This is a genomic window from Vitiosangium sp. GDMCC 1.1324 (assembly GCF_003044305.1).
GTDB lineage: Bacteria > Myxococcota > Myxococcia > Myxococcales > Myxococcaceae > Archangium.
Genome location: NZ_PZOX01000021.1, coordinates 170050 through 226586 on the forward strand (window position 1 = coordinate 170050; position 56537 = coordinate 226586).

General features: G+C 69.1%; 49 protein-coding genes and 1 pseudogene (2 of these 50 only partly in view). 26 read left to right on the plus strand and 24 right to left on the minus strand.

Going from position 1 to position 56537, the window contains the following annotated elements; genetic code table 11:
• Together DAT35_RS43605 and DAT35_RS43610 are read right to left on the minus strand one after the other, a co-directional pair.
• On the minus strand, positions 1-538 hold the 5' portion of the coding sequence (locus DAT35_RS43605; protein ID WP_108075237.1) for a hypothetical protein. The gene continues 368 nt to the left of window position 1, outside the view; only the first 538 of its 906 coding nucleotides appear in the window; it begins with the start codon at positions 536-538; its stop codon lies off the left edge, out of view.
• Between the two features lie 335 nt (positions 539-873).
• Positions 874-3543, minus strand: a complete 2670-nt coding sequence (locus DAT35_RS43610) for a N,N-dimethylformamidase beta subunit family domain-containing protein (protein ID WP_108075238.1) — start codon at positions 3541-3543, stop codon at positions 874-876.
• A 262-nt stretch (positions 3544-3805) separates the two neighbouring features.
• On the opposite strand from DAT35_RS43610, the gene DAT35_RS43615 reads away from it, so the two are divergent.
• A complete protein-coding gene (locus tag DAT35_RS43615) occupies positions 3806-4759 on the plus strand; it encodes a polysaccharide lyase (protein ID WP_233262055.1) in 954 nt (317 codons plus the stop codon).
• 61 nt (positions 4760-4820) lie between these two features.
• On the opposite strand, the gene DAT35_RS43620 is transcribed toward DAT35_RS43615, so the two are convergent.
• The 3 genes from DAT35_RS43620 to DAT35_RS43630 all read right to left on the minus strand — a co-directional run bounded on the left by DAT35_RS43620 (position 4821) and on the right by DAT35_RS43630 (position 8322).
• Positions 4821-6104: a heparin lyase I family protein gene (locus tag DAT35_RS43620; RefSeq protein WP_233262056.1), complete on the minus strand. Its 1284-nt coding sequence runs from the start codon at positions 6102-6104 to the stop codon at positions 4821-4823.
• A 1184-nt stretch (positions 6105-7288) separates the two neighbouring features.
• The gene (locus DAT35_RS43625; RefSeq protein ID WP_146210123.1) at positions 7289-7522 is read right to left on the minus strand and encodes a hypothetical protein; all 234 of its coding nucleotides are present in this window, start codon (positions 7520-7522) and stop codon (positions 7289-7291) included.
• Between the two features lie 158 nt (positions 7523-7680).
• Positions 7681-8322, minus strand: coding sequence for a TetR/AcrR family transcriptional regulator C-terminal domain-containing protein (locus DAT35_RS43630; RefSeq protein WP_108075242.1), 642 nt, complete (start codon positions 8320-8322; stop codon positions 7681-7683).
• 146 nt (positions 8323-8468) lie between these two features.
• On the opposite strand from DAT35_RS43630, the gene DAT35_RS43635 reads away from it, so the two are divergent.
• A complete protein-coding gene (locus DAT35_RS43635; RefSeq protein WP_108075243.1) occupies positions 8469-10028 on the plus strand; it encodes an FAD-dependent oxidoreductase in 1560 nt (519 codons plus the stop codon).
• A gap of 115 nt (positions 10029-10143) precedes the next feature.
• Here DAT35_RS43635 and DAT35_RS43640 read toward each other — a convergent pair whose 3' ends face one another.
• Complete coding sequence (locus DAT35_RS43640) at positions 10144-10461, minus strand: DUF2795 domain-containing protein (RefSeq protein ID WP_108075244.1); 318 nt, start codon at positions 10459-10461, stop codon at positions 10144-10146.
• Positions 10462-10638: 177 nt separating this feature from the next.
• On the opposite strand from DAT35_RS43640, the gene DAT35_RS43645 reads away from it, so the two are divergent.
• The 5 genes from DAT35_RS43645 (at position 10639) to eutB (ending at position 16459) form a co-directional block, all read left to right on the plus strand.
• Positions 10639-12249: a YiiX/YebB-like N1pC/P60 family cysteine hydrolase gene (locus DAT35_RS43645; RefSeq protein WP_108075245.1), complete on the plus strand. Its 1611-nt coding sequence runs from the start codon at positions 10639-10641 to the stop codon at positions 12247-12249.
• Between the two features lie 16 nt (positions 12250-12265).
• The gene (locus DAT35_RS43650; protein WP_108075246.1) at positions 12266-12544 is read left to right on the plus strand and encodes a hypothetical protein; all 279 of its coding nucleotides are present in this window, start codon (positions 12266-12268) and stop codon (positions 12542-12544) included.
• Between the two features lie 51 nt (positions 12545-12595).
• Positions 12596-13450 carry a SirB1 family protein gene (locus tag DAT35_RS43655; RefSeq protein WP_108075247.1) on the plus strand — a complete coding sequence of 285 codons (855 nt, stop codon included), beginning with the start codon at positions 12596-12598 and terminating at the stop codon, positions 13448-13450.
• A 4-nt stretch (positions 13451-13454) separates the two neighbouring features.
• The gene (locus tag DAT35_RS43660) at positions 13455-14015 is read left to right on the plus strand and encodes an NUDIX hydrolase (protein WP_108075248.1); all 561 of its coding nucleotides are present in this window, start codon (positions 13455-13457) and stop codon (positions 14013-14015) included.
• A 122-nt stretch (positions 14016-14137) separates the two neighbouring features.
• Positions 14138-16459 carry an ethanolamine ammonia-lyase subunit EutB gene (gene eutB, locus DAT35_RS43665; protein WP_108075249.1) on the plus strand — a complete coding sequence of 774 codons (2322 nt, stop codon included), beginning with the start codon at positions 14138-14140 and terminating at the stop codon, positions 16457-16459.
• 12 nt (positions 16460-16471) lie between these two features.
• On the opposite strand, the gene DAT35_RS43670 is transcribed toward eutB, so the two are convergent.
• Positions 16472-17476: an alpha/beta hydrolase gene (locus tag DAT35_RS43670; RefSeq protein ID WP_146210124.1), complete on the minus strand. Its 1005-nt coding sequence runs from the start codon at positions 17474-17476 to the stop codon at positions 16472-16474.
• A gap of 276 nt (positions 17477-17752) precedes the next feature.
• On the opposite strand from DAT35_RS43670, the gene DAT35_RS43675 reads away from it, so the two are divergent.
• Together DAT35_RS43675 and DAT35_RS43680 are read left to right on the plus strand one after the other, a co-directional pair.
• Positions 17753-18520, plus strand: a complete 768-nt coding sequence (locus DAT35_RS43675; RefSeq protein WP_233262062.1) for a lysophospholipid acyltransferase family protein — start codon at positions 17753-17755, stop codon at positions 18518-18520.
• Positions 18517-19494 (plus strand): SDR family oxidoreductase, encoded by a 978-nt coding sequence (locus tag DAT35_RS43680; protein ID WP_108075252.1) that lies wholly within the window; start codon positions 18517-18519, stop codon positions 19492-19494. The genes DAT35_RS43675 and DAT35_RS43680 overlap by 4 nt, the downstream gene beginning before the upstream one ends.
• Before the next feature lie 42 nt (positions 19495-19536).
• Here DAT35_RS43680 and DAT35_RS43685 read toward each other — a convergent pair whose 3' ends face one another.
• On the minus strand, positions 19537-20163 hold the full coding sequence (locus tag DAT35_RS43685; RefSeq protein ID WP_108075253.1) for a DUF4276 family protein: 627 nt from the start codon (positions 20161-20163) through the stop codon (positions 19537-19539).
• Complete coding sequence (locus DAT35_RS43690) at positions 20160-21359, minus strand: AAA family ATPase (protein ID WP_158502130.1); 1200 nt, start codon at positions 21357-21359, stop codon at positions 20160-20162. Before DAT35_RS43690 ends, DAT35_RS43685 begins: the two co-directional genes overlap by 4 nt.
• Positions 21360-21559: 200 nt before the next feature.
• Here DAT35_RS43690 and DAT35_RS43695 point away from each other — a divergent pair, with 200 nt between their 5' ends.
• The 4 genes from DAT35_RS43695 (at position 21560) to DAT35_RS43710 (ending at position 28626) form a co-directional block, all read left to right on the plus strand.
• The gene (locus DAT35_RS43695) at positions 21560-23869 is read left to right on the plus strand and encodes a DUF4139 domain-containing protein (RefSeq protein ID WP_108075255.1); all 2310 of its coding nucleotides are present in this window, start codon (positions 21560-21562) and stop codon (positions 23867-23869) included.
• Positions 23869-25422, plus strand: coding sequence for a DUF4139 domain-containing protein (locus tag DAT35_RS43700; RefSeq protein ID WP_108075256.1), 1554 nt, complete (start codon positions 23869-23871; stop codon positions 25420-25422). Before DAT35_RS43695 ends, DAT35_RS43700 begins: the two co-directional genes overlap by 1 nt.
• A gap of 275 nt (positions 25423-25697) precedes the next feature.
• Positions 25698-27269, plus strand: a complete 1572-nt coding sequence (locus DAT35_RS43705; RefSeq protein ID WP_108075257.1) for a CocE/NonD family hydrolase — start codon at positions 25698-25700, stop codon at positions 27267-27269.
• A gap of 259 nt (positions 27270-27528) precedes the next feature.
• Positions 27529-28626, plus strand: coding sequence for a PLP-dependent aminotransferase family protein (locus tag DAT35_RS43710; RefSeq protein ID WP_108075298.1), 1098 nt, complete (start codon positions 27529-27531; stop codon positions 28624-28626).
• A gap of 254 nt (positions 28627-28880) precedes the next feature.
• Here DAT35_RS43710 and DAT35_RS43715 read toward each other — a convergent pair whose 3' ends face one another.
• Genes DAT35_RS43715 through DAT35_RS43735 form a run of 5 tightly spaced genes read right to left on the minus strand, consistent with a single transcriptional unit; the run spans position 28881 to position 33433 of the window.
• Positions 28881-30134: a hydroxymethylglutaryl-CoA synthase family protein gene (locus tag DAT35_RS43715; protein WP_108075258.1), complete on the minus strand. Its 1254-nt coding sequence runs from the start codon at positions 30132-30134 to the stop codon at positions 28881-28883.
• 23 nt (positions 30135-30157) lie between these two features.
• On the minus strand, positions 30158-31198 hold the full coding sequence (locus tag DAT35_RS43720; protein ID WP_108075259.1) for an alcohol dehydrogenase catalytic domain-containing protein: 1041 nt from the start codon (positions 31196-31198) through the stop codon (positions 30158-30160).
• A gap of 29 nt (positions 31199-31227) precedes the next feature.
• A complete protein-coding gene (locus DAT35_RS43725) occupies positions 31228-31968 on the minus strand; it encodes a CoA-transferase subunit beta (RefSeq protein WP_108075260.1) in 741 nt (246 codons plus the stop codon).
• On the minus strand, positions 31965-32765 hold the full coding sequence (locus DAT35_RS43730; RefSeq protein ID WP_108075261.1) for a CoA transferase subunit A: 801 nt from the start codon (positions 32763-32765) through the stop codon (positions 31965-31967). The genes DAT35_RS43725 and DAT35_RS43730 overlap by 4 nt, the downstream gene beginning before the upstream one ends.
• The gene (locus DAT35_RS43735; RefSeq protein ID WP_108075262.1) at positions 32762-33433 is read right to left on the minus strand and encodes a TetR/AcrR family transcriptional regulator; all 672 of its coding nucleotides are present in this window, start codon (positions 33431-33433) and stop codon (positions 32762-32764) included. The genes DAT35_RS43730 and DAT35_RS43735 overlap by 4 nt, the downstream gene beginning before the upstream one ends.
• Positions 33434-33669: 236 nt before the next feature.
• Here DAT35_RS43735 and DAT35_RS43740 point away from each other — a divergent pair, with 236 nt between their 5' ends.
• Positions 33670-33972, plus strand: coding sequence for a hypothetical protein (locus DAT35_RS43740; protein WP_108075263.1), 303 nt, complete (start codon positions 33670-33672; stop codon positions 33970-33972).
• Between the two features lie 33 nt (positions 33973-34005).
• Here the strand turns inward: DAT35_RS43740 and DAT35_RS43745 are convergent, their stop codons facing one another.
• The gene (locus DAT35_RS43745) at positions 34006-34710 is read right to left on the minus strand and encodes a hemerythrin domain-containing protein (RefSeq protein WP_108075264.1); all 705 of its coding nucleotides are present in this window, start codon (positions 34708-34710) and stop codon (positions 34006-34008) included.
• 194 nt (positions 34711-34904) lie between these two features.
• Here DAT35_RS43745 and DAT35_RS43750 point away from each other — a divergent pair, with 194 nt between their 5' ends.
• Entirely contained in the window at positions 34905-35996 is a 1092-nt protein-coding gene (locus DAT35_RS43750; protein WP_158502131.1) for a DUF3089 domain-containing protein, read from the plus strand.
• Between the two features lie 13 nt (positions 35997-36009).
• Here the strand turns inward: DAT35_RS43750 and moaC are convergent, their stop codons facing one another.
• From moaC to trxB, 3 genes are read right to left on the minus strand one after another with little or no spacing between them, the layout of a single operon-like run.
• The gene (moaC, locus tag DAT35_RS43755) at positions 36010-36519 is read right to left on the minus strand and encodes a cyclic pyranopterin monophosphate synthase MoaC (RefSeq protein WP_108075266.1); all 510 of its coding nucleotides are present in this window, start codon (positions 36517-36519) and stop codon (positions 36010-36012) included.
• Positions 36516-37703: a PLP-dependent aspartate aminotransferase family protein gene (locus tag DAT35_RS43760; RefSeq protein WP_108075267.1), complete on the minus strand. Its 1188-nt coding sequence runs from the start codon at positions 37701-37703 to the stop codon at positions 36516-36518. Before DAT35_RS43760 ends, moaC begins: the two co-directional genes overlap by 4 nt.
• A 32-nt stretch (positions 37704-37735) precedes the next feature.
• Positions 37736-38695, minus strand: a complete 960-nt coding sequence (gene trxB, locus DAT35_RS43765; protein ID WP_108075268.1) for a thioredoxin-disulfide reductase — start codon at positions 38693-38695, stop codon at positions 37736-37738.
• Positions 38696-38776: 81 nt separating this feature from the next.
• Here trxB and DAT35_RS43770 point away from each other — a divergent pair, with 81 nt between their 5' ends.
• The 5 genes and pseudogenes from DAT35_RS43770 (at position 38777) to DAT35_RS62220 (ending at position 43452) form a co-directional block, all read left to right on the plus strand.
• Positions 38777-39235 (plus strand): cyclic nucleotide-binding domain-containing protein, encoded by a 459-nt coding sequence (locus tag DAT35_RS43770; RefSeq protein ID WP_108075269.1) that lies wholly within the window; start codon positions 38777-38779, stop codon positions 39233-39235.
• A gap of 152 nt (positions 39236-39387) precedes the next feature.
• Complete coding sequence (locus tag DAT35_RS43775) at positions 39388-40980, plus strand: ATP-binding protein (protein WP_108075270.1); 1593 nt, start codon at positions 39388-39390, stop codon at positions 40978-40980.
• On the plus strand, positions 40977-41354 hold the full coding sequence (locus DAT35_RS43780; protein ID WP_108075271.1) for a response regulator: 378 nt from the start codon (positions 40977-40979) through the stop codon (positions 41352-41354). The genes DAT35_RS43775 and DAT35_RS43780 overlap by 4 nt, the downstream gene beginning before the upstream one ends.
• A gap of 50 nt (positions 41355-41404) precedes the next feature.
• A pseudogene (locus DAT35_RS62215) lies at positions 41405-41593 on the plus strand (response regulator); the annotation flags it as partial.
• Between the two features lie 116 nt (positions 41594-41709).
• Positions 41710-43452 carry a diguanylate cyclase gene (locus DAT35_RS62220; protein WP_304466084.1) on the plus strand — a complete coding sequence of 581 codons (1743 nt, stop codon included), beginning with the start codon at positions 41710-41712 and terminating at the stop codon, positions 43450-43452.
• 26 nt (positions 43453-43478) lie between these two features.
• Here the strand turns inward: DAT35_RS62220 and DAT35_RS43790 are convergent, their stop codons facing one another.
• Entirely contained in the window at positions 43479-43922 is a 444-nt protein-coding gene (locus DAT35_RS43790) for a hypothetical protein (protein ID WP_108075272.1), read from the minus strand.
• Positions 43923-44217: 295 nt separating this feature from the next.
• Here DAT35_RS43790 and radC point away from each other — a divergent pair, with 295 nt between their 5' ends.
• Genes radC through DAT35_RS43805 form a run of 3 tightly spaced genes read left to right on the plus strand, consistent with a single transcriptional unit; the run spans position 44218 to position 47374 of the window.
• Positions 44218-44991, plus strand: coding sequence for a DNA repair protein RadC (gene radC / locus DAT35_RS43795; protein ID WP_108075273.1), 774 nt, complete (start codon positions 44218-44220; stop codon positions 44989-44991).
• Positions 44988-45302, plus strand: coding sequence for a DUF3006 domain-containing protein (locus DAT35_RS43800; protein WP_108075274.1), 315 nt, complete (start codon positions 44988-44990; stop codon positions 45300-45302). Before radC ends, DAT35_RS43800 begins: the two co-directional genes overlap by 4 nt.
• A 2-nt stretch (positions 45303-45304) precedes the next feature.
• On the plus strand, positions 45305-47374 hold the full coding sequence (locus tag DAT35_RS43805; RefSeq protein WP_108075275.1) for an ATP-dependent DNA helicase RecQ: 2070 nt from the start codon (positions 45305-45307) through the stop codon (positions 47372-47374).
• A 15-nt stretch (positions 47375-47389) separates the two neighbouring features.
• Here the strand turns inward: DAT35_RS43805 and DAT35_RS43810 are convergent, their stop codons facing one another.
• Entirely contained in the window at positions 47390-48910 is a 1521-nt protein-coding gene (locus DAT35_RS43810) for an FAD-dependent monooxygenase (protein WP_108075299.1), read from the minus strand.
• A gap of 63 nt (positions 48911-48973) precedes the next feature.
• Here DAT35_RS43810 and DAT35_RS43815 point away from each other — a divergent pair, with 63 nt between their 5' ends.
• Complete coding sequence (locus tag DAT35_RS43815) at positions 48974-49612, plus strand: TetR/AcrR family transcriptional regulator (RefSeq protein WP_108075276.1); 639 nt, start codon at positions 48974-48976, stop codon at positions 49610-49612.
• A 163-nt stretch (positions 49613-49775) separates the two neighbouring features.
• Here DAT35_RS43815 and DAT35_RS43820 read toward each other — a convergent pair whose 3' ends face one another.
• The gene (locus DAT35_RS43820; RefSeq protein ID WP_108075300.1) at positions 49776-50096 is read right to left on the minus strand and encodes a hypothetical protein; all 321 of its coding nucleotides are present in this window, start codon (positions 50094-50096) and stop codon (positions 49776-49778) included.
• Between the two features lie 44 nt (positions 50097-50140).
• On the minus strand, positions 50141-53551 hold the full coding sequence (locus DAT35_RS43825; protein WP_199243173.1) for a tetratricopeptide repeat protein: 3411 nt from the start codon (positions 53549-53551) through the stop codon (positions 50141-50143).
• 164 nt (positions 53552-53715) lie between these two features.
• On the opposite strand from DAT35_RS43825, the gene DAT35_RS60200 reads away from it, so the two are divergent.
• Positions 53716-54039: a hypothetical protein gene (locus tag DAT35_RS60200; protein ID WP_233262058.1), complete on the plus strand. Its 324-nt coding sequence runs from the start codon at positions 53716-53718 to the stop codon at positions 54037-54039.
• A 285-nt stretch (positions 54040-54324) separates the two neighbouring features.
• Here DAT35_RS60200 and DAT35_RS43830 read toward each other — a convergent pair whose 3' ends face one another.
• Positions 54325-55269, minus strand: a complete 945-nt coding sequence (locus DAT35_RS43830) for an SDR family oxidoreductase (protein WP_108075277.1) — start codon at positions 55267-55269, stop codon at positions 54325-54327.
• 19 nt (positions 55270-55288) lie between these two features.
• Positions 55289-56143 carry a lysophospholipid acyltransferase family protein gene (locus DAT35_RS43835; protein WP_108075278.1) on the minus strand — a complete coding sequence of 285 codons (855 nt, stop codon included), beginning with the start codon at positions 56141-56143 and terminating at the stop codon, positions 55289-55291.
• A 240-nt stretch (positions 56144-56383) separates the two neighbouring features.
• Here DAT35_RS43835 and DAT35_RS43840 point away from each other — a divergent pair, with 240 nt between their 5' ends.
• On the plus strand, positions 56384-56537 hold the beginning of the coding sequence (locus tag DAT35_RS43840; RefSeq protein ID WP_108075279.1) for a DUF4142 domain-containing protein. The gene runs 506 nt beyond the window's last position; the window shows 154 of its 660 coding nt (coding positions 1-154); its start codon is at positions 56384-56386; its stop codon lies off the right edge, out of view.

A 56537-nucleotide genomic window follows, 5' to 3' on the forward strand; every position in this document is an offset into this window, starting at 1 on the left:
GATCCAGAGACCGCCCGTAGAGGCCGCCGTACTTCACCTCCCACTCGGCACGCGTGCGCGCCTCCAGCGCGTCCGGTGAGAAGAAGCGCTCCAGCGGCGAAACGTCCTGCCCCGCCGGCGCCACCTGTTTGAGCGCCGCCAGCGCGGCCTCGGGGTCTTCCACCCGCACGTAGGTGCCATCCGCCGCGAGCCGCACGCGCAGGGTGACTCGCGTGAGGACGTCATCCACCAGCGTCTTCACCGGAGAACCGTCCCGCGAGTAGCGCGCTCCCGTCACCCGCTGCGTGAGGAGCCAGCTCCCCTGCTCTCGGGTGAAACCCGTGACGGTGGTCAACTGCGCCTCCTGTGCGCCCGGCGCCCCACTGCGCCGCAGCGAGCTCTTCACCGTCTCGGTGAGCATCGAGCCCTCGGGAGGCCGGAACTCGAGCCGCGGGGGAGGCGGCGCGGCCGGCTCGGGCATCAGCGAAGGGACGTTGTGGCTGCACGCGGCGGCCGAGGCCACGAGGAGCAGCAGGAAGCACGAACGGAGGGCGCACATGACGTCCGCGCACGCTGGCAGAAAGTTCCACGACCCGCGAGCGCCTCGACGGACAGCGGGAACTTCTCCGCCGACGCGATGTCCGAGGACGCACGTCGAAAACCGCACAGGACCGAGCGGATACTGACAGGCGCCCTCCAGGGGTTGGAGGGCGCACCGGATGGATTCGCAACCCGACGGCAGCGGCAGGTGCTGCAAGGGACGCTGAACCTCATCCGCGAGCGCGGACGCTGAGGCGCATCCGGCCCACGCGAGCACCCATCAGTCACCTCGACCGGGATGACGGCAGAGCGGGCTCGCGAGGAAGTTGGCCCAGGTGCCAGCGTGCACCCGGGTCACGGGGTGATGAGTCGGATGACCTGGTTGAAGGAGTCGCTCACGTACAGCCGCCCCTGAGCATCGCTGGCCAGCCCACTGGGGGCGACGATGTCCGCCACGTCCCCCGCGCCCAGCCGGGTGCCCAGTTTCCCCGAGCCGGCGAAGGTGTAGACCTGCGTGGCTGCGGCGTTCGCACCGGGGATGATCTTCCGGATGCGGAAGTTCGCCGTGTCAGCGAGCCAGACCTCTCCCTGCGGTCCCACGGCCATGCCGAGCTGGGCGCGGAACCGGGAGACGTCGCCCGTGCCATCCAGGAAGCCTATCGGCGCATCGGAGCCGAGGCCGGCGATCGTCACGACCGAGCGCTCGGGCCCCGCCGAGATGCGGCGCACGAGCTGGCTGGCGCCATCCAATACATACAACTCCCCGCCATTCCCGAGCGCCAGGGCGGAGGGATAGCCGAAGTGGGCATTCGCGCCCTGCGGGGCATCTTCCCGTCCGAGAACTCCATTCCCGGCGAGGGTGACGACCTCCCCCGTGGCGGCGCGGTACATGCGGATGCGTTGATTGTCCTGGTCCGCCACGTAGAGGTTGCCGGCCTTGTCCGCGGCGATCGCCATGGGCCGACCGAAGTACGCCTTCCGCGCGGGGCCATCCGCGAAGCCCGACTTGAAGCCCACACCGGCCAGGGTGCTCACCTGCCACCCGGAGGGACCACGGTCGAGACGGCGGATGGCGTAGTTGCCCGAGTCCGCCACGTAGATTTCTCCCGCCGGTCCCACCGCGACTCCCGTGGGGTTGCGGAACATGGCCTGGCTTCCTTCTCCATCCCGGTACCCGAGGTCTCCATTGCCCGCGAGGGTGATGACCGTCCTGTCCGGATCCGTCTGGACGAGGCGGATCCGGTTGTTGATGCTGTCCGCGACGACGACCTGTCCCGCCGGGGTGACCGCCAGTCCGGAGGGACCCTGGAACCTCGCATCGGACCCGGAGCCATCGCCGTAGCCGGGCCCGCCTCGTCCGACGAAGGCCTCGACGGACTGGGCCCACTGCCCATGCGGCGCCGGAAGCGTGGGCACCGGCCCCGTGGCGGGAGGGAGCTGCCGCGGCGGGCGCCGGTGCGCCAACGCACGCTCGAGCACGTTGAGTGTCATGCGCTGCACCCGGGGATCCCTCAGCTCCGGCAGCTTGTCCGATAGGCCGAGCGGCCACCAGATCGTCCCCGCCGAGAACACCAACCGGCCCGAGGGCAGCGTGCGATCGACCACGGTGGAATGGGAAGGCAGGCCCTCGGCGCTCACCACCGGGCTCGTCATGCTGACGCGAACGCCTTGCGGGTAGCCCGGCCAGTCGGTGAAGGCCTTGTCATATTCGAAGCCGACGAGCCCGGGCAGGAGCGTCCCCTGCTGCAGACCCGTCCCCTCGAAGAGCCAGTGTGAGGGATCGCTCACGGCCAACTGGTAACCGAAGAACAACCATCCGTCGTACATCGAGCCGAAGAGCTTGTTCTCCGCGTGCTCGTTCGGCGAATCCCGGAAGCGCAGCGTCGTGTACGGGCGGGGATCCTTCTGGGGCTCGCTCTTGTAACAGGCGATGGTGCGGAGCGGGTTTCCCTGCGAGTCTGGCTCGAGGCGGATGCGCCAGTACGCTCCATTGCCGCCGAAGTAGGCCAGGCTCATCCTGCCGCGGGCCAGCGCCGCGTCCACCTGCGCTCTTTCCTCCGGCGGCCAGTATTCGTCCTGACCGCCATGGACGAAGGCGGCGATGCCGTTGAGGAAGCTGTCGAAGCGGACGAAATCGAGCTGGGTTCCGTAGGTGACGTCGTAGCCGTTGCGCTCGATGAACCGGACGAGCTGCAGGTCCAGGTAGAACGTCTTCCCGGTTCCATCCAAGGCCAGGTAGGGACGATTGAAGGACACCTCCCACGCGCGGCCCGCCGGCATCTGCCTGGAGGCGTCGGCGTAGAGGCTCTCTCCTCCCCAGGTGTTGTATGCCTGATAGGTGGTGAAGTTCGGCGTGAAGAGGATCTCCGCCGCGCGCCGGTCACGCACCACGAAGGGCGCGAAGCGCATGAACTTGTCCGAGCGCCAGATCTTCACCACGTAGAGACCCGAGAGCCAGGACGAGTCGATGGGAATGGTGAAGGTTTTCAGCCAGGAGCACTCGACGCGTGAGGTGACCGGATCGCGCGGGCATGAAGGCTGCTTGTGTGCCTTCCAGGGGCCACCGCTCCACACCTTCCGGGCGCCCGCGCCTCCGTAGTAGCCGATCCGGAAGACCTCGGCGGTGATGGGGGCCGACTCGTCACTGGTGGACACCTTCACGCCCAGGGAGGCACCCGCCTCCAGCGACTCGGTGTCGGTGTAGACCTCGAGCTCCCCGTTCTGCGAGCTCCTGCCGCTCTCCCAGGAAGGGTCTCCCGGACGTTGGTTCTCCGCTGGGATGGGGTTGGGAACGACGTGGCGCTCGTAGTCACACGGAGCCGGACACGTCACCACCGTGTCGGGGCCATCCTCGCCCCCGTCCTTCGCCCCGGTGTCGCCCTCACCCGTGGGGGGCTGCTTGCCGTCGTCTGGGATGGTCGTCCCGGAGTCCTGCTGCCCGGCGGGGTCCCGGATGCTTCGCGTGCCCCTGTCCTGGCATCCCCAGAACAGGAGCAGCAGGCCCAGCAGGAGGCCCCACCCCATCCACCAACTCCGCCCCCGGCGTCCCATGTGCGTCTCCCTTCGACAGCATCGCGTCCGGAAAAAACCCGCGGTGAGATGGTGCATGGCCCGGCAGGCGTCAACCCACCTCGGAGGATGAGCCCTATCAGTGGCCATCCATGCGGTTGCTGGCACGCCTGCTCTGTCCGATTCGGGGAAGAGACCTGCATCGGGATGTGTCGGAGCAACCCACAACCCGTCGAAAAGGATCTGGATGAAGCGATTCGGTTCAGTAGCCCTCCTGATGACCCTCCCCCTGACGGCGCTGGCCTCGCCTGTATGGAAGGCAGATTACGAAACGGGAAATCTCTCGCAGTGGTCGGGCCGGGAGTCCGTCGCGTCGGATCGCCTGCAGGTGGTCACCTCCCCCACCCGTGAGGGCAAATACGCCCTCAAGGTGACCGTGAAGAAGGGAGACGACCCCATCAACGCGAGCGGCAACCGCAACGAGCTCTTCCACTTCGGCAACGAGACCGAGGGCTCGGAGTACTACTACAAGTGGAGCACCCAGTTCGCGTCAGACTTCCCCAGCGTGAACACCTGGCAGCTCTTCACCCAGTGGCACCATGACGGCTCCAATGGCTCGCCGCCGCTGGAGTTCTACGTCCGTGGCGAGCGCATCTATCTCCGTCTGGAGGGCCGCGACGATCGGATCGTCTGGAACACGCCGCTGGTGCGCGGCCAGTGGCTGGACTTCGTCCTGCACGTGAAGTGGTCGTCGGACCCGAACATCGGCTTCGTCGAGCTGTACTACAACGGCCAGCTCGTGCTCCCGCGCATGCACTCGCCCACGATGTTCCAGGGCATGCAGAACTACCTGAAGCAGGGTCTGTACCGAGATGAGTCCGTCAACCCAGACGGCGTCGTCTACCACGACGGAATGGTGCAGGCGACCTCGCTCGAGGACGTGATGCCCACGAAGACAACGCCCCCGCCCCCGCCCCCGGCCGTGGCGACCCAGCCGCCTGCCAATTCGGGCCCGCCGGCCCCGGCGACCTCGACGTCCGAACCCCCGAGTCCCTCCGTCGCGGCAACTCCCGACACCGTGGGCGTGGTGGACCCCAACGCGCTCGCCGGCCAGCCCTCCGGAGGGTGCTCCGCCGCGGGCGGCCCCCTGGGAGGACTGGGCCTGCTCTTCTCCGTGCTCGGGTTTGGCGTCCGCGCGGCCTTCGGACGCCGTTCCGCCAAGCGGGATTGAGAAAGCGAGCGGGGAGTGCCGCCTTCCGGCCGCGCACTCCCCGCTCGGGGTGCCTACCAGCTCAGCGCGAGGTCGGGTTGAGCACGTCCTGGAGGTCCCGGGCCATCGTCCAACCATCATGGTAGACGACGCCCACCGGGCCGACGGCCGCGTCCCGGTACAGGCCGATCTTCAGGTAGTTGAGCGCGCCGGGGTACATCGTGGCGACGTACTTCTTCGGCAGGACGAGCTGGCCGTTGTAGTACAGCTCGACGAAACCGACGCGAGCGTTGGACGACCACTTCACGTGGAAGATGAAGTCCAACCACTGACCGCGCACCAGCGGTGTGCTCCATACGTCGCCGGTGTCCTGGCCACCCACGCGCAGATAGATGCGCTCGCCGCGGACGTAGAACTCCACGGGCGGCGAGCCATTGAGGCCCTCGTGGTGCCACTGGGTGAAGAGCTGCCAGGTGTTCGCGCTGGGGAAGTCTGACGCGAACTCGGTGCTCCACTTGTAGTAGTACTCCGAGCCCTCCGGCTCGTGTGTCATGCGCAGGAGCTCGTTGCGGTTGCCGCTTCCGTTGATGGGGTTGTCGCCCTGCCTCACGGTGGCCTTGAGGGCGTAGCTTCCCTGCCTGGTCGGTGAGGACACCACCTGGAGCCGGTCCGCGTTCACCATCTCGGTCTCGCTCCACTGCGAGCGATTCCCCGTCTCGAAGTCACCCCGCCACACCACGCTGGCCCCCGTACCGGAGCCCGGGTCCGAGCCACACACGCGCGCTTCGGCGATGCTGGCCCAGTCGTTGAGGGTGTTTCCGTTGACGGTGATGCGCAGGTAGCGCGCGTCACGGGCGGGGAACGCGGTGGTCTGGGCTGCCAGCGTCATGCTGCTCTGGCCGCTGTAGACCTGGGTGAACGCCGAGCCATCCGACGAGACGGACAGGGTGAAGGCATTGGTGCGTTGGTCGCCCAGGTGCCAGGCAATCGCCGCGCCGGAGATGGAGCGGGCACTGCCCAGGTCGAGGTCGATGGACGAGCCCTTGCCCAGACTGCTCCAGCGTGTATCGAGCCGATCGTCCAGGACATTGCCGGGCACGTTGCCGTCATCGCCGCTGGCGCGCACCGAAGACACCGTGAGGGGCAGGCAGTTCTGCACGGCGAGCCCGGCCGTCACGGGTGCCCCGGCGGTTGTCATCGAGACGGCCTCGGCGGAAGGGCCCGTCGGGACCAACTCGGAAGGGGTTGCGGGAGCCGTCTCGACCGGGGAATCGGAGACATCCGCCGGGGTGTTCGACTCGGTGGAAGGCGCTCCGCCACAGGCGGACAGGGCAATGGTTGCGATGACCAGGGTGACGCGTCTCACGTGAGATTCTCTCTTGTTGGATGGGTGGATTTCTGGGGATGCGACCTTCCCGTGCGCCAGAGACGGAATGCCTCGGGTGCCAGGCCGGTGAAGGCCGCACTTACGCCTGGGTTTTCCTCACTGCGTCCTTTAGGGCCGCTCGCGGATTGCGAGCAGGTGGCGCGACAACCCCTGATGTTTGGCGCCATTCCAGGCCCAAAGGTTCGCGGGTAATCCCTAGCACGCTCCCCGAGCAGGAGTGCTCCCGATGCCCTCCTGCGAACCACGCTTCCTGAAAGCCCTCCTTCACCTCGACCCGAGGGCCGGGCAGGCGTCTCATTTGTCGAGATCGAACATGCACAAGCCCGGATGGCCTTCCCACAAGCCTGCACACTCTTCCAAAGGCCCACAGGTACCCGGCGCATCCGAGTTGCATCGTTGGGTGCAGAGACCATTCACGCATGAGAAGCCCTCGGGGCACGGTCGCGCATGGGAGTCGCATGCAAGCAGGCATCTCATCCACACCTCATGTCGTGTCTCTTCGGCCCCGATATCGCACACCTGATCCGCCGGGCAGGGATTGAGCTGGCAATCCGTTCCGCGAACTCGCGCGCAAATCGATGCTCCGTGCTCCAGGGCCACGCATCGTTGCCCCTCGGGACAGGAGCGTCCCTCGCAGGTCGGCAGACATACGGACCCCTTCACATCCGCGGCACGACAAGAGTACCCCTCCGGACAACTCCGGGGCTCCTGGGGCTGGCAGGGACGGCGGCAATTCTTTTGGGTGCACACCAAGCCCGGCGCGCACGCCCTGCTCCGTGCTTGAGGCAGTTCCATGCAAAACTCCCCCTCCGCGACCTCACCAGGGGCACCACACAGGCGCACCACTCGTTCGCCGGCTGCGATTGAATAGCAAGAGAGGCCCGCGCGACAGTCCGCATCCGTCTCACAGGTGCTCGCCACACAGGCTCTCCTCAACATGAATTGGTCGCGAAGACAGACGAGTGGAGCTTCGCAGTCTTCATTCCTTTCGCAAGACCTCTTGAAGGTGAGCAGCCGTCTCGTCTCATCAGGAGGGAGAATGGGGACGAGTCTGCTCTCCTCTTTGTGTGCGACGGATACGTTCATCGCACTCAGCAACGAAGCCCAGATCAACGGGACCGGCAGCAGCACCCCCAATACGACGGCAAGCCGCGCACGCCACTTCATTTCCAGCCCCTCTTCTCCATCGCCACCCTGCAGTCCTTCATGCACTCATTGAATCTGGGCCCACACGCGGCCCAGATGTCCTCCTCCGGGCAACCGTCATGGGCCATCTCTTCAACCTGGTCCTTGAGCATGGCCTGATGCAGCACACCGGCATCCCCGCCCACAGGACAGCCCGTCTCGAGCATCAACACCAGCGTTGCTGCCACCGCGAGCATGCGGTTCATCAGCACGGCCCCCCCCTGAACGAAGAAGACTCCCGGAGGCAACAGCATAGAACCCACACTGAGAGCAAATCCACCGCGCACCGGAAATCATCAGGCGCCAGCGAACACTTGCACGTGCGGCCAGTATCCGCGACCGCCTCACGACGAGTCCCCCTTGTTGGCCTTCAGCGCCCCTTCGGAAGCAACTGCTCCATGCCGGAGAGGATCAGTCGCAGGCCTCGCTCGAAGCGGTCGTCGAACTCCGTGAAGATTTCCTCGCCCGCGGCCAGTGCGAGTGGGAACCGCTTGCCGTCGATCCGTTTGGATCGCCGGTTCAGGTCGTACTGCTCGTTGTGTTGGCCGGGCAGCGGATGCACGGCCTGCTCCTCGATGGCGAAGCCCACCGTGTAGTTGGACACCGTGGAGAAGCCACACACCGCGTCGCGCAGCGAGAACCCGGCATCGACGAGCTTCCTCAGTGCGACGTCCATCGACGCGTACAACGTGTCATCGGTGAGCCGCGTGCCGCTGAACACCTTCGCCCCATCCCGGTAGCTGAGCAACATCCGGCGCAGGCCCCGGGCCATCTCGGCCATGAACTCCACCCAGGACTGTCTGGCGTCAGGCTTCGCCGTCCCCATGAGATCCCGGAGCATGGTGGTGGCCATCTCGTCGACCAGCTCCTGCTTGTTCTTGAAGTGCCAGTACAGCGCGGGCGCCTGCACATCGAGCTCACGCGCGATCCGCCTCAGCGTCAGCCCCTCCAGCCCTTCCTCGTTCAGCACCCGCAGCGCCGTGCGCACCACGAGCTCGCGGTCCAGTCCCATCGCCACCTCGGTTGGCGCCGGAGCTTGACAGCTTAACGCCGTTAAATGCATCCTTAACGTCGTTAAGTTGGTGGGTCCGGCAGCCGCTCGCAGAGGCATGGAGCTTCGGCGCCGGACGGCGGCCCCCCAGACGGAAGGAGCGACGGATGAAGCCGCACGTGGAGGTACCGGTACTCATCGTGGGAGGGGGGCCGACCGGGCTCGCGCTGGCGTGCGATCTGGCCCGGCGGGGCGTGGTCTGCCGGGTCGTCGAGAAGGCTCCGGAGTTCTTCACCGGTTCACGGGGCAAGGGTCTGCAACCGCGCAGCCTGGAGGTCCTCGAAGACCTCGGAGCCATCGAGGCGATATTGGCCTCGGGCGCGCCCTATCCGGCGATTCGCTCCTACGCCCGTGAGACCGTGGTGTGGGAAGGCCACATGCACGAGCACTGCGAGCCAATGCCAGACGTGCCGTATCCCAACATCTGGATGATCCCTCAGTGGCGGACGGAGGAGATTCTGCGTACCCGGCTCGCCAGCCACGGCGTCCGCGTGGAGCTCGCCACCGAGTTGATCGGCTTCGAGCAGGACGAGGACGGCGTGACCGCCAACCTGGTCCATGCGGGCAGGACCGAGCGGGTGCGAGCCAGCTACCTCGTTGGCGCCGATGGCGGGCACAGCTTCGTCCGCAAGCGGCTCGGGGTCGGGTTCGAGGGCGAGACGCACGAGACCGAGCGGATGCTGATTGGCGACGTCCAGTCCGATGGGCTGGACCGCGAGCACTGGCACACCTGGGCGGACCTGGAGAAGCGCACGCTCCGGGTCGGGCTGTGCCCGCTGCCCGGCACGAATGTCTTTCAATTCATGGCCCCCTGGACCTCGGATGATGTGCCCGAGTTGTCATTGAAGTCCCTCCAGAAACTCTTCGACGAGGGGTCCGGCCGCTCCGACGTGCGGCTTCACGACCTGAGTTGGGTATCGCTGTACCGCGTCAACATCCGCATGGTGGACCGGTACCGGGTCGGCCGGGTGTTTCTCGCCGGCGACGCCGCGCACGTACATCCCCCAGCCGGTGGACAGGGCCTGAACACTGGCATCCAGGACGCCTACAACCTCGGATGGAAGCTCGGCCAGGTTCTGGCGGGGGCCCCCCAGGCCCTGCTGGACAGTTATGAGGAAGAACGGCTGCCCATCGCCGCGGACGTCCTTGGAATCAGCACAAAGCTATACAAACGAGGCCGTCAGGGAGAGGCGGATGCGCATCGGCGCGGCCCCGAGACGCAGCAGCTCGGACTCCACTACCGGGATGGCCGGCTCGCCCGCGACGAGCGCGGCTCCCGTGGACGCATTCAGGCCGGAGACCGCGCGCCCGACGCGCCCTGCCATGACGCCGCCGGCAACCGCGTCCGTCTGTTCGATGCGTTCCGCGGCCCCCATTTCACGCTGCTGGCCTTCGGCTCGGCCCACGCGGACACGCTCGCCCGCCTCAACGCCCGCCATGGCTCGAGCGTACACGCGTACACCGTGGTCGAGCCGGGCGCCCCCACTGGCGCGCACGCCCTCGTCGACACCCATGGACACGCGCGCACAGGTTATGACCTCGAGGGCAATGCGCTCGTGCTGGTCCGTCCGGATGGCTATATCGGGCTCATCACCACGCACCCGTCCGCCGACTCCGTGCTCGAGTACCTCGGCCACGTCGCCGCAAGGCCCGCGTCCGGACAGTGATTGAAGAACCCGGATTGAAGAACCCGGAGTGCGAAACCGGGAGTGAATGACCGAGCGCCCGCGAGTACCGGCCCGTGGCCGGCGCCCGCGAGCGCCTCATGGCTTCACCTCGCCGCTACGGATGCCGCGAATGCCCCTCCGGGGCGTTCTCCACCAGGTCCCGGCCGATGTTGCGACGATCCCGATCCACCCCGTCATCGTCGCGCAGCATTCCGCTCGCGAAACGCCGCGCCGCCTCCGCCAGGTCCCGCATCACCTCTTCCCGGGACTGGTACTCGTCCCGCGGCAGCGACTTGAGGACGTTGATGATGTCCACAGCCGCGCCGTCGTCCTCCGCGGCCTCGACGATCTCCACTCGCGTCGCCGGGTAGTCCACGGCGTCCAGGTGGGGGGTGATGGAGAGCGCCGGGTTTTCCGCAAGTCCGAATGCCATCGTGTCTTCTGCCTTTCCGCCCCGTCTTCCCTCCGCTGCCGGGGCCCTGGTTTCAACCTGTGGACGCAATGTCCTACGGGCCACCTCGCCATCACCCTCCGGGCCGCGCCCCCCGGGCAGCCAACCGGCCGGGGCCAGGGTAGATTGCCGATTCCCAGACCCCTCCCGGGACCCTTGATGCTCTCCAAGCCCCTGTTCGCCGCCTGGCTCGTGTTCGCCACCCCCACTCCCGCGCCCTCTCCCGCCCCCCAGGCGCCCGAGGTGAGTGCCCCCGCCCCCGACGCCACGAGCGTCTACTCGCTGGAGGATGGGGCCTTCGTGGACCAGGCGCTGAGGGACCTGGAGGCACTCGAGCACCACGCCCAGGGTCTGCGAGCCCTGCAGGAGCAGATCTCCAAGACGCGCGGCCTCTACACGCGCAAGCAGGACATCCCCTACTCGCCCGAGGAGAAGCGCACCCTGCTCACCACCTGGGCGGCCTTCTCCGACTACTTCGCCTCGCTCGAACTCATCCGCCAGCGCTACTGGGACTTCATCAAGGTGCCCGCCCTCACGAAGGAGACGAAGCATGCCTGGGGCTTCCTGCTCACCCACGGTGCGCTCACCACGGAGCTGGCCCACGGGCTGACGTACGCGGAGCTCACCAACGGCCGCGCGCAGCTCGAGGTGCTCCTGGACGAGCCCTCCGAGGAGTACGGCCTGCCCGCGCGCACCTTCGCCCGCTTCAAGGAGAAGGCCATCCACGTCTCCACCGCCACCCAGCTCATGACGGGGGACTCCTATGCCGAGCAACTGCGGCCCCTGCTCAAGAAGACGGGCATCCTCAACGTGAGCCGCGCGGTGTGGCTCCTCCAGGAGATGCGGCAGAACTCCAAGGTGGCCCGGGGCAAGCTGCGCGGACGCGGCACCACCCTCTTCGCCAAGGCTGGCGCGGACATCCTCAAGGACGCCACCGCCCACGCCGTCTTCCCCGTACAGGCCTCGGTCGCCGAGTGGATGGGCGACACCCGGGTGAAGCGCATCGGCCAGCCCCTCATCCAGCGCGAGCAGACGCTCGCCCTGCTGGCCCGCATGCAGCCGGGCGACATCCTCGTGGCGCGGCAGAACTGGTACCTGTCCAACATCGGCCTGCCGGGCTTCTGGCCCCATGCCGAGCTCTACGTGGGCACGCCCCAGGACTGGGCCTCCTTCTTCGACGCGGACGCCCAGGTGCGCGCTTGGCTCCAGACGTTGCCCGGCGCCCCCAAGACACTCGCCGAGCACCTGGCGCGCGAGTACCCCGCCAAATGGGCGGCCTACACCGCCGCGGACCCCCACGGAGACGCCATCCGCATCATCGAGTCCATCAGCGAGGGCGTGTCCTTCACCGGGCCTGAGCACGGCATGCACGTGGACTACCTCGGCGTCATGCGCCCGCGCCTCGCGCCGGTGGACAAGGCCCGCGCCATCGCCCGTGCCTTCCACCTCCAGGGCCGGCCCTACGACTTCAACTTCGACTTCTTCTCCGACTCCACCCTCGTGTGCACCGAGCTCGTCTACAAGTCCTACGTCCCCTCCCAGGAGGCGAAGGGCGTGCGCATCGACCTGGTGGATGTGGCCGGCCGGCGCACCTTGCCCGCCAACGAGTTCGTCCGTCTCTTCGATTCCGAGTATGACCGGCCCGACCGGCAGCTCGATTTCGTTGCGTTCCTCGACGGCCGGGAGCAGGAGCGGATGGCGGTGGAGGGTGACGTGGAGTCCTTCCGGCGCAGCTGGCGCCGGGCCAAGTGGGACATCGCCCAGAAGTGAAGCGAGGAGTCACGTAATGACGGAAGCGAGCGGACGGGAGCTGCTGGAGATAGCCGGCAAGCTCTACGAGCGGATGATTTCCCAGCAGCAGGCCAAGGTGCTCCGCCTGGCCCGCGAGGTGGTCCCCAACATCACCCCCGAGGAGCTGCGCAACCCCCATGATTTCCCAAAACTCAAGGAACACCCGACTTTCGAGTTCGAGGATGGACTGCTCTCCGGGCTCATCTCGGCGCAGGTGGCGCTCAACGCGGAAATCAAGGGCCGCCTGTTGCCCCCCGAACCTCCTCGGCGCTGACTGCCTGCCTGCCTTTGCCGTCCGTCCTCCCCTGGGTTAGTCCTTCCCGCCGTGAGCATCACCTCAACCTTGAGCCCGCCGCTCTCCCGTGAGCGACTCGTGTCCGCGCTCGCGGCCGATCCCCCGCGGCTGGACCTGGCGGCGTTGGCCATCGCCACCCTCAACCGGCCCGAACTGGACGCCGCGGCGTGTCTGCACACCCTGGACGCCCTGGCCGCCCGGGTGCAGTTGGAGGTGGAGCGTCACTCCGGCCATGGCGAGGTCCTGGCGGGGCTCACCGCGCTGCGTCACGTGCTGGCGGACATCGAGGGCTTCCGCGGCAACGAGGAGGACTACCACTCGCCGGACAACAGCTTCCTGGACCTGGTCCTGGAGCGGAAGGTGGGCCTGCCCATCTCGCTGTCGGTCGTGTACCTGGAGGTGGCGCGGCGCGCGGGCATTCCCCTCTATGGGGTACCCTTTCCCGGGCACTTCCTGGTGGCCTGCAACGCGGGGGACCACAAGCTGGTGGTGGACCCGTACCACTGCGGGGAAATCCTCACGGAAGAGGGCTGCAAGGAGCTGCTGCAGCGGGTGGCACCGCAGCTCAAGTTCACCCCCGCCATGCTGTCACCGGCGCCGGTGGAGCTGATTACCTACCGGATGCTGTCCAACCTGCGGCGCGAGTACCTGGAGCGCGAGGAGTACGAGCGGGGCCTGGCCGTGGTGGACCTGCTGCTGATGCTGGCGCCCAACCACCCGGGGGAGCTGCGCACGAGGGCGGCGCTGCTCGCCAACCTGGGGGCCTACCGGGCGGCGCTCAAGGACGTGGAGCGCTGCATGGAGCTGTCGCCGGACGCGCCGGACCGGGAGCGGCTGGAATTGACGGCCCGGGAGTTGCGCGAGCGCGCCGCGCTGTTGAACTGAGCCCATGAGCCCCATCAAACCGTGGCCCCGCCTGCGCCGGGGCCTGGAGTACGACTACCGCATCCTCAAGGTCCGCCAGGACATGGTGGCCGACCCGCGCACCGGCCATGAGCACCCGCGCGTCATCATCGACTGCCCGGACTGGGTGAACGTCATCGCGGTGACGAAGGACGACCAGCTCGTGCTCGTGCGCCAGTACCGCTTCGGCACCGAGGCGCTGACGCTGGAGGTTCCCGGCGGCATGGTGGAGCCCGGAGAGGACCCCGGAGTGGCCGCCGCGCGCGAGTTGGAGGAGGAGACGGGGTACGTGCCGGGCCGCGTGGTGAGGCTCGGGCAGGTGCACCCCAATCCCGCCATCCAGAACAACGTCTGCCACAGCTACCTGGCGCTCGACTGCGAGAAGGTGCACGAAGGCCGGCAGGACGCGGGCGAGGACATTGCCGTGGAGCTGCACCCGCGCGCGAGGGTGCCCCAGCTCCTCCAGAGCGGTGTCATCACCCACTCGCTGGTAGTGGCGGCCTTCTTCCTGGAGCACCTGCACACCCAGGCCCCGGGCACCCGCTGAAATTGTCGGGTGGTCATCCGCGTTTGACGCCAGCGCCACGAAGAGGCCCCTATTTCCGGGGCCCCCCGTGACACGCACCCGGGGTGGAACTACCCTCTGCCCCCAAGCGAGGTGAGTTCGCCATGGCGGAGAGCCTGTCGCATCCACTCGAGGAGCGCCCCGAGCAGCTCCCGGTCATCCCGTCCACCGACGCCGGCCACGCGTCCGCCCGTTCCCACGAGGGCGCCCCGGTCCGCGTCTCCATCCCCGAGCTGCTCCCCGGCGAGGACGTGTTCGCCTACGTGCGGCGCGTGCACGGCGGCTTCGAGCCCCGGCTGTACCAGCAGGTGGTGGGGGCCGCCAACGAGCTCAAGGAGGGCGACGTGGCCATTGGCGTCGCCGCGGCCGACGAGACGTCCCGCCGCAACGCCCGGGAGCTGCTCGCGCGCACTCGCCTCGGAGACCTGGACGCGTACCCGCTCATCGAGGAGCGGCTCTACTCGTACATGCAGGGAGCGCTCGATGCCCGGGCGCAGGCGCGCACCGCGAGCTGGACGCTGGGTGAGCTCAAGGCCTTCCTGCTGTCGGGGGACGAGGCGGACATCCACGGCATCATCGGCGGGCTGAGCAGCGACACCATCGGCTGCGTCGTGAAGCTCCTGAGCAACGAGGAGCTCGCCGCGGTGGGGCGCAAGGTCTTCAACCCGCTGCCCGGAAGCCGCGTGGGCGCCAGGGGCTACCTGGGCGCGCGCATCCAACCCAACTCGCCCACGGATCACCCGGACGACATCCGCTGGCAGGTCTTCAACGGGTGGAGCTTCGCCGTGGGTGACGTGGTGCTCGGCACCAACCCCGTGTCCTCCTCGCCCGAGTCCGTGGCGGCCGTGGAGGGCGCCCTGCACGAAATCCTGGTGACGTTCGGACTCCAGGACGTGATGCCCCACTGCGTGCTGGCGCACGTGGACGTGCAGGCGGTGGTGGAGGCCATGCAGCCGGGCACCACGGGCGTCTGGTTCCAGAGCCTGGGCAGCACCGAGGCCGCCAACCGCACCTTCGACGTCACCCTGGAGAAGATGGAGGCGCACACCGCCGCGCGCACCGGGCGCTGGGGCATGTACTTCGAGACGGGCCAGGGCGCCGACGCCACCAACGGTCATGCCTCCGGCGTGGACATGGTGGTGCACGAGTCGCGCAAGTACGGCTTCTCGCGCGCCCTCAAGCAGCGCCTGGGCGCCGCGCAGGCCCGCGCCGGCCAGGAGCCCGCTCCCTGGGTCATCGTCAACGACGTGGCCGGCTTCATCGGTCCCGAGGTGTTCCGCACCCGCGAGCAGCTCGTGCGCTGCTGCCTCGAGGACATCGTCATGGGCAAGCTGCACGGCCTGACGATTGGCCTGGACGTCTGCTCCACCCTGCACATGGACGTGTCGCTGGACGATCTGGGCTGGTGCCTGGAGCAGCTCATGCCGGCCAACCCCGGCTACCTCATGGCGCTGCCCACCCGGAACGATCCCATGCTCAGCTACCTGACCACGGCGTTCCAGGACCACGTCCGCCTGCGGGCCCGGTACGGCTACAAGGTGGACGACCGGATGTGGGCCTTCTTCCAGCGGCTCGGCGTCATCGACGCGGAGGGCCGGCCCACCGAGCACTTCGGAGACCCCGCCTGGGTGTACCTCCAGTATCGCCGCCACAAGGGGGACACGCGCCCGGACGCCGACGTGCTCGCCGAGGCCGCTCGGCAGATGGCCGACGTGCGTGCCCGCGGTGTGCCCCTCGCCAGGGGCCATGGCCAACACCCGTGGGATCTGGAGCCCTCGCTCGAGCGGGAGCTCCGCCAGCTCTACGACGACGCGAAGACGGGCCTCTGGTCCGACCTCTCCCCGGACTTCGTCTCGGCGATTCCCAGCGCCGTGCGCCTGCGCACCCGCGCCGCCTCCCGCCGCGACTACATCCTCCACCCGCCCTCAGGTGAGCAGCTCGAGCCCACCGCCGAGCGCGTGCTGGAGGCCCTGCGTGCGCGCCATGCCGGCTGCTACGACGTGCAGCTCGTCATCTCGGACGGACTGGACGCGCGCTCGCTCATGGACGAGGGCCACCTGCCGCCCTTCCTCGCCGCGCTGCGCACCCGGCTGGAGGCCTCCGGTTACCGCGTGGCCCCCGAGCACCTCGTGCTGACGCTCGGGCGCGTGCGGGCAGGCTACCGCGCGGGAGAGCTCCTCTTCGGGGACCCGGCGATGGAGGGGCCTCGCGCGCTCGTCCACGTCATCGGCGAGCGCCCGGGCTCCGGGCACCACAGCTTCTCCGCCTACGTCACCGCGCCCCAGGCCCGTGTCTGGGCCAGGCCGGGCGCGGTGGACCACAACATCACCCGCGTGGTGGCCGGCATCTCCGACACCAGCCTGCGGCCCGAGGCCGCCGCGATGGAGGTGGCGCGCATCCTCGGCGAGCTCACCTCCGCCTCCTGAGCCTCAGTCGTTTCAGGTCACCAGGCGCAGCCACGCGTCGATCATCACCCAGCTGCGCATCCGGAGGTAGTGGCCGTTGACGGCGTGGCCGATGTCGGGGACCTTGTCCACCCACACGAACGGCGAGCGGGGGTAGGCCTGCGCCTCGTTCTGCGCGTAGGACGCCGACGCCAGCAAGTCGTTCTCCCCCAGCTGCACCAGGATGGGCACGGTGATGCCCTGCACCGGGATGAGCTCCGGCGAGCCCAGCATGGTCAGCAGATCCAGGAACTGGCCGCGCGTCACGTTGTCCGCCACCTGGTTGTCATAGGCGATGACGTCCGGGTCCGCGTGCGGCACGTCGTAGAAGAGGGCGCTGCGCAGGTCCCCGGGGACCTGGATGTAGGGGCCCTGCTGCGCGAGCGCTCCGAGCACGGCGGGATCCACCGGCACCTCGTGCCGGGTATTCAGCCAGCCCGTCATCACCACCGCCTTCGCGTCGTGGTACAGCGCCTGCGCGAAGGTGGCGATGAGCGCCCCGTTGGAGTGCCCCACGTAGACGAGCGTCTCGAAGGTGTTCTTCTCCGCGGTGGCGCGCAGCCGCTGCGCCACCTGGTGCACGGCGCTCGCCGACTCCGCCAGGTTCAGGAAGTCCCCGTTCGGCTTGTCGCTCTCGCCCGTGCCCGGCAAGTCCAACGCGAGCACCGCGTACTGCTGACGCGCCATGTACCGCGCATACGAATACGCGTTGCCGTCAATCTCTGGCAGGTCCCAGTACGCGTGGTTGTAGGTGATGCCATGGACGAGGATCTGCACCGGGCGGTGCTTCAAGCTGCCCTGGTAGTAGAGGTACCCCACCACCTTGTAGCTGCGCCCGTCGGACAGCCGCACCGGGAACTCCCGGCGCTCCACCTTGATGCCCTGCGAGCCCTTCGCCTCAGCCGCACCCGGCACCGCCTCGGCCGTACCAGGCACCACCACGGCCGCCCCCAGCACCAGCGCCACCCAGAGTCCCAACAACCGGAGCATCTTCCTCATGTCGGCCTCCCGCATACGGCTCTTCTGAAAACCTCTATTTTCATTAAATATTGAGAGCGCCTGATATTCCTGGCTATCCGACAAATCCAATGAAAATAACTTTTCCAACAAAACACAATGTGCGGGGAGGTGGGCTCCAGAGGGCACTCACGGAGCATGGGGGAGGCAGACGTGCTTCCCCGAGAGCGTGCGGAATCTGACACGATGGCCTGCTCAGGAATCGGAGGGGAGGCAGGCGTGAAACCAGAAGAGTCGGTGAAGGAGCGACTGGAGCGGATGGAGTTGCCCTTCAACGCGTATGGGGTGGACCCGTACGGCGTGTCCAAGTGGCATCTGCGCGTCTTCTTCGAGGTGATGAGTTTCTTCTACCGGAGCTACTTCCGGGTGCGCTGCCACGGAATCGAGCACGTGCCGGCGCGAGGGAGGGCGATGGTGGTGGGCAACCACTCGGGAGGCGTGGCGGTGGATGGGGCCATGGTCATCACCTCGTGCTTCCTGGAGAAGGAGCCGCCGCGACTGGCGCAAGGCATGGCGGAGAAGTTCATCAACGCCACGCCCGTGGCCTCCACGTGGGCCAGCCGCTGCGGCCAGTTCCCCGGCCTGCCCGAGCACGCGGTGCGCCTGCTGGAAGAGGACCGGTTGCTGATGGTCTTCCCCGAGGGCGCGCGAGGCACCGCGAAGCTCTACCCACAGCGCTACGATCTGGTGGACTTCGGCACGGGCTTCATACGCCTGGCGCTGAAGACACGCACCCCCATCATCCCCTTTGGATTCCTGGGAGGCGGAGCCGCCATCCCCACGGTGGCCAACCTCTACGGCCTGGGCCGGGCGCTCGGGATGCCCTACGTCCCCGTCACGCCGTATGTGCTGCCGTTGCCCCTCCCCGTGCCGCTGGAAATCCACTATGGCGAGCCCATGCACTTCGAGGGCACGGGCAACGAGGAGGACACGGTCATCCAGGGCTACGTGGAGCAGGTGAAGGCGCGCATCGCGGACATCATCGATCGGCGCCGTCACGAGCGCTGGAAGGGCGTGGAGTCATGAGGGTCCTCATCCTCGGCATTGGCGGAGCGGTGGCGCAGCGGGTGGCGCTGCGGCTGCGGGACAGCGGGCACACGGTGGTGGGCATCGACACGCGGCCGTGGGAGGACGCGCCGTCAGACATTGAGATGCACACGGTGGACCTGCGCAAGCGGGCGGCGGAGGACGTCTTCCGCACGCGGCGGCCCGAGGCGATGGTGCACATGGCCACGGTGACGTCGCTGCGCGTGCAGGGCGAGGAGCGCCACCGCATCAACCTGGGCGGCACCCGGGTGGTGTTCGAACACTGCCGGGCCTACGGAGTGAAGCACGCCGTCTTCGTGGGCCGGCACACCTTCTACGGAGCGGCACCGGACTCGGCGCTGTACCACACCGAGGACGAGCCGCCGAAGGAGCTGGCGTCCTTCCCGGAGCTGGCGGACCTGGTGGCCGCGGACCTCTACGCGTCCACGGCGCTGTGGCGCTACCCGGAGCTGACCACGTCGGTGCTGCGCGTGTGCTACACGCTCGGGCCCTCGGCGCAGGGCACGCTGGCCACCTTCCTGCGCGGCCGGCGGGTGCCCATGGTGGCGGGGTATGATCCGCTCTTCCAGTTCATGCACGAGGACGACGTGGCGGCGGCCATCGCGCTCACGGTGGAGAAGCGCGCACGCGGCGTCTTCAACGTGGCGGGTCCGCAGCCGCTGCCCTTGTCCGTCATCGTCCGTCAGGCCCAGCGCCAGCCGGTGCCGCTGCCCATGGTGGTGCTGCGCCAGCTCATCGGCCGCTTCGGACTGCCACGGCTGCCGCCCGGAGCGCTCTACCACCTGCAGTACCCCATCGTGGTGGACGCGCGCGCCTTCCAGGAGGCCACCGGCTTCAAGTACCGCTCCGACGAGGTCCAGACCATCCAGTCCTTCCTGGAGGCCCACCCTCCCCCGCGTCCGCGCCGGGAGGAGCTCTTCGACAGGCTGGAGGCACTCGGAGTGCTGAAGTAGCGGCACCTCGGGGCGACCCCTGGCCGCCCCGAAGGACCCCCATCACGCCATGGCCGCTTGTGCCAGGACCAGCATGTCCTGGAGCAGCCGACGCAGGTACGGGCACTTCGCCTGGGCTACGTCGGGAGATAGCTCCGCGAAGAGGTTCGCTCCGTCGATGAGCTTCTTGTAGGACCTGCCCAGCTTCTCCTTGTACAAACGCTCGAGGAGCTTCGCTGGCGGCTCATTGAAGTTCACCGTCTCCGGCTGGTGGCTCTTCCCCGGTAGCGCCTTGCTCACGGCGCCGGGCAGTATCGTCGGATCCGCCAGAAGCCATGCCTCCGTCTCGTGCACGGCGAAGTGCTGCCGGAAGCGCTCATGGCCCACCTTCTTCTCGAGGTGGGCCTTGGCCCACTCATACCTCGCAGCCGCCGTCGTCTTGTCGGCCGGATAGAAGGTGGGTCCATACAGGTCGAGCAGCCCGATTCCCGCGATCACATCCGCCCCAACCTTGCCCCCCAGGTTGAGCTCGACCTTTTTCGCGCTCTCACCGTCGTAGTCACGCCACCCCTCGAAGCGGACGATCTTGATTCCAACCTTCTGGGGGAGCCGGGCATCCAGCCAGCGCTTCAAGAATTCGGGGAGGGCCTTGCGCTCGGTATGGCCTTCCACGAAGAGGACGAACTTCATGCCAGGCCCTCGAGTTCACCCGAGCGCATAAGCGCTCCCAACCGATACTGATCCGTCCAACGGCGCAACTCCTCTCCATCGAGCACCGAGAGGCGCGTCTCCCCTTCGGTGATGTTCGCGACGGTCGTGGTGGGGAGTGCCACGTCGGAGAAGGCGTCGAGCAGGTCGGCTGAGTGAGTCGAGAGGATGACCTGCGTGCGCTGCGAGGCTTCCTCCGCGAGCTCGGCGATGATGGGCAGCATGCTCGGGTGCAGCCCGGTCTCCGGCTCGTCCAGGGCGATCAGGTCTCCTGGATTCGGGCTGGCGAAGATGGCGACGAGCAGGAGGAACCGGAGCGTTCCATCCGACAGGTTCGCCGCGGACTGCGCCGTCTTGAGCGATCGCCAGCGAAGCCGGAGCTGAATGCGCTGATCCGCCGCTGGAGGGAAGACCAGATCCTCATAGTCACTTCCAAAGGCGGCGCGCATGGCCGCATCCAGGGAGCGCTTGAACTCCCGATTGCCGCTGTAGAGGGTGTGAAGCACCGGGATGAGATTCTGTCCGTCTGGAGAGATCCGATCCTCGACACGAGACACAGCGGCCTGCCGGAGTGGAGCCTGCGTGTCGACGCGGAGGTCGTGGTAGATGGACCACCCCAGCAGACTGTCACGAAAGGCCACCGCCACAGGATTGTCGAAGGGAGCCGCGAATCTCGATAACAGCGTCTGCTCATCAGACAGCGTCCCCGCTTGCGCGGTCAGCGTCCGCTGCCCTGAGTAATCAAGTGTGATGGCGTGCCCCGGACGGCGCTCGAAGAGCACCTCAGTCCCAGTGGGAACCCCGGCTCCCCCGCGTTCCTCGCCCATCAATCGTTCGCGCTCGATACGGTGGACGCCGGTCTCTCCAAGGCGGCTGAGCACAAACTCATAGGTCAGTGGCTCATCTGCCATCACCCCTGCCGCATCAACCGGATCCGTTCTGATGGCCCAGGAGATCTCCCTTGCCTGCCCATCCCACAGGAGTGGCGTGATTCCACCCTGGTTGAGGATCTCCTGCGGCAGGTCACCCCGCGCGCCATGCTGGAGCAGGGAGAGAGCACGCAACAGGTTGGATTTTCCTGAGCCGTTGGGGCCAATGAGCACGTTGAGCTGGCCCGGCTCCCAGGTCACATCCTTCAAGGACCTGAAGCCCTTCACCTGCAGTTTCTGGATACCCACGAGACTCCTCACCATGCACCGGGTGTGCCCCAAACACCCGAGCAGGCGGCCAACCTAGGGAGGTGCCTCCGGTGCGTCAATAACGCACTGCCCTGAGTTCGTAACCGGCAACACCGGCTCTCCGCCCCAGCGCCCGGGGCTCGCGCTCCGGACCGCATCCCGGCTAGCCTCCCGGTGCTGACTCGACCGAGGGGGCACTGATGGTCGTCATACCTTCCACACTCGATGCGGTCACCCTGCACGCCGAGGGCGCGCTCTGCACGCGCCTGGCGACAGTGCCGTCCGACAACGGCAGACTACCCAGGCAGGTGCGCATCGAGGGCCTGCCGCTCGGGCTGCGCACCGGCTCGCTCCGGGCCGCCGTCCTCAAGGGCCCTCAAGGACTCCGGGTGCGGGACATCCGGCCCGTCTTCGATGTGCGCCTGCCGCCAGAGACGGACATCCCCACCGAGCAGCGCGCCCTGGAAGAGGCCCAGGAGAAGCTCACCGCCATCTCCTCGGAGCTGGAGCGCGTGCAGCGCGACATCGCGGCCCTCCAGAAGCTCAAGCCCTCCTTCCCTCCCCGCAAGAAGGACGAGCCCCAGGAGCCGCGCGAGTCGTCCCTCACGGCCATCCTCTCGCTCGCGGGCTTCGTCGACACGGAGCTCGCCACCTTGAATACCCGGCAGCTCGACCTGGAGCGCCAGCAACGTGACGCGACGGAGGAGGTCGAGCTGCGCCGGCGCCGCCTGGAGGAGGGCTCGTCCGCGGTGCGCGGCCAGCGTGCACAGCTCTACCGGGCTGCCGTCATCACGCTCTCGGAAGTGGACGGGATGGGCGAGGGCGCGCAGCTCGCGCTCGAGTACGCGGTGCACGGTGCCCGCTGGGTGCCGGGATATGACCTGCGGCTACCCCGGACGCTCGACGGAGGCACGCTGCGCATGCGCGCCGCCATCATCCAGCGCACCGGCGAGGACTGGAGCAACGTGCGGCTGTCCCTGTCCACCGCGCAGCTGGAGCGCCGCGCCGATGTGCCGGAGCTGAAGGCGCTGCGCATCGGCCGGCGTCAGCCGCCCCCGGCCTGCTCGGGCTGGCGCGAGCCACCTCCGGGACTCGACGAGCTGTTCGCCGGCTACGACACGGCGCGGCCCTCGAGTCCACCCCCGCCCCGCCCCCAACCCAGGCCGGAGCGCACCGAGGCACGTGAATACGCCGTGCCCCCGCCGGCCGAGCCCATGCCGCAACCCATGGCCGACATGGATGACATGGACGAGCTCTCCGCTCCCGCCGCGCCTCCGCCTCCGCCCGCGCCGATGCGCGCATCCCAGACCCTGCCATCCCTGTCTGCCGCGCCCGGCGCCGCCCCCTCGAAGCCCGCGCCCAGGCCCACCGGCGCCTTCCCTCGCGCGGGAGGTGCCCCTCCGGCCCCGGCACCGAGTGCCTCGATTCCAGCGCCCAAGAAGAAGAGCGCGAACCTGATGAGGCGCCGCGACCTCTCGGACGAAGCGCCCATGGAGATGATGAAGGATCAGGAGTCCTCGGACTTCGGAAGTGCGGACCTCGCCTCTTCTCTCGGGGGGTTGGCCGAAGGTGGCGGCGGTGCCTACGGAGGCCCGCCGGCCCAGGCCGCCGGGGAGTTGGAGCCCGCGGTGGACCTGCTCGACTACGGCAACCTGGAGCTGGGTGCCGCACACCAGCCGGGACAGCGCGGGCGGTTGCAGCCCCAGCCCGAGGCCATGTCCCGGGAGCTGCTCATGCTGATGGGCGTCCACGTGCGCGTGGATGTCTTCGCGCTCGTGGCCCAGTACGAACGCACGGCCGCCTCCGTGCAGGACGTGGCGCTCCCGGCCTGGTCCGTGCCCCCGCGCCAGTCCACACCGCACTTCGACTACCGCTTCGACGTGGAGACACGCGCCGATGTGCCCTCGGACGGCGTGTGGCACACCGTGCCCGTGTTCTCCGCTCTGGTGGGGTTGAGCGCCGAGTACGTCTGCGTCCCCTCCATGGAGTCACGCGCCTTCCGCACCGTGAAGGTGGAGAACCGGACGCCGCACGCACTGCTCGCCGGTCCGGTGGACGTCACGCTCGGCGACGAGTTCCTGATGACGTCTCCCCTGCCCACGCTCGCGCCCGGCGCCATGCAGCGGCTGGGCCTGGGCGTCGAGGAGTCCATCAAGGTGTCGCGCAACACGCGCTTCGACGAGGCCTCCGGCGGAGTGTTCGGCGGCTCCAACGTGCTCACCCACCACGTCAGCGTCGAGCTGGCCAACCGCACACAGCAGCGCGTCACCGTGGAGGTGCTGGAGCGCATGCCCGCGGTGCCCTCGGCGGAGAAGGACATCAAGGTGGACGAGTCCGAGGTGAAACCCGCCTGGAGCAAGCGCGCGCTCCTGCCCGGCGAGACGCCCGTGGAGGGCGAGCGGGCCTGGAAGGTGACGCTGCAACCGGGTGAGACGCAGACGTTGAACGCGACGTGGGCCGTACGGATTCCCTCGAGCAAGATGCTCGTGGGCGGCAACCGGAGGACGTGATGAGCACCCCCATCCATCTGCCCATCGTCAAGGTCACCGTCCTCGAGGACCGAGCGCTGGTGGAGCGCCGCGGAGACGTGATGCTGCCCGCCGGGCCCCAGAGACTGCGCGTGGAGGGGCTCTCGCCGCTCGCGGTGGACCGCTCGCTCCAGGCCCAGCTCACCGGGGGCTCCGTGGCCCAGGCCCGAGTGAGCCGCTCGTGGAAGGAGAAGCCGCGCGAGGGAGCGCGCGAGCGGAAGACGGAGCTGGGCCGCCGCGTGGAGGACCTGGAAGCGGAGTGGAAGCGCGCCCAGGCGGACGTGAAGCGGCTGCAGTCCCGGCTGGAGGTGGTGAACGTGGCACGCGAGGACGTGCTGCGCGCCATCGCCGAGCTGTCGGGCGTCGGCCGTGCGAAGCCCGAGTCCTGGCATGAGCAGCTCGAGACGGTGCGCAAGGAGTCCGCCTCCACCGAGGAGGCCCTCCGTCAGGCGCGCGGGCACGTGCAGGTGACGTGGCAGCGGCTGGTGGAGACGCGGACGGCACTCGTCCAGGGTGAGCAACCGGAGCAGGAGCTCGTCACCGCGGCGGAGCTGGAGGCGAACCACCCGGAGGGTGGAACCGTGTCGCTGCGCGTGACGTACCTCGTGCCCTGTGCCGTGTGGCGGCCGGCGTACCGCGCCACGCTCGCCCAGTCCGAGAAGGGCGAGGAGGTGACGCTCGAGTGCGAGGCCGTGGTGTGGCAACGCACCGAGGAGGACTGGAAGGACGTGGAGCTGCTGTTCTCCACGGCCCGCCCCACCCTGGGCGCCACGCCACCGCGGCTGACGGAGGACTGGCTGCGGCTGCGTGACAAGAGTGAGCAGGAGAAACACACGGTGGAGGTGTCCATCCGCGAGGAGGTCATCCAGACCACCGGCGAGGGGGGCGCCGCCAAGGCCGAGTCCATGCCGGGCATCGACGATGGGGGCGAGGCGCTGACGCTGCGGACGGCCCACCGGGTCACCGTGCCGAGCGACGGCGCGCCCCACCGCGTGCCGCTGTTCCAGTTCACCGCCCCGGCGGCGTCCGAGCTCATCGGCTACCCGGAGCACTCGCCGCTGGTTCACAGGGTGGCGCGCTTCGACAACCGAGGCCCGGCGGTATTGCTGGCCGGCCCGGTGGACCTGGTGCGCTCGAGCGGCTACGTGGGCCGGGCCCAGCTCAAGTTCTCCGGCATGGGAGAGACGCTCAAGCTGGGCTTCGGCAGCGAGGACACGCTGCGCATCGCGCGGCTGGTGGACTCGAAGCAGGACACCCAGCGCATCACCGGCAAGCGCACCCGGACCCAGTTGGTGAAGCTGTTCCTCTCCAACACGGGCACCCGCCCCGAGAAGGTGGTCCTCGAGGAGCGCATGCCCGTCTCCGAAATCGAGGCGGTGGAGGTGAAGCTGCTCCAGGAGCAGACGAAGCCCGCCCCCAGCAAGGTGAGCGAAGACGGCATCGTGCGCTTCGAGCTGGCCGCCCCTCCCCGCTCACAGCAGGAGCTGGCCTTCGCGTACTCGGTGGTCAGCTCCTCCAAGGTGGCTGGCCTGTAGACCCTCCGAGGAAGGTCCGGCCCTGAAGGCCCGCTGCCCGGCATCGCCGAGCGCGGGCCTTTTCAATTTCAAACACACAGTCCTCCTGACGCCACGCGTCACGCTTGACAACACCACGCGTCAGAGCGGACGACGCCATGCGTTATCATTGACGACGCCGCGCGTCAGAAATGGCGCTGCTCATGGATATCGAGTTTCTCTTGATGTTCATGTTACGGATGTCATTAGATTACCTGGCCGTACCCCCCTCCCCCATAAGCTGACGGAGAAGCTCTATGTCCCGGCTGCGTGCAATCGCTGTCTCGGCCATGGTGCTGTCACTGAGCCTCGGTGCCAGCCCCGCTCTCGCATCCTCCTTCCGGACCGCCGAAATCCTGACTCGCGACGGCGTGGTCCTGAAGGGAAACGTCTTCACCCCGGACACGCCCGGACCGCATCCGGCGATCGTCTTCATCACCAGTTGGGGACTGCCCAACATCGAGTACCTCGTCCAGGCCTCACAGTTCGCTGATGCCGGGTACGTCGTGCTCTCGTACACCCCTCGCGGCTTCTACACCTCCGGGGGCAACATCGAGACGGCCGGGCCCAAGGACATCGGCGATGTGAGCGACGCCATCGACTGGCTGCTCACCTATACCCCCGCGGACCCGTCCCGTATCGGCGCGGCGGGCGTCTCGTATGGCGCGGGGATCAGCCTGCTCGGCGCGGCGTTCGACTCGCGCATCCGCGCGGTGGCCGCCATGAGCGCGTGGACCGACCTCCTGTACTCGCTGTTCGCGAACCAGACCCGCCACCTTCAGGCCGCCGGACTGCTGAAGCTCGCCGCCGACCTGACGGGGCGGCCCTCGCAGGAGCTGCAGCAAACCCTCTCGGACTACTTCGGCAACCGGAACATCCCTGGGGTCACCGCCTTCGCGCAGGCGCGCGGTGCCGCGACCTACATCGATCGCATCAACGCGAACCGCCCCGCCATCCTCATCGCGAATGCCTACGGCGACAGCCTCTTCTCGCCCAACCAGCTCGCCGACTTCTACAACCGGCTGACGGTGCCCAGGCGGCTCGAGCTCCGTCCGGGCGATCACGCCATCCCGGAGCTGACCGGCATTCTCGGCATTCCCAATGACGCGTGGACCAGCACTCATCGCTGGTTCGACCAGTACCTGCGCGGTGTGAACACTGGCATCGCCGCGGAGAATCCCATCCATTTGCAGCTGCGCGGCCAGAGTGGCTACGAGTCCTATCCGTCCTGGAGTGCCATCTCGACCAGCACCGCGCGCTACAACCTGGGTGAGGTGCACTGGTGGAACGGAGAGGGCGAGCTCGTGTCGGGCTCGCAGACCGGCTGGAGCTGGACGATCGCCGCGGGCGCGGACACCCCCGCCAATGGCGGAGTCGTGCTGCTGACGAACGGCGCCGAGGCGCTCACGGGCGAGCCGCCAACGGCGTGGATTCCCGCGGTGAGCGGGGCGACGGCGGGCCTCTGGCAGTCGGATTGGCTGTCGAGTGCACGCCGTCTGCGTGGCGCCGCGCACCTGCGCCTGACGGTCACGCCCGGCAGCTCCGGGCAGACGACGATCATCGCCTACCTCTACGACACGGACTGGTCCGGGACCGGACACCTCGTGACGCATGCGGCGGTCACGCTCCGTGGAGCGGTCGCCGGCCAGGCCTACACCGTGGACACGGACTTCCCGGCCACGGCCTACGACGTGCCGAGCGGCAACCGGCTCTCGCTCGTCATCGACACCGTGGACCCGCTCTACGCGGACCAGGCCGCGCCGTTCACGTCGGTGAAGTTCTCCTCGCCCGCGAGCAATCCGTCCTACGTGTCGCTGCCGCTCAAGTGACGTCCTGAAATGACCCCAGCGGCGGCACCAGTAGCGGCCGCCGCCGCTGGCGGGTTCAGTTTCACCAGGTATGGACGGTCAACGGACAAGCCGGCCTGTCTGGATAGGCATCCACGCATTCCGAGAGCGTGTGACTCCCTCGTAACCCCCAAGGCCCCGGACCCGTGAGTGCTCGACGGGGTTCCCGGCCACGGGTACACTCGCTCCGTCCGATGCGGACGTGCACTCCCGCCCGTCCCCCATCCCGCCCCACCCGCTCATGACTGACGCGATAGTTTTTACCCGCGGTGTGCCGCCCCCCGAGGCGTTTCCGACAAAACAGCTCGCCGAGTGCTTCGACGCCGCGTTGGAGCGAGACCCCTCCGTGGTGTTGCAGTACGGACAGCAGCAAGGCTACCAGCCCTTGCGCCACGAACTGGCGCGCGAGTACGGCGTGAGCGAGGCCGAGGTGCTGGTGGGCAATGGCTCGCTCCAGCTGCAGGATCTCGTCGCCGCCAATCTGATACATCCTGGAGCGGTGGTCTTCACCGAGCAGCCCAGCTACGACCGGGCGATCACCACGTTCCGCCGGCGTGGGGCCCGGGTGATTGGCATTCCGCTGGAGAGTGATGGCATCAGCATCGAGGCCCTGGAGTTCGCGCTGAAGCGGAATGTGCCGGCGTTCTTGTATCTCGTGCCGGATTTCCAGAATCCGGCGGGCGCGACCCTCTCCCTGGAGAAGCGTCGGCGCGTGGCCGAGCTGGCGGAAAAGTATGGCTTCTGGGTGATCGAGGACGTGCCCTATCGCAAGCTTCGCTTCCGTGGAGAGGAAGCGCCGCTGCTGCGGCAGTTCGCGCCCTCGCGAGTCATGACGATGAGCTCGTTCAGCAAGCTGCTCAGCCCGGGCCTGCGCGTCGGGTTCATGATCGCCCCGGCGGAGCTCATCAAGGGATTGACCAAGCTGGGAGAGGATACCTACCTCTCGCCGGTGCTCCCCAGCCAGGCCGCCGTCGCCGAGTACCTCCGGCGTGGCTGGCTTCAGCCCAACATCGACCGGCTCAAGGCGCTCTACCGTCCGCGCTGGGAGACGATGGCGAACGCGGTCCGGCGGGAGCTGCCGGAAGCGCAAGCGTTCATCCCCGACGGCGGATTCTTTGTCAGTGTGATGCTGCCCGAGCACGCCCATACCGAGAACCTGATCGGTCGGGCCAAGGACGCCGGGCTCGTCCTGACGCCCGGTGGGCCCTTCTTCGCCGATCCCCACGATGGGATGGCCGTGCCCAGCGACCGGTTCGTGCGTCTGCCTTTCTGCGCGCTGACCCCTGATCAGATCAACGAAGGCGTCCGGCGGCTGGCCGGCCTGCTCCACGCACGCTGAAGCGCCAACGCGCCCGGGCCGGGCTCCCTCCCGGGCGCGTTCTTCGCCGACTGGTCCGACCACAGGGTTGGTCAGAACAGATAGGGAGTGGCGGCCGAGCGAGGAAGCCCCCAGTCTTGGCAGAGAGAAGGGCATTCGCCATGCCCTCCAGCCGCTCAGGCTCAATCCGCTGTTCCGACCAACCCTGCCATCGGACCAGTCGCGCGACAACCCGCCCGGGGGGGTTCTCTCCGCCCGGGCCGTGTCCGGAGGGCTCAGCCGGCGGCGTAGATGCGGCGGTGGTCGCGGATCTCCACCAAGCGGAACTCCCCCGGCGCCGGGCTCACCCGCTCCGGCGCGTCGTAGGAGAGACGCATGATGCGCTCGTACTCGTCCAGGGTGATGCGCTCCCGCTTCGCGATCACCGACTCCACGTCTGCCTTTGCCATCCGCTGGGCAGCGGCCTCGCCCACCACGCCCGAGTAGAACTCCGCGCAGCAGCCACTGCCGTAGGACAGCAGGCCAATGCGCTTGCCGGCCAGCGCGGCGCTCTCGCCCTGCAGCAGGCCCGCGAGCGCCAGGTACAGCGAGGCGGTGTACACATTGCCGATGCGCGCGTTGAGCCCCAGGGACGACGCCACCTGCGCGTCGTAGCTGGCGGAGGACTTCGCCGTTTCCTCGCGCGCCGCCGGAGTGCTCTCCGCGGCGCCCGGCGCGTCCTCCAGGTCACACAGCCGCAGCTGCGTGTGCGCCTTGCGCGCCATCTTGCAGAAGGGCACGTGGTAGAGGATTCGCGCGAGCTGCTCGCCCGGGAGCGTCTCTCCCCAGCGCACCACCTCGTGCGCCAGCGCGCGCTCGCGCCAGCCCCGGTACGCCCCCGCGAGCGCCTCCAGGTAGCAAGAGATGGAGTAGTGCCCGTCCACCACCGCCTCCCTCCGGCCGAGCGGCCGCCAGAAGTCGTAGACGTCGTTGGAGCTGACCCCGTTCAGCCCGATGTCGAGCGCGAGCAGGTCCGGCTGCTCCGAGACAAGCAGGGCCACCGCGCCACCGCCCTGGGTCGGCTCACCCGCGGTGTTCAGCCCATAGCGAGCGATGTCCGAGCACACGACGATGGCCGAGCGGCCCGCGCCCGCTCCGGACGCAATCCACTCCACCGCCGCCATCAGCCCCGCGGTGCCGCCGTAGCACGCGTGCTGCGTGTCATAGGTGCGCATCGACCGGGGCAGCTTCAGCAACCCCTGGACGTGCGAGGCCACCGCCTTCGAGTGGTCCACTCCCGTCTCGGTGCCCACCACCAGCATGCCCACCTTGGCCGGGTCCACGTTGTTGCGCTGGATGACCCGGGCCGCGGCCGTCGCGGCGAGCGCCACGGAGTCCTCGCCCGGGTCCGCCACCGCCATCTCCTTCGCGCCCAGGCCCACCGTGAACTTGGCGGGATCCACGCCTCGCGCCCGGGCGAGGTCCTCGATGTCCACGTAGCGGCGCGGCACGGCGATGGCCAGCGCTTCGATTCCAACCTGCTTCTTCATGGATTGCTCCTCGCTCGATGCGCTCACTGCAGTTCAGGGGGGACCAGCACCAGCCGGCCCGCGATTTCACGGTTCTCCAGCCGGAAGTGCGCCCGCGCGGCGTCCGCCAGCGAGACGGACTCCGACACGAAGGGACGGATCTTCCCGTCGGCCACCAGCTGGAGCGACTCGTCGAGCTCCGCGCGCGTGGTGGCGTAGGCCCCGAGGATCTCCAGCTCCTTGACGATGACCAGGCCCGGGTTGAGCTCCACGATGCCCGACTCCAGGTTGCCCACCACCACCACCCGGCCGCCCGGCGCCATCGCCTTCAGCGTCTGCCCGAAGGTGGCGCTGCCGACAATTTCGATGGCCACGTTGACGCCCTCGCCGCCCGTGCGCTTGCGCGCCTCGGACGCGAAGTCCAGCCCGCGCGAGACGATGACCTCGTCCGCGCCCGCCTCGCGCAGGGGCTGCACCTTGGCCTCACCGGACGTCACCGCGATGACGCGCGCCCCGTCCAGCTTCGCCAGCTGCACCGCCGCGAGCCCCACGCCTCCGCTGGCCCCGGTGATGAGCACCGTCTCGCCCTCGCGCACCCGGCCGCGCGTGCGCACCGTGTGGACGGCCGTGCCCAGCGTGCAGCACACCGTGGCGGCCACCGGCCAGGGCAGGTTCGCCGGCACCCGGCCCAGCCCCGCCACCGGCGCCGTCATGTACTGCGCGTAGCCTCCGGAGATCTCCTCTCCGAAGAAGCGGTTGTCCTTCTTGCACAGGCTGTTGCGGCCGCTCTTGCACAGCGCGCACTCGCCGCACGAGAGCCGCTGCAGCGTGGCCACGCGGTCTCCCACCTTCCAGCCCGGAGTGTCCGGACCCACCTCCACCACCTCGCCAGCGGCCTCGTGGCCGAGGATGGCGGGCACATGGGTGCGCGGCAGGTTGCCCCGGCGGTTGATGACGTCGTGGTAGCAGACGCCACAAGCGTGAACGCGGATGAGCACCTCGCCGCGTCCCGGCCGGGGATCGGGCACGGACTCCATGCGCAGATTGCTCGCCTCGCCAAACTCACGAAGAACGACGGCCTTCATCCTGTACTCCTGGCAGAAAAGACGGTGTGTCAGGCCCCGACCAGCCGGTCGCGAAGGCCATGGGAATCGATTGCCCGGATCGCCGACACGGTGCGCGCGTCCGGGAGCGGAGTGACGGGCAGCGACTCATCCACCTGGAAGGTGAAGCCGGTGCGCTCGCCAATGGTGTCGAGCGAGGCCCAGGGATGGCGCGAGAGCAGCCGGGCCCCGCCGGCCCCGAGCTCGAAGACGCCCAGGTCCGAGATGAGCTTCACCGGGCGGCGATCGTCCCGCGTGGTCACCACCTGCACCTCGGGCACGAGGTTGCGGCGCGACTGGCGCGGCACCACCAGCACCGGCCGGCGCACCCACTGCCGCAGCGTCGCCGCTCCCGCCACACCGGGGAACTTGGTCCGCGGCTTCTCCAGGCTGCCCGAGGCGGTCATGTTCGTCCGCCCCTGGACATCCACCTCGGCGGCTCCGAAGAAGACGGTGTCCACCCGTCCCCGCCGCGCATGGTCGAAGAGGTCCGGGATGGAGATCTCCGCCGAGCGCCCGTCCAGGTAGCCAAGGTCCTCGGACGAGGGGAACAGACAGGGCAGGTCCGGGTCCAACGAGCCCACGCAGGCCAGGTAGGTCAGCCCCGGCGCGTGCGTGGCGCGGGCCACGGCGATGGCGAGGATGGCCAGCGGCGAGGCGACTCCGGTGGCCACCACGGCCCCGTCGTCAATCTCCCGGGCAAGCAGGGAGACCACCACCTCGGCAGGCGATACGGCCGACGCCACGCTCATGCCGCCCTCCGCGTCCGGAGCAGCGCGTCGAGGAACTCGGCTTCCCGGCCGGCTTCCGCCAGCTCGAGGTAGTCCGCGAGCATCTCGTCGTCATGCGGATACAGCCCGGTGCAGCCGGTGGGCAGCGCTCCATCCCGCGCGAGCGCGACGCGCTCCACCTGGAAGCCGGGGATCGTCACCCGGGGCAGCCGCGTCACGCGCTCCTCGGCCGTCGCCAGCACCCGGCGGGCCGCGCCCGCGACCAGCAGATCCGTCGTGGGGTCCTCGATGAACAGGTTGCCCCGCTCGTCCGCCGCACGCGCATGGATGAGCGCCACGTCCGGGTAGACCGCCGGCTCGACCGGCACCCGCTGCCCGGTGAATGGGTCCACCACCGTCGGGAGCGGCTCGACATCCGCCAGCTCGGACACGTCCGCGTCCGGCGCCGGAATGAAGGGCAGGCCCATGGACGCCGCGCGCAGCCGCTGCACCACGCGGTAGCCATCATGCTCGCGCCAGTCGATGCGACCCTGCTCGATGGCCCGCTTGAGGCACGGCATGGGCCGCACCCGGCCCTCCAGGTTCAGCGCGCCGAAGGGCAGCTCCACCCGCGCCAGACAACCCCCCGCCACCAGGAACTCGGCGGGCAGCGGGTTGGGCAGCGAGATGAGCTGGAGGTTCTTCCGGCCCTGGGCGATCAGCTCCAACACCAGCGCCATGGGCGCGCGGCCCAGCATGAAGCCCCCGGTGGCCAGCGAGGCCCCATCGGGAATGGACGCCACCAGCTCGGTCACCGAGCCCCAGCGCGCCGGCTTCATGACTCCCCTCCCACCGCCTTGGGCGGGACGAGCGACAGCATGGGAGCACTCGACCCGGGCGCCGCGGCCGCCGCCGGCGTGATCAGGCCCGCGAAGAGCAGCTCCACCATCTCGTTGGCGACCTGATCGGCCGACAGACGCCCGTCGGGCTGGAACCACTTGTAGATCCACAGCACCATGCCGAGGAACGAGAACGCGGCGACGGTGGGCTGCACGGTGCGGATGCGCCCCATGCGCACGGCCTCGGAGAACGAGTCCTCGAGGAACCGGACGTAGGCCTTCTTGCGGCTGTCGATGAAGGCCCGAGCCTCGCCCCGGAGCGTGGCGTGCTCGTGGAGGATGATGATGACCTCCTTGATGCAGCCGCCCGTCACCAGGTGGATGTTGAGCCGCATGCACTCGCGCAGCCGCTCGACGGGGTCCGGGTTGGCGCGCACCTTGTCGAGCACCTGCTGCTCGAAGGCGTCCATCCCGTAGCTCATGATGTCGAAGAGCAGCTGCTCCTTGTTCTGGACGTGGTGGTAGAGCCCCGCCTTCGTCATCCGGCACGCGGCGGCGATCTCCTGCATCGAGGTGCCCTCGAAGCCGCGCTCGCAGATGAGGCGCGCCGCCGTCTCCAGGATGGCCCGGTAGCGCTCTCCATCGTCCGGCCTCCGACCCGATTGCATCGCATCTCTCCTTGGGCCAGCCCGGTGCTTCACGGCCGACCTACCGACCGGTCGGTAAATGCCCGGAACCGACACAAGGCGTCAAGGGCAAAGTGTCCGGATGCACACTCTCCGAGGAATTTCAGGGAGTTGGAGCCGCTCGCTTCCTTCCCGGACGGAAGGGCCGGGGCTCGCTGCAGGGAGAAGACCTACATGTCCACCTTCGTTGCGCCATGGACTTTGGGAGGAGGCGGAACATGGTCCTCAACATGAAGACGCGGCTCATGCTGGCAGGCGCGGTGCTCGGGGCCTCGGTGCTGACGCTCGCGGTGGCGAACGCACAGATCGAACCCTCCACCCCCCAGCCAGGGGTACCCCAGACCACGCCGCTCCCGCAGCCCACGCCGTATGACACCGGCATGGACGGGGGCGTCGGAGGCGCCGGCTCGCTGGGGACCTATCCCTCGCTCCTCGACACGACGGACGCGGGGTTCGGCGGAGGCGGGCTCCTGCCGCCCTCGACGCTCGGCGGGGACATGCTGGACGCGGGGCTCCGGTAGGGACTCCGGAGAACTTGGCAGCGCGCGAGTGGCTCAGCGCACGGTGAACGCGGCGAGGTCGTGGATGCCCACCGACTTCTCCAGCTGAGCCACCTCCGCGACAGCGCCCTCGAAGCCACCACTGCCCAGCAGTTGGTGCTCCCGCTCCTCGAAGCGCTCGCCCAGCTCGTGGAACTCCGCCTCGTCGAAGAGCGCATGGAACGCGGGGAAGAGGTCGGTGTCCTCGCGCGCGGCATGCGGCTGGTACATGCGCACGAACGACTGGAGCGAGCCGGCCAGGGACTGCCGCTGCCCCGCCTCCTGAAGCGCGGCGGGTGTGGCGGACTTCAGGATGCCCTCGGTGAGCTTGCGCCCCGCGGCGTGCTGCTCCCGGAGCACCCGGATGAGGTCACCCTGTTTCCCCGCCTTCTCCAGGCGGGGGAAGACCTGCTCCTCCTCGAGCCGCTCGTGGTAGTTCTCGGCGAAGCGGCGGATGAGGTTCGCGGCGGAGGAGATGACGTCCGCGCGTGGCGGGCTCCCGGTGCCGAGCTGGCTCGCGCAGGCCTCGTAGACGAGCAACGTGCGGCGGATGACACCATGCTCGCGCATGAGGTCCTCGGTGGCATTGACCTCGGCGGGCCGGGACTTCTCCTTGCTCCGGGGAGGGGGCGCGGCGCTGGCGGTGCCACTCCACACGAGCCCCACTCCCGCGAGCGAGGTCACCGACAGGAAGAGGCGGCGGCTGGCGGCCCGAGACATGTGCACCTCCGGAAGGAGGCCGCAGCATGGAACTTCAGTCCCGCCCCGCCTACCGCCCCCGAGAGCCAGTGCCCACCAGGAGACGAACCTTTGCCCGGCCACCTGCCCTTCCCTACCGAAAAGCCCGGGTGACACACTCGCGTCTGGCTTCGTGTCCCCAGGTGAGGTGCGCCGTGAGCAGGAGGAGGAAGGCAGTGCGGTGGGCGGTCTGGGCGGGGCTCGCGGTCGCCCTGGCCAGCGTGCTGGTCGCACGGAACATCGGAAACCTGGTGCGCCACATGATGACGCCAGGGGTCTCGTTCGACGTCGAGACGCCTCCTCCCGCCCCGGACTACGCCGACCCCCGAAACTGGAGCGCGCTTCCGGAACGCGACGACTCCGCGGACCGCTCGCCAACGGGCGTCCCTCCAGCGGATCAACTTCACGCTCGCGCGGACGTCTTCTACATCCACCCGACGTCCTACATCCGCAACCGATGGAACGCTCCCACCGACGATCCGGCGCTCAATGAAGCCACCGATCGCGTCGCCACGGGCATCCAGGCGTCGGCGTTCAATGACTGCTGCGCGGTCTACGCGCCCAGGTACCGCCAGGCCAATGGTACGGCGTTCACGAGCCCTTCCGCGGAGGGAGATCGCGCGATTGCCCGGGCGTACGAAGACGTCAGGCGAGCCTTCGACGCCTTCAACGCAAGGCGCGGATCGGGACGGCCCTTCATTCTCGCCTCCCATAGCCAGGGAACCGTGTTGGCGGAGCGCCTCCTCCATGAGGTCATCTCGGGCACGGACCTCCGCAACCAGCTCGTCGCGGCCTACCTCATCGGCGGCCGGGTCACCGAGGCCGGCCTTCGCGAACGGGCCCCTGACCTTCCGGCATGCCACGCGCCCGATGACCTCCACTGCGTCATCGCCTGGAACGCACGAGGCCCGGAGTACGTGCCGACGGAATTCGAAATGCATCGGACGGACCTCCGTGAGCGCCTGTGCACGAATCCGTTGTCCTGGCGTACGGACGGCGCGCAGGCTCCGGCCGACTTGAACGCGGGCGCCGTGTTCCTCGAGAGCGACGACCCCACGCCGCGCGCCGCCTTCGCGGACGCCCGATGCGTGAACGGCACGCTCATCGTCTCTCACGTCGGCGCCGCCCCTCGCGACGTCATGAGCCAGATTCTCGATCGCGTGCTCGGCAACGGGAACTACCACCCGATCGAGTACCAGCTCTTCTTCATGAACTTGAGGCAGAACGCCACCGCGCGCGTGTCCGCGTTCGTCTCCGCCCCCAGGTGAACGAGAGCGAGGACTACCGGCCCGCCGGGCGAGCCGTCTTGCGCCGCGAGCGCGTCCCGGACTTCTTCCCAGGCTGCTTCGCGGGAGCTTCCTCTCGGTCCCACGTGCCGGAGCGACCGCCGGACTTGTGCTCCAGCTGCACGCTCTCCATCACCATCCCCCGGTCCACGCTCTTGCACATGTCGTAGACCGTGAGCGCCGAGGCACACGCCGCGGTGAGCGCCTCCATCTCCACGCCCGTGCGATCCACCGTGCGCACCGTGACGCGGATCTCCAGCGCGTCCTTCCGAGACTCCAGGTGCACCTCCACGCCCGAGAGCGCGATGGGATGGCACAGCGGGACGATGTCCGGAGTCCGCTTGGCCGCCATCACCCCCGCGAGCCGGGCCGCGGCCAGCACGTCCCCCTTCTCCACCTTCCCCTTCAGGATCCGCTCGAGCGTCTCGGGAAGCATGCGAAGCCGGGCGGTGGCCACGGCCACGCGCTCGGTCTTCTCCTTCCCTCCCACGTCCACCATCTTCACCGCTTCACCGCCTCCGCCACCGCGGCGAGCAGGTCGTCCGCGATGTCATCCGGGTCTTCCAGTCCCACCGAGACGCGGATGAGGCTCTCGCCGATGCCGGCTGCCTGCCGCTCCTCGGGCGTCATGCGGCGGGCGCTCGCGCTGGCCGCGTGCATCACCAGCGTGCACACGTCCCCGAGCGACGGCGCCGCCCTCGCCAGCTTCACCGCCTCCAGGAAACGGAAGCACTCGGGCCGGCCCGCGCCGCGGATGTCGAAGGCCACCATGCCGCCGAAGCCGCCCTCCAGCACCTGCTGCGCCACCGCGAAATCCGGATGGCCCGGCAGGCCCGGGTAATGGACACGCTCGATGAGCGAGGACTCGGAGAGCCGCTTCGCCACGTGCGCCGCGTGCTCGCAGTGGGCCTTCATGCGCACCGGCAGCGTGCGCACGCCGCGCAGGGTGAGCCACGCCTCGAAGGGCCCCAGCACGTCACCGCCCAGCAGGCGCGCGGCCCGCAGCGCCGCCATCTTCTCGCGGCTGCCGCTCACCGTGCCGCCCAGCGCGTCGCTGTGCCCGTTGAGCCACTTCGTCGTGGACTGGATGGCGTAGTCCGCCCCCAGCTCGCACGCGCGCTGCCCGTACGGCGAGGGGAAGGTGGCATCCACCGCGAACGCCGCGCCCACCTCCCGGCACGCCCGCGCCAGCACCCGGATGTCCGGCACGCGCAGCAGCGGGTTGGTGACGCTCTCGGCCAGCACCAGCTTGGGACGCAGCGCGACGATGCGCTCGGGCGCCGAGGCGTCCGTGAGGATGAGCGGCTCGATGCGCGCCCCGGTCCTCGCCGCCAGGCTCTTGAAGAGCGACCGGGTGACGCCGTAGCCGTCCGCCGGCATCACCACCACGTCGCCCGCCTTGAGGTTCTGCACGTCGAAGACGGCCCGGAGCGCCGCCATGCCGCTCGCGTAGGCCACGCTGGCCTCCGTGCCCTCCAGTGCCGCCACCGCCTCCTCCAGCAGTGCCGCGTTGGGCGCCGCGATGCGCGAGTAGACGTAGTCCTTGCCATCCAGCGCCGCGTCCAGCTCGTCGCTGTTGTCGAAGAAGCTCACCGCCGACACGTGGATGGGCGGCACCACCGGCTGGGACTTGCTCCCCGTCAACTGCGCGCCCGCGTGTACCGCCACCGTCTTCCGCTTCGTGCTCATGGTGTGTCCGGCTCTCCTGGAGGAGGGATGGGCTACTCGCCCTGCTCGATGAGCCAGCGCTCGGCGTCGATGGCCGCCATGCAGCCCGTGCCCGCCGCGGTGATGGCCTGCCGGTAGTAGCTGTCCTGCACGTCGCCGCAGGCGAACACGCCCGGAATGTTGGTGCGGGTACTGCCCGGCACCGTCTTCAGGTAGCCGCCCTGGTGCGTCTCCAGCACGCCCTGGAACAGCCCCGTGTTGGGCGTGTGGCCGATGGCCACGAACAGGCCCGTGGCCGTCACCAGCTTCGTGTCGTTCGTCTTCAGGTTGCGCACCACCGCGCCCGTCATCCCCTTCTCGTTGCCCAGCACCTCCTCGACGGCGCTGTTCCACAGGAAGGAGATTTTCGGGTTCTTCAGGGCCCGCTCCTGCATCACCTTCGAGGCGCGCAGGGTGTCACGCCGGTGTATCAGGGTGACGCTGTTGACGATCTTCGCCAGGTAGGTGGCCTCCTCCATCGCCGTGTCACCGCCGCCCACCACCAGCACGTCCTGCTTCTTGAAGAAGGCGCCGTCGCAGGTGGCGCAGGCGGACACGCCCCGGTTCTTGTAGAGGTCCTCGCCCTTCACCCCCAGCCACTTCGCGGTCGCACCCGTGGCGATGATGATGGTCTCCGAGTAGCAGCTCGCCGTCTCACCCTGGATGAAGAAGGGGCGCTTGGAGAGGTCCAACTTCACCACGTTCTCCATGTGGATGACGGTGCCGAAGCGCTCGGCCTGCTTCTGGAAGCGGTCCATCAGCTCCGGGCCGGTGACGGCCTCGGGAAAACCGGGATAGTTCTCCACGTCGGTGGTGACCATGAGCTGGCCACCCGGCACGCGCTGGGGATCCTCGAGCGTGGGGCCACCGGCGAACATGACCGGCTCCAGGTTGGCACGAGCGGCGTAGATGGCCGCGGTGTAGCCCGCGGGCCCCGAGCCGATGATGGTCACCTTGTTGATCTTCTCCGCCACGGGTCGTCACTCCTCTTGTTTCTCGAAGATGGGGTGCCACCGTACCAGAGCCCCCCTGGCCGTGGTACGAACTGGCGACACATGGATGCCTCGATCCTCAAGAAGGTTGCGCTCTTCGAGGGCCTCACCCAGAGTCAACTCCACCGCGTGGCGGCGATCGCTCGGCCCCGGGGCTACGAAGCGGGCGTCTGCCTGTTCCGCGAGGGTGATGCCGGCCGGGAGATGTTCATCATCCTGGAAGGCAAGGTGCGCATCTCCCAGCAGGTGCCCGGCATGGGCGAGGAGGCGCTCGCCATCCTGGAAAAGGGCCAGTATTTCGGGGAGATGGCGGTCATCGAGGACATCCCCCGCTCGGCCGATGCCTTCGCCCATACCTCGTGCACCCTGTGGGTCATCGAGCGCGAGCACCTGGACCACCTGATGTTCACGGACAAGGACCTGGCCTATGTGCTGCTGTGGTCCTTCGTGCGCACCCTGTCCGTGCGTTTGCGCGAGACGAACGAGAAGATGAAGACGTTTCTCGCGTTGTCGCGTTTCTGAGGCGCCCCCACCGCCCCCCGGCTGGACCTCCACCCGCCCGGAGGCCCGGTAAGCCTTCCGGTTGACAGGTGCGCTCGTGTGGAGTCCCACCCGCACCCGCCCCGATTACACTGGAGCTCCCCCGGTGTCCGCCCGACCTCGTTCGAGCCCCCATGATTCCTCCCCCCCTGCCGCCCGATGAGCCGAGGCGCCTGCTGGCCCTCCAGCGCCTGGGTCTGCTGGATACCCCGGCCGAGGAGCGCTTCGACCGCATCGTCCGGATGGCCGCCCGGATGTTCCGCGTCCCCATCACCCTGGTGACCCTGGTGGATGAGACCCGGCAATGGTTCAAGGCCCGGGTGGGCCTGGACGGCCTCTCCACGGCCCGCAGCCTCTCCTTCTGTGGCCACGCCATCCTCACCCCGCACACCTTCGTGGTGCCGGACGCACACGAGGATCTGCGCTTCGCCGACAATCCGTTCGTCACCGGCGAGCCCCATGTGCGCTTCTACGCGGGCCACCCCCTCCATGCCGTGGACGGCAGCCCCGTGGGGACGCTCTGCCTCATCGACCGCCGGGCCCGCTCCTTCAGCGAGGAGGAGCGCCAGCAGTTGGAGGACCTGGCCTCGTGGGTGGAGCTGGAGCTCAACGCCCTCACCCTCCAGGAGGCACGCACCGCGCTGGCGCGGCAGGAGCGCTTCTTCGAGCTGTCCGTGGACATGCTCTGCATCGCCGGGCTGGATGGCACCTTCCGGCAGCTCAGCCGGGCCTGGTCCCGGGCGCTCGGCTACTCCGAGGAGGCCCTGCGCGCTACGCCGCTGCTGGAGCTCGTCCACGAGGAGGACCGGGCCACCACCGCCGGATGGTTGGAGCAGGGCGCCCGGGGCGAGCCCCTCCCCCGCTTCGAGCACCGCTGCCGCGACCGGGACGGCGTCTGGCACTGGCTCCAGTGGAGCGCCACCGTCAATCCGGAGGAGGGCATCCTCTATGGCGTGGCGCGCGACATCACCGAGCAGAAACGTCTGGAGGCCGAGCGCCGCCACGTGGAGCGGATGAAGAGTGAGTTCATCGCCACCGTCAGCCACGAGCTGCGCACCCCGCTCACCTCCATTCATGGGGCGCTGGGGCTCCTGGGCGGAGGGGTGGCCGGGGCGCTGCCGGAGATGGCGACGGAGATGATCGGCATCGCGCACCGCAACAGCGAGCGCCTCATCCGCCTCATCAACGACATCCTGGACCTGGAGAAGATGGAGGCGGGCAAGCTGGACGTCCACCTGGAGCCGCTGGAGCTGGGGCCGCTGCTCACCCAGGCCGCCCAAGCCCACCACGGCTACGCGGAGCAGTACGGCGTCACCGTGGAGACGGTGGTGGAGGCCGCGGACGCCCGGGCCCAGGTGGACGGGGACCGCTTCCTCCAGGTGCTGGCCAACCTGCTGTCCAACGCCCTCAAGTTCTCCCCGCGCGGCGAGCGCGTGACGCTGCGGCTGGAGCGGGTAGGCCCCCGGCTGCGCGTGAGCGTGGAGGACCGGGGGCCGGGCATCCCCGAGGCATTCCACTCCCGCATGTTCCAGAAGTTCGCCCAGGCGGACGGCTCCGACACCCGGCGCAAGGGCGGCACGGGACTGGGGCTCTCCATCGCTCGAGGGCTGGTGGAGCGGATGGGGGGCTCGCTGGACTTCGTCACCGCCGCGAGAGCCGGCACCACCTTTCGGGTGGAGCTGCCCGAATGGCATCCCCTTCCCCCGCCCGGCCAGGAGTCCCCATGACGATTCGCAAGGTGCTGCTCGTGGATGATGAGGACGACATCCGGACCATCGGCCAGCTGAGCCTCAGCCGCGTGGGAGGTTGGCAGACGGTGATGGCCTCCTCGGGCGCCGAGGCCCTCGCCAAGGCCGCCGCCGAGCGGCCGGACCTCATCCTCCTGGACGTGATGATGCCGGGCATGGACGGGCCCACCACGTTCGGCCAGCTGCGCGCCCAGGAAGCCACCGCGCACACGCCCGTCATCTTCATGACGGCGAAGATCCAGAAGCAGGAGGTGGCGCGCTACCTGGAGCTGGGGGCCGTGGGCGTCATCGGCAAGCCGTTCGACCCCATGACGCTGCCCGCGGAGATCAAACGGCTGCTGCCGCCCGCCTGAGACCCCATGACGACCCGTCTCTCCAAGCGCTCCGTGAAGGAGGAGGCCTCATGAGCCGTGGAACATTGCTCTTCGTCGAGGATGATCTGGATCTCCAGTCGCTCGTCTCCGCCTACCTGCGCGAGCGGGGCTACGAGGTGGAGTCGGCCCGCGACGTGAAGCAGGCGCGCACCGTACTGGCGGGCATCCGGGTGGATGCCGCCATCGTGGACGGGCTGCTGCCGGGGATGACGGGGACGGACTTCATCCAGGAGCTGCGCCAGAAGCATCCGGCGCTGCCCATCCTCTTCGCCTCCGCCTTCTGGAGGGACCTCAAGAGCCACGACCAGCCACCCGGCAGCTCAAGGTGTCGCGCGTGCTGCACAAGCCCTATACGCCCCAGGAGCTCTGCGTCTGCGTGGAGCAGGTGCTGGCGTTCCAGCCACCACCGGCCCCGCCCGAGGCACGCAAGGAGGCCACGAGCGCCGGAGAGGATCTGGACGCCGCCTTCCAGGCCCTGCGCGCCGAGTACGGCACGCGCCTGGGGGAGAAGCTGCGGGAGCTGACGGCCGCACTGGAGCAGGCTCGGGCCGGGAGTGCGGAGGGGCTGGAGGCGGCCTACCAGCTCGCCCACAAGCTGCACGGAACGGCGGGCTCCTACGGCTTCCGCGAGGTGAGCGTGGCGGCGCGGCACCTGGAGACGCTGCTGAAGCCGGCCCGGAGCGGACAGGGCGCCACGGACTGGAAGGCCCTGGACACGGCGCGCGACGAGCTGGCCCGGGTGGCCCGGAGCACCGCGCCCAGGCCTCCGCCCACCCAGGACCCGAGCGCCACGAAACAGAAGGCCACCTCCGCCGAGGTGGAGCCTCGCGGCACGGTGCTGGTGGTGGACGAGGACGCGACGTGGCTGGCCGAAGTGGAGCGGATGGGGAAGGAACGGTGCGTCCGGGTGATAACGGCCCGTGGCGTCAACGAAGCGGTGACGGCGGCGCGCAAGCAGTGGCTGGATGGAGCGCTGCTGAATGTGGACCTGGGAGGCAAGGACGGGGGCTTCGCCGTGGCGGAGCGGCTGCGTGCCCAGGAGGCGCTGCGGACGCTCCCGCTGGCCTTCTTCGGCACCGGGGGGGATGTCACCTCGCGCCTGGCGGCGATCCTCGCCGGCGCCTCGCTCTACCTGCCACGGCCCTTCTCCGCGCAGGAGCTGACGGAGGCGGTGGAGCGGATGTCGGCCATCCGGCACCCGGAACACGCGAAGGTGCTGGTACTGGACGATGATCCGGAAGCGGTGCGCGCCCTCGGCCATGCCCTGAGCAGCCAGAACGTGGAGGTGGTGGGATTGGGAGATCCCTATTGCCTGGTGGACGCGCTGGCCGAGCACCGGCCGGACCTGCTGCTGCTGGACGTGGAGATGCCAGGGCCGAGCGGGTTCGCCATGTGCCGCATCGTGCGCTCCATGCCCGAATGGCAGGGGTTGCCCATCCTCTTCCTCACCGCGCACACGGGGGTGGAGTTCCGGGTGGCGGCCTTCCAGGCGGGCGCGGACGACTACCTCGCCAAACCGGTGCTGGGCGAGGAGCTCCGGGCGCGCGTGCAGTCACGACTGGAGCGGGCGCGGCTGGCTCGCGAGCGGGCCGAGCGGGACACGCTCACGGGGCTGCTGCTGCGCCGGCCCTTCCTGGAGGCCGCACGCGCGAGGCTGGCCGAGGCCCAGCGCTCGGGCAAACCCCTGGCGCTGGCACTGCTGGACGTGGACCGCTTCAAGAAGGTGAACGACACGTACGGGCACATGGCGGGAGACGGTGTCCTGATGCGGATGGGGAGGCTGCTGGCCTCGCACTTCCGCAAGGAGGACCTGCGGTGCCGGTGGGGCGGCGAGGAGTTCGTGGTGGCGCTGTTGGGGGAGAGCGTGGAGGGCGCGCGAGACATCCTGGCGCGCACGGCGGCGGAGATGGCGCGGCTCGAGTTCGAGGGAGAAAAAGGCGAGCGCTTCCAGGTCACCTTCAGCGCGGGGCTCGCGGTGGCGCCCCGGGACGGCACCGACGTGGACGCCCTGCTGCGCGTGGCGGACGAGCGGATGTACCGGGCCAAGGCCCGCGGGGGCAACCACATCGAGAGCTGAGCCGGGGTGCACGCCGCACCCGGGTGTCAGTGCGAGGACAGGAGCTCCGAGGGGATGTGCGAGCGAGGCAGGAGCTCCTCCGCCTGGTAGCGCTTGGAGGTCCGCCGCCGGTCGCAGCGGATGAGGAAGTAGGGCCGGCCCTGCTCATAGTGCCAGTGGATGGCGACGATCACCCCCAGCCGCTCGGGGTCCTTGCGCAGACGCACCTCCTCGCCGAAGTCGAACGCGGGCGGGGAAACCGGCTGGAAGAGGTCCGGCCGGACGCGGAAGGTGCTCTCGCCGTAGCGCAGCACGATGAAGCCCGGCTCCTCGGCATACCCGAGCCGTTCGAGCACCTTGCAGTACGGCCACAGGAACTTCAGACGCTCGAGGTCCTCGGGGTGGACGAGACGGCGCTCGGCCTCGGATTGCCCGTGCCAGGGGTAGAGCCCCCACTCACGTTCCCTCACCTGCTCGGAATCGGTGACCATCGGTACCTCCTCTCGACACACGGGTTCCCTGCACTCGGCCGCGGACGCGGCGCGAGCGCCTGACAGACGTGAAAACCCGGCACTCCTCTGACGTGTCACCGGCCTCCGAATTCCGCCAGTCACCTGCCTCCCGGTCGTGGGGGGATCCGCACACAATGCGACGATCCCGCCCTACGTGCCCGTCCCAGCCACGAGCCGCCCCACGCACCACGGGACGGGTGAAGCGAGGCACGGCCGAGGGAGGCACGTCCGGCACGCGCATTGCTCATGCCACGCGGCGCGGATGGAGGGTGGGATGGAACGGACGGCGGCGTTGGCGACGGTGCGGTGGGCGGAGTCCGCGGGCGATGGGTCGGTGAGGGAGAAACCACCGGAGGCGGAGAGCCCCCGGGAGCGCCTCTTCCGGTTGGGGGCGGCGGCCCTCACCGACCCGGAGCTGCTCTCCGTGCTGCTGGGCTCGAGCTCGCGCTCGCGGGCCCTGGCGGAAGCACTGCTCGCCACGAAGGGTGGACTCAAGCAACTGGTGCAGCAGGACCCTCGCGAGCTGTGCGTGCGCCCCGGAATGGGAGCGGTGCGGACGGCGCAGGTGATGGCGGCGCTGGAGCTGGGACGCCGGGCCCAGCGCGTCACCGAGCGGCGCCCGCGCCTGCGCACCCCGAGGGAAATCTACACGTACCTCGCCCCCAACCTGAGCGCGCTGCGGCGCGAGGTCTTCCACGTGCTGTGCTTCAACGCGCGCAACGTGCTGCTGCACGACGCCCGGGTGGCCGAGGGCACCATCAACGCGTGCATGGTGGACCCGCGCGAGGTGTTCGCCGCGGCCATCACCTCGCGCGCCACGGCCATCGTGCTGGCCCACAACCACCCCTCGGGAGACCCGGAGCCGTCGGGGCAGGACCTGGGCCTCACCGCCCAGCTCATCGAGGCGGGCCGGGTGCTGGGCATCAAGGTGCTGGACCACGTGGTGGTGGGAGATGGGACGTACACCTCGCTGGTGGAGCGGGGCGAATTGCCGCTGCTGGGCGGGGAGAACCGAGGGTCATGGAGCATGGCGGGAGAGCGTGGATGATGGTGGGAGCACTGGGAGTGGTGGCATGCGGCGGGGCGAGCGGGGCCGTCCAGGTGGAGGTACTGGAGGACGAGGTGGCGCAGGTGGTGCCCGTGGGAGGAGGCAAGGCCTACACGGTGCCGCGGGCCACCCTGCCCCCGGGGGCCCGGGAGGGGGACGTGGTGCGGGAGGGCCGCCTGGATACAGAGCTGGGGGCCCGGCTGGCCCGGGAGGTGGCCGAATGGCGGGCACGCCTGGCCGTTTCCGTACCTGACGGGCTGGACCTGGACTCAGGAGCCTCTGGGTCGTTGACGACCAAGAAGGAACAGTGAATATGCGGCGGATGCCGGTGGCCCTGCCCTACTTCGAGCAAGCCCAGGAGGGCTTGGTCCGCCATTTCGGCCTGACCGAGTTCAGGCCGGGGCAGGCCCAGGTCATCAGCTCCGTGCTGAGCGGGCGCAACACCGTGGTGGTGATGCCCACGGGCGCGGGGAAGAGCCTGTGCTACCAGCTCCCCGCCCTGCTGCTGCCCGGGGTGACGCTCGTCATCTCCCCGCTCATCGCGTTGATGAAGGACCAGGTGGAGCAGCTCGCCGGGCGAGGCATCCCCGTCACGTTCATCAACTCGTCCCTGTCGGACCTGGAGCGGGCGGATCGCATCCGCCGCATGCGCGCGGGCGAGTTCAAGCTCGTCTACGTGGCGCCCGAGCGCTTCCGCAGCCCGAGCTTCCTGGACGCGCTGACACAGGTGGGGGTGGATCTGCTCGCCGTGGACGAGGCCCACTGTATTTCGCAGTGGGGCCACGACTTCCGGCCGGACTACGCGCAGCTGGGCCAGGTGCGCAAGCGCCTGCGCCCACCGCGCACCGTGGCCCTCACCGCCACCGCCACTCCCGAGGTGCGCGACGACATCGTCCGCTCCCTGCTGATGAAGGATCCGCAGGTGTTCACCGAGGGCTTCGATCGGCCCAACCTCTTCCTGGAGGTGTTCGACGTCGGAGGGGACGAGGACAAGCGTCGGGCCTGCGCGGGGCTCTCATCGCTGGGGGGCGGCAGCGGCATCATCTACTGCTCCACCCGGAAGTCGGCGGAGAACACGCACTCGGCGCTGTGCGAGCGGGGGGTGAACGCCATCCTCTACCACGCGGGCATGGACGACGACGCGCGGCGCCGGGCCCAGGACGAGTTCATGTCCGCCAAGGAGGCGGTGGCGGTGGCCACCAACGCCTTCGGCATGGGCATCGACAAGCCGGACATCCGCTTCGTCGCCCACGCCAACATCCCCAAGGCGGTGGAGGCGTACTACCAGGAGATCGGCCGCGCGGGCCGCGACAGGGGGCCGGCCTTCGCCGCGCTCCTCTTCAACCACGCGGACGTCTACACGCAGGAGCGGCTCATCGAGAGCAACCACCCGTCGGAGGCCGTGCTCTCGGACATGTGGAACGTGCTGCGCTCGGTGCCCGAGTACGACAAGGGCCTGCACGTGCTGGCCGCCCAGGCAGGTGCGAGCGAGTTCGAGATCTCCTCCGCACTGCGCATCCTGGAGCGCGAGGGCAAGATTGAACGCGGAGGCCGTGGCGAGGGCGAGTACGGCATCACCCTGACGGACAAGGCCTCCGCGACGCAGCCCCACGCCCCGGATGCCCGGCGGCTGCTGGCCTCGCTGCTGGAGACGTTCCCCGTGGGACGCTCGGCCACCACCGAGCTGCCCATCCTCGCGCGGCGCACCGGGCTGTCCGGGGAGGACATCCAGCACGCGCTGAAGCTGCTGGAGCGGGCCGGAGCGGTGCAGGTGCGCCGGCCCTTCTCCGGGCGAGCCATCCGCGCGCTGTCGCAGCTGCCCTTCCGCGAGCTGGGCGTGGACCTGAGCAAGATACGCGAGCAGGAGCGGCGCTCCCTGCTGCAGCTCAAGCGGATGACGGACTACGCCTATACGAAGCACTGCCGGCGGGCCTTCATCCTCAAGTACTTCGGCCAGCAGGACGTGGAAGAGACGTGCGGCAACTGCGACACGTGCGCGGGGAGCCGGTTGCGGCGCCTGGAGGGACTCTCCCGTCCGGCCACCGCCCCCCGAGCCACGCCGACGCTCGCCCCGGGGAGGCCGGACGGCTACAGCGAGCTGGCCGCCACCGAGCTGCGCCGCTGGCGCAAGGAGCTCGCGAGGGAGCTCGCGGTGCCTCCCTTCATCATCTTCAACGACGAGACGCTGCGCGGGCTCGCCGCGGCCCTTCCCATCGACCGGGAGGGATTCCTCTTGGTGAAGGGCACGGGAGAGAGCCGCTGGGAGCGCTTCGGGCCCAAGGTGGTGGAGATCTGCCTGATGGCTCGCGCCGCCGGCCACGAGCCCATTCCGGTGGCCCCGGTCCCGCCCAAGGTGCGCAAGTCCCGAAGCGCCCGCCACTGAGCAGGCGGGGCACGTCTACACAGTGGGCGATCCGAACCAGCGATGAAGCGCGGGCTCGAGGCCCGCCGTGTCGCCCGCGTCGGTCGCCCACGCGATGCACCCATCGGGGCGAAGCAACATCGAGGTCTCACCGCGGACACGCAGGGCGCGAATGCGCGGTTCCCATGCCTTCGCGACGCTCACCGCGGCTCCTCCACCCGCGTCGAGCAGCACGCCGGCACCACGGTGCATCAGTGAATAGAGGCGAGTCTCTCCATCCTCCAGGACGACGGCGCGGTCCGCGCACAGGCGGCCCACGAGCGGATGGGTATCCCCGAGCTCGTAGCGCGTCGTGATGCCGCTCATCATCTCCCCGAAGAAGCGATTGCCCTCGTCGAGGTCCATGAGCCTGGCCACGATCTCTCGAAGCGCCGTCGTCTGCGCATCCGGCCGCATGAGCGCGACCTGGGCACGTGTGATCTCGAGCACCCGCGCCGCGACGGGGTGACGCTCGGAGGTGTACGTATCGAGGAGTCCCTCGGGCGCCCAACGGCGCACCGTGGCGGCGAGCTTCCATCCCAGATTCATCGCGTCGAGCAGGCCCAGATTCAGCCCTTGTCCGCCGAACGGCGAGTGCACATGGGCCGCGTCGCCGACAAGCAGCACGCGCCCGCGCCGGTAGCTCGTCGCCTGCCGCGCGTTGTCGGTGAACCGCGTGGCGGTCTTCATGCCCGTGATTCTCACGTCCGCCCCGCTCACGCGCCGCAGACTGCGCTCGACTTCGTCGACGGTGATGGGAGCGCTCCGATCCGAGGGAGGGCCGTCGAACTCAGCGACGAAGATGCGGCCGGGCGTGGGCCCATACGCGAACATGCCGGCCGCCGTTCTCCGCCACCCGAGAGGCAGCAGCCGTTCCGGGTGATCCAGCTCGACGATGGCCTGATGCCCGGTGAGCGTCGGCTCGGTGCCCGGAAAATCGAAGCCGGCCTGCTTGCGCACCAGGCTGCGTCCCCCATCACACCCGACGAGATACGCGCAGCGCAGGGTGCGCGTTCCCTCCGAGGAACGGGCCTCGACGCTGACGCCCTCACCGTCGTCCTTGAATCCGACGAACTCATGCCCGCGCCGCATCTCGACGCCGAGCGAGCGCGCGAACTCCCCGAGAATGCGCTCGAGCCCCTGTTGCCGCACGCCGCGGAGGCGGCGCTCCGGCTCTCGCTGCCGCGTCTGGTCGATGAGGAACAGTCCCGCGAAGTGCCCACCCATCTTGCGCCAGCCATTGGCGAGCGGGTTCACCTGGGAGCCGGAGACCTTCACCATGGCCGCCATGGCCTCGACCATCGCCTGCTCCTCCGCGTCGAGCGCGGGACCGAGGCCGCGGCGCTCGAGCGCCTCTCCCGCCAGCGCGCCAATGCCTCCCGCCTTGATGGTCTCGTCCATCGCGGTCAGGCGCTCGAGCACCACGACCGAGGCGCCGCCGAGCACCAGCTCGCTCGCGAGCAGAAGTCCCGTGGGTCCCGCGCCAACGACCACGACATCGAAGCTCTCGCTGTTCATGGGCGGCAACCCTAGGTTATTTTTGTACCGAGTACAAGTTTGTTCCGGGTATATCCTTGTTGGATGTCCGAAGAAGAAGGCCTGCGGGAGAGGAAGAAGCGCGAGACGCGGCAGACGATTTCAAACGTGGCGACGCGCCTCTTCACGGAGCGGGGCTTCGACCAGGTGACCGTCGCCGACGTGGCGGAGGCGGCGAACGTCTCCAAGATGACGGTGTTCAACTACTTCCCGAGGAAGGAAGACCTCTTCTTCGATCGGCAGGACGAAGGGCTCGAGCTTCTGCGGGAAGCGCTCCAGAGCCGCCGCCGGGGTCAATCACCGCTCGCCGCGCTGCGGGCGCTCGCGCAAGGGCTCGTCGAGCGACAGCATCCCTTCGCGAAGATAGACGAGGGCGTCGCCTTGTTCTGGCGGACGGTGCAGGAGAGCGCCGCGCTCCGAGCACGCGCCCGCGAGTTGCGCGAGCAACTCGAGGAGGACCTGGCGGCGATGCTCGCGGAGTCGGCCGGCGCCTCGCGGGAGGACTCCACGGCGAAGCTGGTCGCGACGATGGTGGTCGCGGCCTGGAGCATCGCCTACCGCGAAGGACTGCGCCGTCTGGAAGCAGGAGAAGCGCCCGCGGCGGCCCGCTCCGCATTCGTCACCCAGCTCGAGCGCGGATTCGCCATGGTGTTCGCGGGCGCGAAAGGCACCCCCTACGCCTGAACCGCCGCTGGCTCGAAGAGCGCTCCGAGGGGCCTCTTCAGCGTGCGGGGAAGTGGGGGCGGCTAAACTCGGGTGCGCCCCACATTGCGACGGTGGCCTCGCCCGAGCCATTCGCCATCGTCCTGGCATGGATCCAACCGCCAGAAACAAGGCGGGTGCGAGACTACCGCCGCGAGGCCCTGCGCAACACGAAGCTGCGCAGCGAGCCCATGAGCACCCCCACCACCACCGCGAGCAGGAAGATGATGGCGATGGTGGTGACGCCGAAGACGAGGCGCAGCACGGACTCGGAGAGACGGCCGGCGAAGTAGGCATCGCGCAGCGGCTGCATCAGCCCCACCAGCTCCAGCGCCCGGGCCGGCAGCGAGTCGAGGGAGAGGGAGAGCCGCTGCAACAGGATCGAGGGCCACACGCGGCGCGCGCCCTCCACCCCGATGCCCACCACCAGGTAGAGCACCGACAGCAGGAAGGCATTGCCACCCATGATGCGCATCAGCGGCAGGGGCGGCGGGGTCTGGGGTTGCACGCTTACTTGCCTCCCACCTTGCGCAGCAGGACCGGCAGGGCCTTCTTCACCCGGCCCGCCTCGGGAGAGGCCGCGGCCAGCTTCAGGAAGGTCTGGTACGACGTCACCGCCCGCTCCGTCTCGGCGGGGTTGCGCACGAGCGCGTCCGCCAGGGCCAGCCAGGCCAGTCCGTCCACGGGCTCCAGCTCCACCGCGCGGGAGAGCGACTTCATCGCCGTGGCCTCGTCGCGCTGCTTGAGCGCCACCTGCCCCAGCACCAGGTGCGCGCGCCCGGAGAAGGGCTCCAGCTTCACCGCCTCATCCGCGGCCGTGCGCGCATCCTTCGCCGCCCCGGCGGCGAGCAGCACCCGGGCCATGGCCGCCTGGGCGAACGCCTTGTCCCAGTTGGTGGACGCCTTCTCCGCGATGCCCTGCAGCACCTTGGCCGCGGCCCGCCCGCCCGAGTCCTCCACCCAGTGTTCACCCGCCAGGCCACACGTGGCGTCCGGCCCCTCGCGCCGCGCCGCCGCGAAGGCCGACTCCGCGTTGCTCACCAGGCCCTGCCGCAGGAAGGCGAAGGCGATACCGCAGAAGGTCTCCGGCGACTTGCTGTCCAGCTTGTTGGCGCTCTCCAGGGCCGCGAAGCCGCCCTTGGTGTCTCCCAGGGCGAAGAGGATGTCCGAGCGCACGCGGTACGACTCGGGGTCGTTGGTGACGAGCTTCACCGCGCGCGCCGAGGCGGCCTCCGCCTCCTTCATCCGCCCCTCGTGGTACAGCGCCAGTGCGAAGCCCTTGTGGGCCCCCGCCGCACCCGGGTTGTCGAGCTGCCACTCCTCGAACTGCTTGAGGGCCTCCTTGTTGCGGCCCAGCGCCAGCAGCGCGCGGCCGAGCGCCTCGCGCGCCTCCCCGTGCGAGCTGTTGCGCTCCACCGCCTGAGTCAGCGGCTTCATCGCTAGGTCCGGCAGGCCCCGGGCGATGAGCAACCGGCCCAGTGCACAAGGAGCCTCATAGCCCCGCGTGTCCTCCGCCACGGCCGCCTCCAGCAGGGAGCTCGCCTTGTCCAGGACCTTGTCCTGCCACTGCAGCAACCCCAGCGCCGTGCGCACCTCGGCCTTGGCCGTCTTCGCCGCCGCGAGCGTCTTCTCCAGCGCGGCCACCGCCCGCTCGCGCTCGCCCTCGGCGACGTCCGCCTGGGCCAGGTAGATGATGGCCTCGGCGGGGTAGCGGTCCTCCACGCGCGTGCGGGCCAGCTCCACCCGGGCGCGCTTCCAGTCGCCCAGCTTCGTGTACGCCGCGCCACGCACCAGCGCCACCTGGCGGCCCTCACCCTCCACCCGGGAGAGCACCTCGCGCTCGCGGTCGCGGTCCAGCAGCGCCCGGCCCAGGCCCGCCTTCGCATCATCGCTGTCGGGCTTGAGCTTGAGGGCCTCCTCGTAGGCGCGCTGGGCGGCGGCCATGTCTCCGGCCACGCGGTTCGCCTCGCCGAGCGCGAGGAAGGTCTCGTAGGCCAGCGGGCCCTTCATCCCCTCGGTGAGCAGCGTCCGCGCGTCGCGGGCCTTGCCGAGCGCCGTCATCAACCGGCCCTTCACCAGCCGCTGGCGATCGCGCAGCGAGGCCGGCAGTGCCGAGTCCAGCCCCAGCACGTCCGAGAGGGCCTGCTCCAGCTCCTGGCCGAGCTCCAACCGGCTCTCCGCGATGCCGAAGCGCGCCACGGGGTGCTCGGGAGCCAGCTTCGCGGCGGCCGTGTACATCTTCAGGGCATTCACCGGATCGCCCGCGTCCCGGTAGTACGTGCCCAGCGACAACAGGGCGCGCACGTTGCGCGGTGACGCCTTCAGGGCGCGCTCGAGGCGCTCCACGGCCTCCTTCGTCTTGCCCTGCTCGAGCAGGACGGAGCCCGCCAGCGCCTGCGCCTCCGGGGACTCCACCTTCGCGCCCAGGAGCGCCTTGCGGGCGGCGTCGCGGCCCTGCGCGTCGGCCACCAGCACGTCCACGAGCAGGGAGCTCACCGGGTGCTCCGCGCGCACGCCCGGGTGGCCCAGCGCGGCGAGCGCCTGAGCGCGCTCGTCGGCGGAAGCACCCTCCGCGTACCGCAGGGCATGGGCGTAGGCCGACAGGGCCCAGGCCCGGGTGTTGTCGTCCTCCAGATCCAGCACGTGGGAGAGCAGCGCGAGCGATTCCTGCCGCGAGGCCTCCGTGTCCTGCTCGAGGAGCCGGGAGACGCGATCCAGCGCCGCGGCGAGCGCCTGGCCTCCCTGCTTCGCCCGCACGACGAGGAACGCGCCGAACAGCACCACCACGAGACCCACCGCGGCGAGCACCTTCAGCGCGCGGCCGGAGAGGATGGCACCCGAGTCCTTGGGAAGGAGCTTGTCGCGAAGCTCGCGCTCATAGGCCGCGGTGAGGGCGGCCACGTCCTGGACGGGAAGCCGGGTGACCTGAGCGGCGGCCGCGGGGGGCACCACCGAGACTTCCGCGGTGGCCTCGGGCAGACCCTCGAGCAACCCGCGCCGGGAGCCCGTCGCACCCGCCTGCGCGGCGGGCGGCTCCTCGGCGGCGGGCGGAGGGAGCGTGGGCTCCTCCAGGGGAGGCAGGTCCGAGAGCAAGCCTCCATCGCCCGAAGGGGCGGCCTCCGCCGCGACGGCCACCTCCACGTCCGTCGTGATGGGAACCTCCGCTGACAGGAGCAGCGGCGCGTCGTCGACGGGCGGTTCCTCCCCGGAGGACTCGACCGGAGCGCCCTCGACCGGAGCACCCTCGACCGGAGCGTCTTCGACGGGAGCATCCTCGGCGGGAGAGGCCTCGATCAGAGGAGCCTCGGCCGGAGAGACCGGAGCGGCCTCCGCGGACGTGCCCCCATCGATCTCCGAGGCCTCCAGCGCCAACACGGGAGCCTCGTCCTGCCCCTCCGCCACCACCGCCCCGGCGGCCGCGGGCGCATCGGGAGAAGCCTCCGGCGAGGGAGCGGACTCCTCCGGGGCCTGGGGCTCGAGGGCGTTCAGGTCACCAAAGGCCGGGGCGGGACCACCCGCGAGCGCCGCCTGCGCCTGCTCCATCCAGGCGCGTACGCGCCCATCGTTCGGCTGCAGAGCCAGCGCCTTGCGCAGGATGGGCAGCGCCGAGCGATAGAGGCCCTTCTGCAGCAGCACCTCGGAGATGAGGTTGTAGGCGTGGGGGTTTTCCTTGTCGATTGATACGGCCTGATCGAACTGGGCCATCGCCTCGGCGGGGCGCCCCATGTGGATGAGGGCCTTGCCCCACAGCACCCGTCCCGTGACCGAGTTGGGGTGGTGGGAGATGCCCTGTTCGCACACAGCGATGGCGCGGGCATGCTCGCCCTTGGCGATCAGCGCCTTGGCCAGTTCGACAAATACCGACGATGCAGGATCCTGGGCGAGGAGCTGCTCATAGCGCTCCACCAACGATTTGGCCATGCGGCCCGGGACCATAGCACCGGGACACCTCGCGTTTCGCCCCCTCTGGAATGGGTGCTAGCCTTCTCCGCGTGATTCGCCTGCTTGCTATGCTGTCCGTCCTCGTCCTCGGTGGGGCGTGCGCCCACACGAAGAAGGGTGACCTGGAGACTCTTCGCCCGACAGTGGAATCCTTCCATCAGCGTGTGCGCTGGAAGGACTACCGCTTCGCCGCCCGCTTCGTCGTCCCCGAGCGCCGTCAGGATTTCGAGAGGGCCGTCCGGGAGAACAACGACGAGCGGGACCTGGACATCACCGACTACGACATCGATGACGTGGAGCTGAGGGATGAGGGCTCGCGGGCCATCATCACCAGCACGTTCCGCTGGACGCGCCTGCCCTCGCTCACGGTGAAGAAGGAGACCGTCACTTCCGAGTTCGTCTACCGGGAGGGGAAGTGGCTGCTCGAGCGGCAGCAGGGCGGGCCGTTCGACGGCGTGCTGCCCTGAGGGGTGCCGAAAAAAAAACCGCCCACCGCCTCGGGGCCGGCCGAGACGGTGGGCGTCGGAGGCTCCCCCATGGAACCCCCTAACCATGCATGGCCTTAGAGCAATGCGGGTGCCAATCCCCTGGCCGCCTGACTCCCTCCTGAAATCAAGAGGTTGCACGACCACCCCCGGTCGAGAGGTGTGTCGGAAAAACCATGGAGCCTGACAGGTGTGTCAGGTTCGCCACGGAGGCAGGTGGCTCGGGGCCCTGACATGGCTGTCAGTAGAACCCCTCACGCGCGCCCCCTACTCGCCCACGACGGAGCGGATCGTCTCCCGCATGGAGTGGCGTGGCTTCCAGTCCACGTCCTTCTGCCAGCGCGAGCCATCCACGTTGCAGAGGAACTGGATGTGATCCAGCTCGGGCGGGGGGAAGTTGGCCAGCCGGTACTTGAAGAGGACGTTGAGGAGCGGCCGGGCCACCGGGTGGGGCACGGGGATGGGGCTGTGGCCCAGCTCGCGGTGGATGGCGGACAGGGGCACCTCGCCGGGACCCACCACGTTGTAGACGCCCTTGGGCTCGGGACGCAGGGCGGCCTCCACCATGGCGCGCGCCACGTCCTCCACGTGGATGAGCTGCACCATGGGATCGAACCCCGCCAGCATCCACGGGCGGTGCAGCCGCAGGTAGTTGCTGGGAGCGTTCTTGATGGTGGGACCCACGATGTGGACGGGCCGGAGGATGACCGTCTGGATGTGGGGGTGCTTCCAGAAGAAGCTGTGCGCGAGCATGTCCACTTCGATGAGGTCGCGCACTCCCGAGAAGCGGCTGGCCGCCATGAGCGGCGCGTCCTCGGTGAGGAAGTTGGAGTTGTCCGGGCTGGGGCCGTAGACGTTGGCCGAGGAGAGGACGACCACCTTGGGCACGCCGTACTTGGCGCAGTACTCGAGCAGGCGCGTGGTGCCCACCACGTTGAAGGAGTGGTGCTCCTCCTCGCTCATGCGCGGGTCGTGCATGATGCCCATGTGGATGACCGCGCGGATGTCGTTCTTGCGGAAGACGTCCTCCGCCTTCTTCTTGCGCAGGTCCATCTGGTGCATCTCGACGTCCTTGGGCCGGCCCACGAAGGGGCGCCGGTCGATGCCGATGATGCGCTCGTGCTTGTGCAGCAGCTTGGCGAGGGCCCGGCCCAGGTTGCCGCTGATGCCGGTGACGACGACGGCCGGTCTCTTGGAAGGATCCTGATTCATGGCGCGCGTGCCGGGCCCGTCACCAGAAGACGCCCTGGCGATCCTTGAGGCCCTGGTTGAGCATGGTCTGGATGGCGGTCTTCACCGTGCGGACCTTCTTGTCCAGCTCGGAGTCCTCGTCGTCCGGGCGGCCGGTGAAGCGCAGCGGGTCTCCGAAGTAGATGCGGTACTTGGTGGGCAGCGGCAGGGGCAGCCCGGTGACGGTGACGGGGAAGGTGGGGAAGCCGAGCAACTTCGCCACGGGCTTCACATCCATGAGCGCGGGGGCCTGCTCCTCGGCGCCCACCACGGCGACGGGGACGATGGGCGTGTCCGTCTCCAGGGCCAGGCGCATGAAGCCCAGACCGAACTCCTGGAGCTGGTAGCGCTGGGGCCACAGCTTGCCCAGGCCGCGCACGCCCTCGGGGAAGACGAGGATGGCCTCGTCCGCCTCCAGCAGGCGCCGGCAGTTCTCCGGGGTGCCGACGATCTGCCCCACCCGGGCCATGAAGGTGGAGACATAGGGCAGCGAGGGCACCCACTTCTCCACCATGCTGCGGATGGCGCGCGGCGGCTCGGCCTCCAGCAGCAGGGACACGCCGATCATCGCCCCGTCCATGGGGAGCTGGCCGGAGTGGTTGGAGATGAGGAGGACACGCCCCTTGGGCACCTTCTCGATGCCGTAGGTCTCCACCCGGTGGTAGTGCTTGTAGAGCCAGACCAAGGGGGCGAGCGCCGACAGGCTGTAGTCGAGGTTGAAGCCGAACGGATCCACCCCGTACTCGTTGCCGGAACGGGCGAGCGCCTGCAGGCGCTCCTTGCGCTCCGGCCCCATCATGCGCTCCGTCCACCCCCGGAGCTCCTGCTTCACCTTGTCGCCGAGCTGCTCGAGCATGGGGCGTGTCTACACCATCGTCACCCGCGCCGGGAGGGAAACGGGGCCGGATGCCTCCGGGCAACCCTCCAGCAAACGCCCGCGGTGGCCTTCCGGAACCCCCGCGGCACGCCCCTCTCGTGCGCCGATTCCCTGGACACCCTCACCAGACGCCCGCCACCCCGCCTGCCCCCGGCGCTTGTAAGCCCCTCCACCGAGCCCCAGCTTTGCGGCGTCGGTTGGGCCAAGGAGGTTGGAGACATGAGGATGCGACGATGGCTGTGGAGCGCGGGGTTGCTGGCGGCCATGAGCCTGGGCGCGGGCTGTGCCCATAATGAGGAGCAGCAGGCGCGCGCCCATGGAGAGAATGTGGGCAAGGCCTTCGCGGAGAAGGTCCGCTTCGCGGACCAACTCT

Excerpts from the sequence above, each read along its gene's own strand:
- DAT35_RS43740 (WP_108075263.1), top strand. The coding sequence starts at position 33,670 with ATGGTCCTCAACATGAAGACGCGGCTCATGCTGGCAGGCGCGGTGCTC.
- DAT35_RS43660 (WP_108075248.1), top strand. The coding sequence starts at position 13,455 with ATGAGCCCCATCAAACCGTGGCCCCGCCTGCGCCGGGGCCTGGAGTAC.
- DAT35_RS43645 (WP_108075245.1), top strand. The coding sequence starts at position 10,639 with ATGCTCTCCAAGCCCCTGTTCGCCGCCTGGCTCGTGTTCGCCACCCCC.
- DAT35_RS43770 (WP_108075269.1), top strand. The coding sequence starts at position 38,777 with ATGGATGCCTCGATCCTCAAGAAGGTTGCGCTCTTCGAGGGCCTCACC.
- DAT35_RS43815 (WP_108075276.1), top strand. The coding sequence starts at position 48,974 with ATGTCCGAAGAAGAAGGCCTGCGGGAGAGGAAGAAGCGCGAGACGCGG.
- DAT35_RS43670 (WP_146210124.1), bottom strand. The coding sequence starts at position 17,476 with ATGAGGAAGATGCTCCGGTTGTTGGGACTCTGGGTGGCGCTGGTGCTG.
- DAT35_RS43760 (WP_108075267.1), bottom strand. The coding sequence starts at position 37,703 with ATGAGCACGAAGCGGAAGACGGTGGCGGTACACGCGGGCGCGCAGTTG.
- DAT35_RS43800 (WP_108075274.1), top strand. The coding sequence starts at position 44,988 with ATGATGGTGGGAGCACTGGGAGTGGTGGCATGCGGCGGGGCGAGCGGG.
- DAT35_RS43820 (WP_108075300.1), bottom strand. The coding sequence starts at position 50,096 with ATGGGTGGCAATGCCTTCCTGCTGTCGGTGCTCTACCTGGTGGTGGGC.
- DAT35_RS43730 (WP_108075261.1), bottom strand. The coding sequence starts at position 32,765 with ATGAAGCCGGCGCGCTGGGGCTCGGTGACCGAGCTGGTGGCGTCCATT.
- DAT35_RS43685 (WP_108075253.1), bottom strand. The coding sequence starts at position 20,163 with ATGAAGTTCGTCCTCTTCGTGGAAGGCCATACCGAGCGCAAGGCCCTC.
- DAT35_RS43640 (WP_108075244.1), bottom strand. The coding sequence starts at position 10,461 with ATGGCATTCGGACTTGCGGAAAACCCGGCGCTCTCCATCACCCCCCAC.
- DAT35_RS43775 (WP_108075270.1), top strand. The coding sequence starts at position 39,388 with ATGATTCCTCCCCCCCTGCCGCCCGATGAGCCGAGGCGCCTGCTGGCC.
- DAT35_RS43825 (WP_199243173.1), bottom strand. The coding sequence starts at position 53,551 with ATGGCCAAATCGTTGGTGGAGCGCTATGAGCAGCTCCTCGCCCAGGAT.
- DAT35_RS43725 (WP_108075260.1), bottom strand. The coding sequence starts at position 31,968 with ATGAGCGTGGCGTCGGCCGTATCGCCTGCCGAGGTGGTGGTCTCCCTG.
- DAT35_RS43810 (WP_108075299.1), bottom strand. The coding sequence starts at position 48,910 with ATGAACAGCGAGAGCTTCGATGTCGTGGTCGTTGGCGCGGGACCCACG.
- DAT35_RS43830 (WP_108075277.1), bottom strand. The coding sequence starts at position 55,269 with ATGAATCAGGATCCTTCCAAGAGACCGGCCGTCGTCGTCACCGGCATC.
- DAT35_RS43720 (WP_108075259.1), bottom strand. The coding sequence starts at position 31,198 with ATGAAGGCCGTCGTTCTTCGTGAGTTTGGCGAGGCGAGCAATCTGCGC.
- DAT35_RS43630 (WP_108075242.1), bottom strand. The coding sequence starts at position 8,322 with ATGGGACTGGACCGCGAGCTCGTGGTGCGCACGGCGCTGCGGGTGCTG.
- DAT35_RS43735 (WP_108075262.1), bottom strand. The coding sequence starts at position 33,433 with ATGCAATCGGGTCGGAGGCCGGACGATGGAGAGCGCTACCGGGCCATC.
- DAT35_RS43790 (WP_108075272.1), bottom strand. The coding sequence starts at position 43,922 with ATGGTCACCGATTCCGAGCAGGTGAGGGAACGTGAGTGGGGGCTCTAC.
- DAT35_RS43675 (WP_233262062.1), top strand. The coding sequence starts at position 17,753 with ATGGAGTTGCCCTTCAACGCGTATGGGGTGGACCCGTACGGCGTGTCC.
- DAT35_RS43710 (WP_108075298.1), top strand. The coding sequence starts at position 27,529 with ATGACTGACGCGATAGTTTTTACCCGCGGTGTGCCGCCCCCCGAGGCG.
- DAT35_RS43745 (WP_108075264.1), bottom strand. The coding sequence starts at position 34,710 with ATGTCTCGGGCCGCCAGCCGCCGCCTCTTCCTGTCGGTGACCTCGCTC.
- DAT35_RS43615 (WP_233262055.1), top strand. The coding sequence starts at position 3,806 with ATGACCCTCCCCCTGACGGCGCTGGCCTCGCCTGTATGGAAGGCAGAT.
- DAT35_RS43705 (WP_108075257.1), top strand. The coding sequence starts at position 25,698 with ATGTCCCGGCTGCGTGCAATCGCTGTCTCGGCCATGGTGCTGTCACTG.
- DAT35_RS43715 (WP_108075258.1), bottom strand. The coding sequence starts at position 30,134 with ATGAAGAAGCAGGTTGGAATCGAAGCGCTGGCCATCGCCGTGCCGCGC.
- radC (WP_108075273.1), top strand. The coding sequence starts at position 44,218 with ATGGAACGGACGGCGGCGTTGGCGACGGTGCGGTGGGCGGAGTCCGCG.
- DAT35_RS43700 (WP_108075256.1), top strand. The coding sequence starts at position 23,869 with ATGAGCACCCCCATCCATCTGCCCATCGTCAAGGTCACCGTCCTCGAG.
- DAT35_RS43635 (WP_108075243.1), top strand. The coding sequence starts at position 8,469 with ATGAAGCCGCACGTGGAGGTACCGGTACTCATCGTGGGAGGGGGGCCG.
- DAT35_RS43780 (WP_108075271.1), top strand. The coding sequence starts at position 40,977 with ATGACGATTCGCAAGGTGCTGCTCGTGGATGATGAGGACGACATCCGG.
- eutB (WP_108075249.1), top strand. The coding sequence starts at position 14,138 with ATGGCGGAGAGCCTGTCGCATCCACTCGAGGAGCGCCCCGAGCAGCTC.
- DAT35_RS43610 (WP_108075238.1), bottom strand. The coding sequence starts at position 3,543 with ATGGGGTGGGGCCTCCTGCTGGGCCTGCTGCTCCTGTTCTGGGGATGC.
- DAT35_RS43805 (WP_108075275.1), top strand. The coding sequence starts at position 45,305 with ATGCGGCGGATGCCGGTGGCCCTGCCCTACTTCGAGCAAGCCCAGGAG.
- DAT35_RS43835 (WP_108075278.1), bottom strand. The coding sequence starts at position 56,143 with ATGCTCGAGCAGCTCGGCGACAAGGTGAAGCAGGAGCTCCGGGGGTGG.
- DAT35_RS43695 (WP_108075255.1), top strand. The coding sequence starts at position 21,560 with ATGGTCGTCATACCTTCCACACTCGATGCGGTCACCCTGCACGCCGAG.
- DAT35_RS43650 (WP_108075246.1), top strand. The coding sequence starts at position 12,266 with ATGACGGAAGCGAGCGGACGGGAGCTGCTGGAGATAGCCGGCAAGCTC.
- DAT35_RS43680 (WP_108075252.1), top strand. The coding sequence starts at position 18,517 with ATGAGGGTCCTCATCCTCGGCATTGGCGGAGCGGTGGCGCAGCGGGTG.